The 57,671-nt window shown below is 42.5% G+C and carries 57 protein-coding genes (1 of these 57 running past the window's edge); 23 read left to right on the plus strand and 34 right to left on the minus strand.

All coding sequences use genetic code 11. From position 1 onward, the window contains the following. Nucleotides 1-222: 222 nt before the first annotated feature. Nucleotides 223-414 carry a hypothetical protein gene (locus R7M92_RS05205; RefSeq protein WP_005376351.1) on the plus strand — a complete coding sequence of 64 codons (192 nt, stop codon included), beginning with the start codon at nucleotides 223-225 and terminating at the stop codon, nucleotides 412-414. 185 nt (nucleotides 415-599) lie between these two features. On the opposite strand, the gene R7M92_RS05210 is transcribed toward R7M92_RS05205, so the two are convergent. From R7M92_RS05210 to R7M92_RS05225, 4 genes are all read right to left on the minus strand, one after another. Next, entirely contained in the window at nucleotides 600-1,157 is a 558-nt protein-coding gene (locus R7M92_RS05210; RefSeq protein WP_005376350.1) for a PhnA domain-containing protein, read from the minus strand. Between the two features lie 289 nt (nucleotides 1,158-1,446). Next, complete coding sequence (locus R7M92_RS05215) at nucleotides 1,447-1,656, minus strand: YgdI/YgdR family lipoprotein (RefSeq protein ID WP_005376349.1); 210 nt, start codon at nucleotides 1,654-1,656, stop codon at nucleotides 1,447-1,449. A 136-nt stretch (nucleotides 1,657-1,792) separates the two neighbouring features. Continuing rightward, a complete protein-coding gene (locus tag R7M92_RS05220; protein WP_318132878.1) occupies nucleotides 1,793-4,201 on the minus strand; it encodes a VolA/Pla-1 family phospholipase in 2,409 nt (802 codons plus the stop codon). Nucleotides 4,202-4,221: 20 nt separating this feature from the next. Continuing rightward, nucleotides 4,222-5,466, minus strand: a complete 1,245-nt coding sequence (locus R7M92_RS05225; protein ID WP_161442135.1) for an outer membrane protein transport protein — start codon at nucleotides 5,464-5,466, stop codon at nucleotides 4,222-4,224. A gap of 422 nt (nucleotides 5,467-5,888) precedes the next feature. Between R7M92_RS05225 and R7M92_RS05230 the strand changes: the two genes are divergently transcribed. Further along, nucleotides 5,889-6,917, plus strand: a complete 1,029-nt coding sequence (locus R7M92_RS05230; RefSeq protein ID WP_261802742.1) for a site-2 protease family protein — start codon at nucleotides 5,889-5,891, stop codon at nucleotides 6,915-6,917. A gap of 75 nt (nucleotides 6,918-6,992) precedes the next feature. On the opposite strand, the gene R7M92_RS05235 is transcribed toward R7M92_RS05230, so the two are convergent. Beyond that, on the minus strand, nucleotides 6,993-7,781 hold the full coding sequence (locus R7M92_RS05235) for a M48 family metallopeptidase (RefSeq protein WP_017634168.1): 789 nt from the start codon (nucleotides 7,779-7,781) through the stop codon (nucleotides 6,993-6,995). A gap of 201 nt (nucleotides 7,782-7,982) precedes the next feature. On the opposite strand from R7M92_RS05235, the gene R7M92_RS05240 reads away from it, so the two are divergent. The 5 genes from R7M92_RS05240 to cutA all read left to right on the plus strand — a co-directional run bounded on the left by R7M92_RS05240 (nucleotide 7,983) and on the right by cutA (nucleotide 11,028). Next, on the plus strand, nucleotides 7,983-8,417 hold the full coding sequence (locus tag R7M92_RS05240; protein ID WP_005376340.1) for a hotdog fold thioesterase: 435 nt from the start codon (nucleotides 7,983-7,985) through the stop codon (nucleotides 8,415-8,417). Between the two features lie 6 nt (nucleotides 8,418-8,423). Then, a complete protein-coding gene (locus tag R7M92_RS05245; protein ID WP_005386281.1) occupies nucleotides 8,424-8,657 on the plus strand; it encodes a DUF3389 domain-containing protein in 234 nt (77 codons plus the stop codon). 79 nt (nucleotides 8,658-8,736) lie between these two features. Continuing rightward, complete coding sequence (locus R7M92_RS05250; protein ID WP_318132879.1) at nucleotides 8,737-10,446, plus strand: SgrR family transcriptional regulator; 1,710 nt, start codon at nucleotides 8,737-8,739, stop codon at nucleotides 10,444-10,446. Beyond that, entirely contained in the window at nucleotides 10,430-10,681 is a 252-nt protein-coding gene (locus R7M92_RS05255) for a hypothetical protein (RefSeq protein ID WP_005376334.1), read from the plus strand. Before R7M92_RS05250 ends, R7M92_RS05255 begins: the two co-directional genes overlap by 17 nt. Before the next feature lie 14 nt (nucleotides 10,682-10,695). Beyond that, the gene (cutA, locus tag R7M92_RS05260) at nucleotides 10,696-11,028 is read left to right on the plus strand and encodes a divalent-cation tolerance protein CutA (RefSeq protein WP_017634166.1); all 333 of its coding nucleotides are present in this window, start codon (nucleotides 10,696-10,698) and stop codon (nucleotides 11,026-11,028) included. Here the strand turns inward: cutA and R7M92_RS05265 are convergent. Then, nucleotides 10,990-11,586 (minus strand): DUF2238 domain-containing protein, encoded by a 597-nt coding sequence (locus R7M92_RS05265; protein WP_005376330.1) that lies wholly within the window; start codon nucleotides 11,584-11,586, stop codon nucleotides 10,990-10,992. The genes cutA and R7M92_RS05265 overlap by 39 nt on opposite strands. Nucleotides 11,587-11,828: 242 nt before the next feature. Here R7M92_RS05265 and R7M92_RS05270 point away from each other — a divergent pair, with 242 nt between their 5' ends. Continuing rightward, complete coding sequence (locus R7M92_RS05270; RefSeq protein WP_318132881.1) at nucleotides 11,829-12,668, plus strand: isopenicillin N synthase family dioxygenase; 840 nt, start codon at nucleotides 11,829-11,831, stop codon at nucleotides 12,666-12,668. A gap of 128 nt (nucleotides 12,669-12,796) precedes the next feature. Then, nucleotides 12,797-13,417 carry a DNA-J related domain-containing protein gene (locus R7M92_RS05275; protein WP_005376328.1) on the plus strand — a complete coding sequence of 207 codons (621 nt, stop codon included), beginning with the start codon at nucleotides 12,797-12,799 and terminating at the stop codon, nucleotides 13,415-13,417. A gap of 79 nt (nucleotides 13,418-13,496) precedes the next feature. On the opposite strand, the gene R7M92_RS05280 is transcribed toward R7M92_RS05275, so the two are convergent. From R7M92_RS05280 to tesA, 4 genes are all read right to left on the minus strand, one after another. Beyond that, nucleotides 13,497-15,152, minus strand: coding sequence for an ABC-ATPase domain-containing protein (locus tag R7M92_RS05280; protein ID WP_318132882.1), 1,656 nt, complete (start codon nucleotides 15,150-15,152; stop codon nucleotides 13,497-13,499). A gap of 71 nt (nucleotides 15,153-15,223) precedes the next feature. Then, nucleotides 15,224-17,134 (minus strand): EAL domain-containing protein, encoded by a 1,911-nt coding sequence (locus R7M92_RS05285; RefSeq protein WP_154204361.1) that lies wholly within the window; start codon nucleotides 17,132-17,134, stop codon nucleotides 15,224-15,226. A 180-nt stretch (nucleotides 17,135-17,314) separates the two neighbouring features. After that, a complete protein-coding gene (fabV, locus tag R7M92_RS05290; protein ID WP_154204362.1) occupies nucleotides 17,315-18,514 on the minus strand; it encodes an enoyl-ACP reductase FabV in 1,200 nt (399 codons plus the stop codon). A gap of 82 nt (nucleotides 18,515-18,596) precedes the next feature. Then, nucleotides 18,597-19,199, minus strand: coding sequence for a multifunctional acyl-CoA thioesterase I/protease I/lysophospholipase L1 (gene tesA, locus R7M92_RS05295; RefSeq protein WP_005376324.1), 603 nt, complete (start codon nucleotides 19,197-19,199; stop codon nucleotides 18,597-18,599). Here tesA and R7M92_RS05300 point away from each other — a divergent pair. From R7M92_RS05300 to R7M92_RS05310, 3 genes are all read left to right on the plus strand, one after another. Further along, the gene (locus tag R7M92_RS05300) at nucleotides 19,198-19,890 is read left to right on the plus strand and encodes an ABC transporter ATP-binding protein (RefSeq protein WP_005376323.1); all 693 of its coding nucleotides are present in this window, start codon (nucleotides 19,198-19,200) and stop codon (nucleotides 19,888-19,890) included. The two genes, tesA and R7M92_RS05300, sit on opposite strands and share 2 nt — an antisense overlap. Continuing rightward, nucleotides 19,890-22,346: an ABC transporter permease gene (locus tag R7M92_RS05305; RefSeq protein WP_195723042.1), complete on the plus strand. Its 2,457-nt coding sequence runs from the start codon at nucleotides 19,890-19,892 to the stop codon at nucleotides 22,344-22,346. Before R7M92_RS05300 ends, R7M92_RS05305 begins: the two co-directional genes overlap by 1 nt. Nucleotides 22,347-22,698: 352 nt before the next feature. After that, nucleotides 22,699-24,138, plus strand: coding sequence for an FAD-dependent oxidoreductase (locus tag R7M92_RS05310; RefSeq protein WP_154204379.1), 1,440 nt, complete (start codon nucleotides 22,699-22,701; stop codon nucleotides 24,136-24,138). 28 nt (nucleotides 24,139-24,166) lie between these two features. Here the strand turns inward: R7M92_RS05310 and R7M92_RS05315 are convergent, their stop codons facing one another. The 3 genes from R7M92_RS05315 to R7M92_RS05325 are packed head-to-tail and all read right to left on the minus strand — an operon-like array spanning nucleotide 24,167 to nucleotide 26,537. Further along, a complete protein-coding gene (locus R7M92_RS05315; protein ID WP_104976091.1) occupies nucleotides 24,167-25,102 on the minus strand; it encodes a biotin-dependent carboxyltransferase family protein in 936 nt (311 codons plus the stop codon). Then, on the minus strand, nucleotides 25,099-25,782 hold the full coding sequence (locus tag R7M92_RS05320; protein ID WP_154204380.1) for a 5-oxoprolinase subunit B family protein: 684 nt from the start codon (nucleotides 25,780-25,782) through the stop codon (nucleotides 25,099-25,101). The genes R7M92_RS05315 and R7M92_RS05320 overlap by 4 nt, the downstream gene beginning before the upstream one ends. Next, nucleotides 25,782-26,537: a 5-oxoprolinase subunit PxpA gene (locus tag R7M92_RS05325; protein WP_005386314.1), complete on the minus strand. Its 756-nt coding sequence runs from the start codon at nucleotides 26,535-26,537 to the stop codon at nucleotides 25,782-25,784. The genes R7M92_RS05320 and R7M92_RS05325 overlap by 1 nt, the downstream gene beginning before the upstream one ends. Nucleotides 26,538-26,856: 319 nt before the next feature. Here R7M92_RS05325 and R7M92_RS05330 point away from each other — a divergent pair, with 319 nt between their 5' ends. Both R7M92_RS05330 and galE read left to right on the plus strand, forming a co-directional pair. Next, entirely contained in the window at nucleotides 26,857-28,815 is a 1,959-nt protein-coding gene (locus R7M92_RS05330) for a diguanylate cyclase domain-containing protein (RefSeq protein WP_154204381.1), read from the plus strand. A gap of 54 nt (nucleotides 28,816-28,869) precedes the next feature. Next, entirely contained in the window at nucleotides 28,870-29,886 is a 1,017-nt protein-coding gene (gene galE, locus R7M92_RS05335) for a UDP-glucose 4-epimerase GalE (protein WP_005386320.1), read from the plus strand. A gap of 335 nt (nucleotides 29,887-30,221) precedes the next feature. On the opposite strand, the gene R7M92_RS05340 is transcribed toward galE, so the two are convergent. Beyond that, a complete protein-coding gene (locus tag R7M92_RS05340; RefSeq protein WP_318132887.1) occupies nucleotides 30,222-32,360 on the minus strand; it encodes a TonB-dependent hemoglobin/transferrin/lactoferrin family receptor in 2,139 nt (712 codons plus the stop codon). Nucleotides 32,361-32,591: 231 nt separating this feature from the next. On the opposite strand from R7M92_RS05340, the gene R7M92_RS05345 reads away from it, so the two are divergent. Further along, nucleotides 32,592-33,479, plus strand: coding sequence for a LysR family transcriptional regulator (locus R7M92_RS05345; RefSeq protein ID WP_017634152.1), 888 nt, complete (start codon nucleotides 32,592-32,594; stop codon nucleotides 33,477-33,479). A gap of 77 nt (nucleotides 33,480-33,556) precedes the next feature. Here R7M92_RS05345 and R7M92_RS05350 read toward each other — a convergent pair whose 3' ends face one another. Then, nucleotides 33,557-36,190 (minus strand): bifunctional acetate--CoA ligase family protein/GNAT family N-acetyltransferase, encoded by a 2,634-nt coding sequence (locus tag R7M92_RS05350; RefSeq protein ID WP_318132888.1) that lies wholly within the window; start codon nucleotides 36,188-36,190, stop codon nucleotides 33,557-33,559. A gap of 236 nt (nucleotides 36,191-36,426) precedes the next feature. On the opposite strand from R7M92_RS05350, the gene R7M92_RS05355 reads away from it, so the two are divergent. From R7M92_RS05355 to yciH, 4 genes are all read left to right on the plus strand, one after another. Then, the gene (locus R7M92_RS05355) at nucleotides 36,427-36,996 is read left to right on the plus strand and encodes an SPOR domain-containing protein (protein ID WP_005390018.1); all 570 of its coding nucleotides are present in this window, start codon (nucleotides 36,427-36,429) and stop codon (nucleotides 36,994-36,996) included. Nucleotides 36,997-37,145: 149 nt separating this feature from the next. After that, the gene (locus tag R7M92_RS05360) at nucleotides 37,146-38,135 is read left to right on the plus strand and encodes a D-alanine--D-alanine ligase (RefSeq protein ID WP_213910212.1); all 990 of its coding nucleotides are present in this window, start codon (nucleotides 37,146-37,148) and stop codon (nucleotides 38,133-38,135) included. A 128-nt stretch (nucleotides 38,136-38,263) separates the two neighbouring features. Further along, entirely contained in the window at nucleotides 38,264-38,650 is a 387-nt protein-coding gene (locus tag R7M92_RS05365) for a DUF3319 domain-containing protein (RefSeq protein WP_005376294.1), read from the plus strand. A 1-nt stretch (nucleotide 38,651) separates the two neighbouring features. Then, on the plus strand, nucleotides 38,652-38,963 hold the full coding sequence (gene yciH, locus R7M92_RS05370) for a stress response translation initiation inhibitor YciH (RefSeq protein WP_005376292.1): 312 nt from the start codon (nucleotides 38,652-38,654) through the stop codon (nucleotides 38,961-38,963). A gap of 254 nt (nucleotides 38,964-39,217) precedes the next feature. Here yciH and R7M92_RS05375 read toward each other — a convergent pair whose 3' ends face one another. From R7M92_RS05375 to R7M92_RS05390, 4 genes are read right to left on the minus strand one after another with little or no spacing between them, the layout of a single operon-like run. Next, a complete protein-coding gene (locus R7M92_RS05375; RefSeq protein WP_225473050.1) occupies nucleotides 39,218-39,478 on the minus strand; it encodes a hypothetical protein in 261 nt (86 codons plus the stop codon). Further along, nucleotides 39,478-39,663, minus strand: a complete 186-nt coding sequence (locus R7M92_RS05380) for a hypothetical protein (RefSeq protein ID WP_023625060.1) — start codon at nucleotides 39,661-39,663, stop codon at nucleotides 39,478-39,480. The genes R7M92_RS05375 and R7M92_RS05380 overlap by 1 nt, the downstream gene beginning before the upstream one ends. After that, nucleotides 39,660-39,941 (minus strand): single-stranded DNA-binding protein, encoded by a 282-nt coding sequence (locus R7M92_RS05385; RefSeq protein ID WP_023625061.1) that lies wholly within the window; start codon nucleotides 39,939-39,941, stop codon nucleotides 39,660-39,662. The genes R7M92_RS05380 and R7M92_RS05385 overlap by 4 nt, the downstream gene beginning before the upstream one ends. Before the next feature lie 11 nt (nucleotides 39,942-39,952). Further along, a complete protein-coding gene (locus R7M92_RS05390) occupies nucleotides 39,953-41,086 on the minus strand; it encodes a phage/plasmid replication protein, II/X family (RefSeq protein ID WP_137282011.1) in 1,134 nt (377 codons plus the stop codon). A 131-nt stretch (nucleotides 41,087-41,217) separates the two neighbouring features. On the opposite strand from R7M92_RS05390, the gene R7M92_RS05395 reads away from it, so the two are divergent. Next, entirely contained in the window at nucleotides 41,218-41,589 is a 372-nt protein-coding gene (locus R7M92_RS05395) for a helix-turn-helix transcriptional regulator (protein ID WP_225473051.1), read from the plus strand. Nucleotides 41,590-42,498: 909 nt separating this feature from the next. Here the strand turns inward: R7M92_RS05395 and R7M92_RS05400 are convergent. Genes R7M92_RS05400 through R7M92_RS05415 form a run of 4 tightly spaced genes read right to left on the minus strand, consistent with a single transcriptional unit; the run spans nucleotide 42,499 to nucleotide 44,367 of the window. Further along, the gene (locus R7M92_RS05400) at nucleotides 42,499-42,759 is read right to left on the minus strand and encodes a hypothetical protein (RefSeq protein ID WP_225473050.1); all 261 of its coding nucleotides are present in this window, start codon (nucleotides 42,757-42,759) and stop codon (nucleotides 42,499-42,501) included. Next, a complete protein-coding gene (locus R7M92_RS05405; RefSeq protein WP_023625060.1) occupies nucleotides 42,759-42,944 on the minus strand; it encodes a hypothetical protein in 186 nt (61 codons plus the stop codon). The genes R7M92_RS05400 and R7M92_RS05405 overlap by 1 nt, the downstream gene beginning before the upstream one ends. Further along, nucleotides 42,941-43,222: a single-stranded DNA-binding protein gene (locus tag R7M92_RS05410; protein WP_023625061.1), complete on the minus strand. Its 282-nt coding sequence runs from the start codon at nucleotides 43,220-43,222 to the stop codon at nucleotides 42,941-42,943. Before R7M92_RS05410 ends, R7M92_RS05405 begins: the two co-directional genes overlap by 4 nt. Nucleotides 43,223-43,233: 11 nt before the next feature. Then, nucleotides 43,234-44,367 (minus strand): phage/plasmid replication protein, II/X family, encoded by a 1,134-nt coding sequence (locus tag R7M92_RS05415; protein WP_137282011.1) that lies wholly within the window; start codon nucleotides 44,365-44,367, stop codon nucleotides 43,234-43,236. 131 nt (nucleotides 44,368-44,498) lie between these two features. On the opposite strand from R7M92_RS05415, the gene R7M92_RS05420 reads away from it, so the two are divergent. Next, entirely contained in the window at nucleotides 44,499-44,870 is a 372-nt protein-coding gene (locus R7M92_RS05420) for a helix-turn-helix transcriptional regulator (protein WP_225473051.1), read from the plus strand. A gap of 941 nt (nucleotides 44,871-45,811) precedes the next feature. Here the strand turns inward: R7M92_RS05420 and R7M92_RS05425 are convergent. Continuing rightward, a complete protein-coding gene (locus tag R7M92_RS05425; protein ID WP_318132891.1) occupies nucleotides 45,812-45,958 on the minus strand; it encodes a hypothetical protein in 147 nt (48 codons plus the stop codon). A gap of 522 nt (nucleotides 45,959-46,480) precedes the next feature. On the opposite strand from R7M92_RS05425, the gene R7M92_RS05430 reads away from it, so the two are divergent. Together R7M92_RS05430 and R7M92_RS05435 are read left to right on the plus strand one after the other, a co-directional pair. Then, entirely contained in the window at nucleotides 46,481-47,320 is an 840-nt protein-coding gene (locus R7M92_RS05430; RefSeq protein ID WP_318132893.1) for a LysR family transcriptional regulator, read from the plus strand. A 296-nt stretch (nucleotides 47,321-47,616) separates the two neighbouring features. Further along, entirely contained in the window at nucleotides 47,617-47,829 is a 213-nt protein-coding gene (locus R7M92_RS05435; protein WP_005376260.1) for a hypothetical protein, read from the plus strand. Between the two features lie 90 nt (nucleotides 47,830-47,919). On the opposite strand, the gene R7M92_RS05440 is transcribed toward R7M92_RS05435, so the two are convergent. From R7M92_RS05440 to R7M92_RS05485, 10 genes are all read right to left on the minus strand, one after another. Continuing rightward, on the minus strand, nucleotides 47,920-48,309 hold the full coding sequence (locus R7M92_RS05440; protein WP_017634770.1) for a universal stress protein: 390 nt from the start codon (nucleotides 48,307-48,309) through the stop codon (nucleotides 47,920-47,922). A gap of 874 nt (nucleotides 48,310-49,183) precedes the next feature. Next, nucleotides 49,184-49,345 carry a YoaH family protein gene (locus R7M92_RS05445; RefSeq protein WP_005376257.1) on the minus strand — a complete coding sequence of 54 codons (162 nt, stop codon included), beginning with the start codon at nucleotides 49,343-49,345 and terminating at the stop codon, nucleotides 49,184-49,186. A gap of 41 nt (nucleotides 49,346-49,386) precedes the next feature. After that, on the minus strand, nucleotides 49,387-50,508 hold the full coding sequence (locus R7M92_RS05450; RefSeq protein ID WP_318132895.1) for a conjugal transfer protein TraF: 1,122 nt from the start codon (nucleotides 50,506-50,508) through the stop codon (nucleotides 49,387-49,389). 60 nt (nucleotides 50,509-50,568) lie between these two features. After that, nucleotides 50,569-51,450, minus strand: a complete 882-nt coding sequence (locus R7M92_RS05455; protein ID WP_017820158.1) for a DUF2861 family protein — start codon at nucleotides 51,448-51,450, stop codon at nucleotides 50,569-50,571. A 6-nt stretch (nucleotides 51,451-51,456) separates the two neighbouring features. Then, nucleotides 51,457-52,119: a response regulator transcription factor VxrB gene (gene vxrB, locus R7M92_RS05460; protein ID WP_005376251.1), complete on the minus strand. Its 663-nt coding sequence runs from the start codon at nucleotides 52,117-52,119 to the stop codon at nucleotides 51,457-51,459. Beyond that, on the minus strand, nucleotides 52,094-53,548 hold the full coding sequence (gene vxrA, locus R7M92_RS05465; protein WP_025767766.1) for a sensor histidine kinase VxrA: 1,455 nt from the start codon (nucleotides 53,546-53,548) through the stop codon (nucleotides 52,094-52,096). The genes vxrB and vxrA overlap by 26 nt, the downstream gene beginning before the upstream one ends. A 155-nt stretch (nucleotides 53,549-53,703) precedes the next feature. After that, nucleotides 53,704-55,080: a Re/Si-specific NAD(P)(+) transhydrogenase subunit beta gene (gene pntB, locus R7M92_RS05470; RefSeq protein ID WP_005376248.1), complete on the minus strand. Its 1,377-nt coding sequence runs from the start codon at nucleotides 55,078-55,080 to the stop codon at nucleotides 53,704-53,706. 8 nt (nucleotides 55,081-55,088) lie between these two features. After that, nucleotides 55,089-56,645 carry a Re/Si-specific NAD(P)(+) transhydrogenase subunit alpha gene (locus R7M92_RS05475; protein ID WP_054579595.1) on the minus strand — a complete coding sequence of 519 codons (1,557 nt, stop codon included), beginning with the start codon at nucleotides 56,643-56,645 and terminating at the stop codon, nucleotides 55,089-55,091. A 434-nt stretch (nucleotides 56,646-57,079) separates the two neighbouring features. Next, complete coding sequence (locus R7M92_RS05480; protein ID WP_005376244.1) at nucleotides 57,080-57,361, minus strand: HlyU family transcriptional regulator; 282 nt, start codon at nucleotides 57,359-57,361, stop codon at nucleotides 57,080-57,082. Between the two features lie 41 nt (nucleotides 57,362-57,402). Continuing rightward, nucleotides 57,403-57,671, minus strand: partial view of a late competence development ComFB family protein gene (locus tag R7M92_RS05485; protein ID WP_005376241.1) — the 3' portion only. 100 nt of this gene lie beyond the right edge of the window; only the last 269 of its 369 coding nucleotides appear in the window; its start codon lies beyond the right edge, outside the window; the stop codon is at nucleotides 57,403-57,405.

Below are 57,671 nucleotides of genomic sequence, written 5' to 3' on the forward strand. Positions count from 1 at the left end.
TTAAGGGGCGATTATGCAGGTAATGTTCAGTTATTCAATGTAATTACAGCAATTGTGATTATTTATGCCGTTATTATTCATTTGTATTTTTGAGTTTTGTAATGAGTTTGTTTTATTAGAAATTCTAATTTGAATGGGTAAAATTTGTCATTTCTTAAACAATAAGAAACTGACTAATATACAACCAACTAAACAGACTACTGCTTTTAAAGAGAGGCAATCATGGCACAAGCAATGCAAATGACAAATGTAGCTTTACCAACCTCTATGGATAAGAAAACCTACGCGGTTAACTTCAAAGGACTGATTGCTCACTTACTGGACATTCTATTTGTAGATAACACTGCGCCACGCAGTTACTACGCAGAAGACTTGTCAGCACATATTCAAAAAGACATCGGTATGTACCGTTAATATTGAAATAGTGTAAGAAATACCGGCCTATGAGCCGGTATTTTTTTATTTGTAAAACATGCCTACTCAACCTACGCCCTAGAAAAGAAACACTCTAGAGGAGGTAGACATGATAGTAGATTAAGTGTTGTATAGAAAAACGGGGCACCATTGGTGCCCCGTTTTGACATGACTGAAGTGCGATATTACTTCTTGCGGCAGTATTCTGCGATCACGTACATCGACTGACCACCATTTGCCTTACCCGAAACTAGCTTTGGATCATCGCCAAGGCTAATACCACGAATCACTGTACCTTGTTTGATTACTTGGTTAGTGCCTTTTACTGGTAGGTCTTTAATTACTGTTACATCGTCACCTTTCTTAAGTTCAGTGCCGTTACAGTCAACCGTTTTATCGTCAGCAGACATCCCTTTCATTGCCCAGTTCATTTGCTCTTCTTCCATGTACATCATGTCAAGAGCATCTTGAGCCCAGCTTTCTGTGTTTAGGCGAGTGAGTTGGCGCCATGCAGTCACTTGTACAGCAGGAACCTGGCTCCACATGCTTTCGTTTAGACAACGCCAGTGGTTAATGTCTTTTGGCTCATCGATCTCACCCAGACACTTATCACAAACCATGATGGCAGTATCAACCGTCACATTACCGTGAGGTGGGACAGCGTATGCAGTTAGTTGAGATTCAGAAGAACACAGTTCACATTTTGACTCGCAGCGCGCAAGCAGAGTAGCTTCAATAGACATAAGGACTCACCTTAGTAATGTTATTTTGTGGCGGTATTATCCACTTTATCCTGAGAAATAAAAGGGTGTTAGCGAATTAAAGACTAGATTTTACAATACTCCAACCTGATTAAGGTGAAGATGTAAAATATTCGCTAAATAAATAATACGGAAGTATAAAAGACACTATTAATTGTTTTGGCTTATGAATTAGTTGTGTCAATCTCTACAACGATTACAAGCCTAAAAGAGGTAAATGTAGAGAGAGGGTGGCTAGAACATAGCCCTCTAATTTACAGAGGGCCTGTCGTTAACGTTCGACAATCTGGACAATTTGCTCTTTTGAAATACTCATTTCTTTACCATCCATGTCTTCATACTCGTACATACCCGTTTCCTCGTTCAGGTCTGGTTTACCGTAAGAGGTAATAATTTTCCCTTCATTTGTCGACATCAGATATTGGCTACTTCCGCATGCAGCAAGAAGTAATACAGTGGCAATAACAGTCAATACGCGCATAGAGTTTTCCTTTTAAACAAGTGAGTTAGGCAAAGACATCGTTTTAACTATAGCAGAGGAAATATGAGTGGGTTTGAATACAATTGAAATGAAAAAGCCCAGTAGAAACTGGGCTTTGGTAGGAAGGGCGTTACGATTACTTCAAAACAGAAGTGTTAGTGACACCTGTTAGTGTTTCATCCATCAAGAAGTCAGTGTTTTCCATCTGCATCTCTACATGATGATCAATATCAGACAGAGTGCCATTTGGCGAAGCAAAAGTACTGTGCGATGCAGTAGCATTAAACTGTACAAAGCTCGCAGTTGCATTCACAGTAGTGTCCGTACTGTTCACAGTCTTCAACCCTAGCTTATTAGCGAGCGGTTCAGTACCCGCGAATGGTGCATTTGGAACGCTGTTTGGTACTGTGCTATCGCCATCCACTTCTGTCATAAAGAATGGTGTCGTTAGCGAACCAGATGCCACTAAATCTGAAGCGTTTGTGAACGGATCGACAGTGTCTAGTGTAGTCTGTGCTGCATAGATAAATTGTGAAAAACCTGCTTCTAGCGCTGCTACTTGAGCTTCCGTTGCCGCAGCCTCAAATGCTTCGTAACATGTTTTATCTTCTAGATCCGCACATGATGCATCAGCGTAACTCGCATAGTCTTTAGATGCTGCATAAGCGAGGTTATGTTTGATCTGAGGGCCGTAATTGTCTGAACCCAGTAACAAATTACCAATTTGTCCACCAGAGTTCTGTACTGATGCAGAACTAAAGGTGTACAGTGCATCCGCAGTAGGGCTGCCCAATGTATTGTTTGCTGCTGCGACGGCAGATGTAGCGACAATACCGCCAAGTGAATGACCTAGCATTTTGACTTTTGAACCCGTCATTGGGTTGAAGCCTTGCAGAGGACCTCCAGCTAAAAGACCGCCTTGAGCAGATACTACCAAGCTAGCGCGCAAACCTAACACATCCAGAACACTTTGACGTAGGTTGTCACGCGCAACGGCTAAGTTGGAAAGATTTAGATAAGCCAGTACATTCGCATTTGCGGAACGTTGTTCATCTAAGCTGCGCGTACCATGAATAGGTAAGTCAATAGCGATAACTGCCACACCAGCTTTTACCATATTGAACGCGAACGCGTACGCATTCTCTTTCGCTGAGGTGATGCCGTGTTGATAAATCACAACGTCTGTCGCGACGCCAGATTTAGGTGTGAAGACCAGTACTTCGATATCTTCGACCGATTTCACTAAGGGAACAGGCGAGTAGCGAGTAATAATACGCTCACTATCAAGCTGGGTACCATCGGTAAGAGTAAGCTTAGCTCCAACAAGTTTTAGCTGCTCTGTAGGATCTGTAGCAAGCTTTGTCACATCAACAGGATCATTTGCAAAAACGCCTGTTGATAGCTGCTGAACCATGTTTGCTTGCTCGTTCGGATCCGCGAATGCTGCGCTTAGCTTCGCTAGGCTTGGCATCGCAGATACCATTGGTTGCATGTTCCAGCTTGCGCCTTTTTCCAGGTAATGAGGCAGTCTTACCACACCTTGTGTCACGCTCACATCGGCACCTGATTGCATGTAAAGGCCTTTAATTGCCGTTTTAGCTGCGTCTAGATCGCTAATGTATTTACTAAAGTCATCGTCAGAGTCTAGCGCAGTGCTAAAGTCTTGGGTTTCACCGAGCGTTATTGTGTAGGCCGTTGATAAGTCAACTGAACCTTCGTTTGAGTCATTTTTGTAAACGGTATTTAGTGTGTTTGCGCCGGTAGAAAAACCAGTAGCGGTTACTCCTTTGACTGCCGCTAACGTATCACCTACAGACTGGGTACTGAACCATGAGGAGTAAACGATGTCGTTAGGGTCAACTTGAGCTAAACCAAAAATGCCTTCAACCGCTTGTGTCACCGCTTGAACAGAAGCAAGAGCACCAGTTTCATAAACGATTTCTTTCGATTTACCTGTCGCGTAACTGGCTGATGTACCGATTGGCTCACCATTCACGTCAGTAACATCTTGTGTAACCGCAAAAATGTACTCGCTTGACTCATCAAGTGAAGCCAAGAACTGGATGTATAGAGAGTTACCTTTTGCTTGAACTACGTAGTCTTGGTTCTGAACGAGTACCTCTTCGATTGGGTTAGATTTACCGTCCCACTCGGTTAAGCGTTGGTTAATCTTGATGACTTTAACACCAGACGGCAACATGCCCGTTGCAAAACCATCGCCGTTGAAGTTAAGAACGATTGGCATAGACGTTGACCATCCATCCATCGTATTCATCGAGGCTCTAGGGTTGGTTAAAGCATCATTGCCATCAGTTGGCAGACCAAGCGTACCATCGCTTGTGTCCATTAATAAGTAAGATGGTGCCGGTACATCTGCGTTCGCTCCTTGAAGCGTAAAACTGATGGATGTTTCGCGATCAAGCAATGCTTGCACTTCATCTTCAAATTGAACTTTGTCGGAAGTACCAGAGCTGGAAGTATCATCACCACAACCAGCAAGAAGGATTGCAGAACAAAGCATTGATAATTTAAACGTGTGTTTCATTGGTTTACTCCGTAATCCCATTATTTGAAGGTGTAGTTCATCTGTACCGCGCTGATGTAAGCAGTACCTTCTGAGTCAAACTTAATCTCTTCACCCAGAGCATTTGTCTCAGTGAAAGAGCCTGATTTACTCTTAACAAGTGCAAAGCCTGCATCGAAAGTTAAATTCTCATTCATTGCGTAAGTTAGGCCCGCGCTGTACCAAAAACGGTCACTGTCAGGGATACTCAATGTCGCTTCACCTGCTTGTTCGTCGTACGCAAAACCTGCACGGAATGTCCAATCCGCATTGAGGGTGTAAGTTGCACCAATAGAATAACGGTTGTTGTCTTCGTATTTCTCTGGTTTGTAGAAACATTGACCAGCAGTTCCATCATTACATTGAGGACTCGTCGCTTTCAGTTCTTTAAATGTGCTCCAATCGGTCTGTTGCCAGCCGTAATGTACTGCCCATTGTTCATTCAGTTGATGGAAAGCCGATAATTCGATAATTGAAGGGAGAGAGATTTTTAAACGGCCATCCACTTTTGGTGATGGAGCTCGGCCTGAGTCGTAACTACTAAACTCACCGTCGTCAAAATCTAGATCAACTTTAGAACGGTAACCAAAGCCAAAACGGTTGTTTTCATTTAGCTCGTACAAAGCGCCAATATTCCAACCCCAAGCAAAAGTTTCGCCTTCCATGCCGACAAGGTTATCGGACTTATTACCACCTAAAATACGGGCGAGTGCGCCTTTGTGGCGAGTCAGCTCTGCTTCAGCGTAAACTAGGTTGATACCACCACCGACACTGAAAGACTCGTTGATACGGTAAGCGACATTAGGGTTGATGTTTACTGAAAGTAGGGAAGTGTCACCCGCCATATCACCTGCGGAAATATCATTTGGATAGTCAGTGGCAACACCGTATGTTGTGAACATACCGATACCCCAAGCCCAGTTATCATTGATAGGGCTGATGTAATAACCTGCTGGCACGATCTGTAAAGGGGCGACATCTTTCGCGTGTTCATTGTTTACAGTGTCGTACACATCGACTTCAGGGTCGATGATAGATAACGCGCCCGAAAATTGAGCTTCTTTGAAAAGTGTCATTGCTGCAGGGTTACGGGCAAGGACGCTGGCATTATCTGCGACAGCCCCTTCACCTGAAAATGCTCGACCAAGACCAGATGCCGAATGTTCAGCTACCTGGAAGCCCGCTGAGTGGGCATTACACGCAAACAATATTGAAATTGTAAGCAGAGAGCAGTGCTTCTTGTTCATCCTTGACCCTCCTAGGGTGTCATAATGCTGGACCGAAGTCCTTGTAATTGTTGTGTGGTACTTACACCAATTGTTAATACGCGAAATACAACGGTGATGTAAATGTAATGTTAATTGTATGTTTAATAACTTGTCAAAGTTTGAGCGTATTTTGCGTTTTAAATATGATGCATAGGTCAAACGATGGCTTGTAAGGGCATGTATTATCGTTATATTTTTGAAGAGAATGGTACGACCAGAATTGTTTTGCGAGCTTTATAGTTAAATAACGATCAAATCAAGAGATAGCTCGCTTTGCTGTTTCTTCACTTCACAGGCATAATTCGCGCTCGCTATGTAGTTATTCAATAGACGCAATAGGAACCGCATTGGAATTACTGAATGTTGAATTTTTAGGTCGTTCGCTAAGGCTCGAAGGATCGATGGCTGGGTGGCAGCAGTTATATTGGGATAATACGTTGGTGTCTCAAATCGATGCCAGTGACAATACCGCAGAGACTTGTCTACACCAGTTTAAGCTCTCTGCGGGTGAGGAAATCCTGAACTGTCATTTAGAGTGTTCTTTAACATGGCAACCGTTTGAATTGAGTTACAAGGTCACAATTAACGGTGAGCTCGTCAACGAAGGTTGTCGAAATGAAAAAGACATCGAGTGCCAAGTGCCAGAAGTTACGCCACCATCCGAAAAGCGTTTAAGTGTAATAGGCCTCGTATCTCTTGGGATGAAAGCACTTAAAAGTGCGAAAGTTATTAAAGTGGCGTTAGCGTCTGCAAGTCTCGCTGCATATTCTTGGCTATTTTCCATCGAGTTCGCGCTAGCGTTGATCGCTTGTTTGGTTTTTCATGAATATGGTCACATTAGAGCGATGAAGTATTTTGGAATGAAGACCAAAGGGATCTATTTGATTCCATTCCTAGGTGGTTTGGCGCTAAGTGACGAAAAGATAAACACGCGCTGGCAGGATGTGGTTATCTCAATCATGGGACCATTTTTCGGTTTAGTACTTAGTATTGTTTTTACTTTGCTTTATTGGATGACTGGTGAGGTGATCTTCGCTGGGCTTGCTGTGTTTAACGCCTTGCTAAACCTATTTAATCTGCTGCCTATTTTACCATTAGATGGTGGCCATGTGCTCAAAAGTATTACCTTCTCAATGAATACTTGGGTCGGGTTAGCTGGCAGTATTGCGACCGCTTTATTAGGCATTTTTATCAGTTACTATTTCGGTCTGACGTTGCTAGGGTTTTTATTGTTAATGGGAATGTTGGAAGTGGTGATGGAATGGAGAGCTCGACATCAAAGCCATTTATTGCCATTAACCCGTTATGGGCAACTATTTTCACTTGCTTGGTACTTGGTCTCTGTCGGAGGTTTTGTTTCTATCATCTGGTATTTTGCCACTCTCGGAGATAGTTTGTTAAGTTTGCCGCTACAGATATTGGGCACTTGATTAGAATCATTAAAAAGCTCCCTAGGGAGCTTTTTTATTTGGCAAGCTTAAGTAGTAGACGATAGTAGCAATGAATTAGCCACATCTTGGTGCTTTCGCGTTATACGCAGGCAGCTTATTTATGGTTGCTTGTAAATCTTTAATGCGCGTACTGTGCGATGGGTGGGTTGAGAAGAATTCAGGTGGTTGAGAACCACCTGATGCAGCACTCATATTTTTCCATAAATCGACACTTTGACGTGGGTCGAAACCTGCTTTTGCCATGAATTCCAGCCCGACAATATCAGCCTCGGATTCCTGAGTACGACCGTATGGCAAGATAACACCGTATTGAACACCGACACCAAGTGCCGCCATCGTCATTTGTTGATACTGTTTGTACTCGGAAGCGCCAATGGCAACGTTTGCTAGAGACAACCCGGCATTTGCTAACTGACTTTGTGAGAGACGTTCATTACTGTGGTCAGCGAGGACGTGAGCGACTTCGTGACCAATGACTGTTGCCAACTGATCTTGGTTTTTCGCGACATCTAAAAGCCCGGTATACACGCCGATCTTCCCACCTGGTAGAGCAAACGCATTGACTTGTTCACTATCAAAAACAACGACTTCCCAGTCTTTAAATCCAGATTGAGCGGGAATGGTGTCAGTGATGTGTTTGGCAACGCATTGAACGTAGGCATTCGTTTTGCGATCTTTGCTGATTGGGATATCTTTCTTCATTTGTTCGAAAGATTTAGCGCCAAGCGATGACATTTCCTGATCTGAAAACATCAGGATCTGGTTGCGACCCGTCGGTGATGCGCTACACGCCGTTAAACCCGCGATAGTTAAAAGAGCAGAGGCTTTCATCCATACCTTCATAACAGGCTCCATTTAATTTTTTGTTTTGAAGCAATAGTATATACCCAAATAGTAACATGATGCATGGATCAAGTTATTCATCTGATTAATAAAGAAGGTGAGATGTTACGTCTTGAAGTTATGCCCAAGTAGCGTCTATGCTAGCTTCCTAGCACATCGTTACAACCTAACAAACCAGTTTGTGAAACTAAGAGTAAAACAATGAGTATATGGAAAAAGCCCGTAAGCATAGAGATTCTGAATGCCACGTCAAAAAATACCCTGATCGAGCACCTACAAATTAAATATACAGATTTCACTGACGACTCCCTTACAGCAACCATGCCCGTATGCAGCTTTACTCATCAACCTTTAGGAATGCTTCACGGTGGTGCATCAGTCGTGCTCGCAGAAACATTAGGCTCATTGGCTGCAAACTTCTCTGTCGATGAGGGCAGCTACTGCGTCGGTTTAGATATTAACGCGAACCATGTGCGAGCCATGCGAAGTGGTCATGTGATTGGTACGGCAAAACCGCTTCATCTGGGTATTTCAACGCAAGTGTGGCAAATCGATATCACTGATGAGCGAGGCCGTTTAGTGTGTACCAGTCGCTTGACCATCGCTGTGAAACAACACAAAACAAAGTCGGTATAAACTAAGATGGTGATTGAGTTTTCATTAGGAAAAATCATTGCAACCCAGCGTGAAATAGTGATTAAGCTCTCCGGCAGTGCAATGGTAACCTTGCAAGCGCAAACCGATGCAATTCAGTTGCTGGGTAGAGGAGCGAACGTTGTTTTATCTCATGGAGCAGAGTGCAAATGGTCTATCAAGCTGGACAACGAGGTACAACTGGCTGAACTTTCGCGAGAAATTGGTATCGATATTCAATAATTTATAGTGTGATGTTTGCACTTTTTGGAAAAAATGAGGAAACTTAGCTTATCGATAACAAGATAAGAATTTCCTCTTTATGAGTAGCCCTCGTTTACGTGTTCAGTTCGAAACACTGTTTGAAAAATTTTCCGGTCACGATACGGACGTTCAGCTCGAAGACATCACCGAAGCGTTGTTTTGTACACGTCGTAATGCTCGTATTGTTCTAAATAAACTTGAAGAAGAGGGCTGGATTGAGTGGCATCCGGCAGCGGGTCGAGGAAAACTTTCGAAACTCGTTTTTAAACGTAATCGAAGCGACGTCAGCGAAAACCTCGCCAGGCGTTATCTCGATGAAGGGAAAATCGGTCAGGCTCTAGATGCGCTTGATAACGATGCGACACGATTGACGCAGGTTATCCAAGGTTATTTAGGGCTTCAGCATCGACAGGGCGAGCAGGTCGTGCGTTTGCCTTATTATCGACCATTGTCGATGTTAAACCCGCAGAAACCGATGCGGCGTTCTGAACAGCACATCGCCAGACAAATTTTTAGCGGACTCACTCGCCTTGATGAAAATGAACAACTTCAACCAGATTTAGCCCACACGTGGGAAGCAATTTCTGATACACATTGGCGTTTTTATCTTCGTCGTGGAGTACGCTTTCATAATGGTGAACCGTTAACAACCAGTTGTGTTCTTGAGAGTGTGCTTGCGTTAAATGGCTTGAACTTGTTTTCTCACATAAAGCGGGTGTCTTCACCACAAGAGTGGACCGTTGATATTGAGCTCGTCCGTCCTGATCGCTACCTTCCTCTGGCTCTGAGTGAGTCGCAAGCAAAAATTTTGCTACCGAGTGCTTTGCGTTCTGAAAGCTTCGATAGACAACCGATAGGGACAGGGCCGTTCCAAGTTAAAATGAATGATGATAAGCGTCTTATTTTGACTGCTTTTGATGGCTACTTTGGTTTTCGCCCTTTACTTGACCAGGTTGAGGTGTGGGTAATCGATGAAGCCTATTCCTCAATGGTTTATCCAAGCCTGTCAAAACCGAAGATGGATAAACAAGGTTCATCCGATGAAGTCGAGCTGGACCCTGGCTGTACATTCCTATTACTAAACAAAAACACCGGGATTGCAAAAGATCCACGTTGGGCAGAGTTCCTCTCGCAAACCCTCAACAGTCACCAGATTTACGCGCATGTCCCACAAGATAAAGTGATGGAACTGGGAGTATTGCAAGCGTTTGGCCTTAAGCCCGGTTGGATTGATCTTAGGCCAGCAGAAGCGGGCAGCGTACCACAGGCTAATAAGGTAATTTCCGTAGCGTATCAGAAAAAGCATCCGATGTTTCCAGTAGTTGCCAAGGCCATCAAGACACTCTTAAAACCGCACGGTATAGAGGTTGAGTTTATTCGTTATGATTCTCAACCGCCCGCACCGGAGGAAGTGGATATCTGGGTGAAAGCTATGGGCATTGCAACGAACCGAAATGACGCGTTGGCGGGCTGGCTCCTGGATTACAGTGATATTGAGAAGTTCAGTTCAGGTTACGATTTTAGTGAATGGGCTAAACTTGTCGATCAATGGCGTGCCGGCATGCACACAGACTTTCCTGCGCGTGAGCTAGGACGACAGTTAGTAAAAAGCTGTCAGGTGATTCCTATGTTTCACTGCTGGCTAGGCGTGAATAAAGACCACAGCGGTGCGTTACAAAATGCAAAGTGTAATGCCTTAGGTTGGTTTGATTTTAATAATGTATGGGTCAAACCGGATATAGAAAGTAACCATGGCGAAACCGAATAAAAAACAACCGACGAAAACCGTCGATATCTTTTGCTCTAAATGTAAAACTCAACTATTTAAGTACCGTAAAGGCGGGAAAGGAGCACTGGTTAAATGCTTCAAAGAGCGCATTGTTGACGATTTCACACAAACCCCATGTATTTGCCCCGCTTGCGGACAAGAGTTTGCAAGAGATACCCTAGTAAGAGGAACCCCCGCTTACAAAATGATTGGCGGCAAAGTGACGATGAAATAATAAAGGGCTAGAAAATGAGTATGAAACATGACTATTGCATGGTTTTAAGTACAACCAGTAATGAAAAAAATCGAGATCAGATCATTAAAGGTTTGCTAGATGCCCAATTAGCCGCGTGTATTCAAACAATGCCTATTGAAAGCCACTACGTTTGGAAAGGGGAGGTTTGTACTGACAACGAATGGTTGCTAGTCATCAAAACTCGTCGAGAACTTTATGAATTGGTGGAAGAGAAAATAGAAAACCTGCACGAATACGAGGTCGCTCAAATCGTACAGGTTCCAATTGTTGATGGGTTTAACCCTTATTTAGAATGGTTGAGAGAATCGACGTTGAGCCGACATTAAGAATAACGACAACACTGCACCAACGGTATCGCACAACATATCTTTCTGGGCGTCCCATATGTCACCTTGCGAGCCCAGAAAGGCAATTCCCTCATCGCCACCAGCCAACTCCGCATACCACCATTCGATAATCTCATAGCCAGCAGCAAGTGACATGATAGCAAACAAAGCAAACCAGCAAGAGAACGCTTTGTTGAACCGTTTTTTGTTTATCAAGTATTCAGCGATCGGATATGCGTAAAGGCCAATTGAAAAGTGCGCAACGCGATCAAAATTATTTCGCTCTGAACCAATCATGTCGTTAAACCAGTCAAACGGCACTTCGGAGAACGTATATTTCGCACCGATAGTGTGCAAACAGAGCCAGATGAACATTAAAAAGTAAGCCGTATTACTGAACTGATAGCGAATCGAAATCGCCCAAATAGCAACAAGAATACCAATCGCCGGGATAATCTCCGCAAACCAAACTGCGCGTGAGTTAGGTTCCAACGCAGAAAATAAAAACACGATGGCATAAAAAATCGTTAATCCTAAGAGTGTCGAGGTGCTTTTCATAGAGTTACTTGATCCTTCAATTTATCTTACAGTGGGACTCCATAGATTGTGTTAATGATTGCACTTAATTGAACGCTGTGCAATTGATATTTTAATGGGTTTTTTGATCACTGAAAATGTTGATTTATTGGCAAACTGCTCAACATTAAAACGTTTGCGCGTGCAGTTTTCATTAAAGTTTGATTTACAACATGCCCATCCATAGAATCCATGATTCAGTCTAATAAAAAAGAAGTAAAGCCATGAAACTGGAAACTGTCGATTATCTTGCTGACGATGCTGCTCAACAGTTCGTTACCTCTCTACGCGAAACGGGGTTCGGTGTGTTGAAAAACCACCCGATTCCACAAGAGCTTGTAGAGTCAATTTACAAAAGCTGGCATGAGTTTTTCTGTTCAGATCAAAAGAATGATTTTCACTTTAACGTAGACACCCAAGATGGCTATTTCCCACCTTCAGTGTCTGAAGTGGCGAAAGGGCACAAAGTGAAAGACATCAAAGAGTACTTTCATGTTTACCCTTGGGGGCAGATCCCAGAGCAGCTTAAAGCTGAAATCTTAGAGTACTACGAGCGTGCCAATGCATTTGCTCAAGAGCTATTAGGTTGGGTTGAAGCGTACGCACCTAAGGACGTTCAAGAGAAGTTCTCTATCGCGTTGTCAGAAATGATCAATAACAGCGACAAAACATTACTACGCGTGCTTCACTACCCACCGATGACAGGCGAAGAAGAGCCCGGCGCTATTCGCGCTGCTGCGCATGAAGACATTAACCTGCTAACGGTTTTGCCTGCTGCCAATGAGCCTGGACTGCAAGTAAAGAGTAAAGAGGGTGATTGGATCGATGTACCATGTGACTTCGGAAACTTAATCATCAACATTGGTGATATGCTTCAAGAAGCGTCAGGTGGTTATTTCCCTTCAACGACTCACCGTGTAATCAACCCTACGGGTGGCCGTCAAGAAAAGTCACGTATCTCATTACCGTTGTTCCTGCATCCAAAGCCGGAAGTGGTGTTATCTGAGCGCTACACTGCACATAGCTACCTTATGGAACGTTTACGTGAGCTAGGGGTTATTTAACCTTTACGTGATCTCCTTACAAAGGCTGATGGTGAATGACTATCGGCCTTTTTGCATTTATGCTACAAAGTGGAAACTATGTTTTTTGTGCCGTGAATGGGGCCCTAAACTCGTGTCAGAGAGGATGAATGGAAGGACAACGTACTGTCAATAGTATTGAGCCTCATGCAATAGAAAATCCGCTGCTTTGGCCAATGCTAGAAATTCTGAGAAAACAGCCCTCTAATTGGAAAGTGCACACCTTGGCAAGCTCGTTGGGTGAACAAGGTTATATTTCAAAGCTGGACGACTCTCCCGATAAGGATTTATTCAAAAGAAATTTCCTGATCATGAATGCATTATATCAACTGCAAGACACTCTGTATCCGGATAGCTGGCTTCAAGTCGAAGCCATGGATATTCAGCTCATGTCTTCGATGGAAGCTTTGAGGCATAAGATCGATATTCATGATCCTTTGCGTGAGTATTACTTAGATTGGCGCAATTACGAAGCGGACGAAGATGAAGTGCGTCGACTGTTGAATGAATTTTGGACAACTTATCAAAAATTCATCGGTGGTTCGTCAGTAGCCAGCGTAGATAAGACAAAGGCACTGTCACTCTTTGAACTTAACACTGACGCTACGCCTGCGGAAATTAGAAAACAATGGCGAAAACTCGCGCTTCGTTGGCATCCTGATCGAGAAAATGGCGATGCAGAAAGATTTAGAGTTCTTTGTGAAGCGTGGAATGTACTGAGAAACGAATGATTCGCTAAGAATAAAGATAAAGGAAGGCAGCTAACTATAGCTGCCTTTTGATTGAACTGTCTCTGTCAGCGTATCAAAACTAGCATGATGACTTAAACTGAGATTTTCGCATGCGGTTGAGGGCAGCCATAACGTCTAGTGTGCGTGGTTTGGCTAAGTCGCCTTGCTCAGGAAGAGCGGCATGCCACTCACCAGACAGCATTTCTTCAATCTCCTTCGCCGGATGATTACACCAACCTGGAAGTTGAGCAATTTGGAACCATAACCAGCCAATTGTGTTGACTTCATCGGCTGACTCTATCTGTTCCAAAGCGCTAAGATCAGTAAACTCTTTACCAAATCGAAGTGACTCTTTGCCTTTCGCATTCACACGGAACTTGCCGTCAGTCAGAATATTCATCAACGCAACGCGGTTCAGTGCTCGAGGTGGGAAGGTCTGTAAACGTTCTTCTGACTCGTTATGGCGTTGAGTAGGGTGCTGAGCGATAACTTCTTTCGCTTTTTCAGTCACATCAACGGCTTGGTAGTCGTGCATTTGAATGACGGTATCGGCAACGTCTAAGTAGTCGCCCGACCCACCCATAACGATAATGGTAGAGATATCAAGATCATCTCGTAATTGACCAATGCGGTCGACGAGAGGAGTAATTGGCTCATCACCTTTTGCCACCAATGCCTGCATACGCTCATCTCTAATCATGAAGTTGGTAGCAGAAGTATCTTCATCAATCAATAATGTGCTTGAACCCGCTTCAATAGACTCTTGAAGCCAAGCGGCTTGCGACGTTGAGCCTGATGCGTCTTGAGTAGAAAAGTCCGCCGTATCTTTACCCATTGGTAAATGGTTGATGTAGTTCGACAGGTTCAAGTGGTGTACGCATCGGCCATCTTCGGCACGAATCTTCATAGCCTTGTTATCGGCAACAATGTATTCGCGACCATCTCCTGGAATATGATCGTAAATTGAACGCTCTATTGCATTTAATAAGGTAGATTTACCGTGGAAGCCACCACCCACAATCAGTGTGATACCTTTTGGAATTCCTAATCCTGTGACATGGCCCTTGTTTGGCGCATGTAAAGTGACTTGTAGAGATTCAGGGGCTTTAAACTCAACGGCTTCTTTCATTGGAAGGTCGCAATTACCTGCAATTCGAGGAAGAATACTGCCGTTTGCGACAAACGCGACTAAGTTATTGGCCTCTAACTGTTCTCGTAGGGCATCTTGGTCTTCAACAACTTGGCAGTGCTTAATTAAAGCGGCTTTGTCGAGTTCACGCTCTAAAGTTGCTCGACGGATAAACTTAGGCAGGTGGAAAGTCAGTATGTTGTTGGCTTTTTTCCCCAATACTGAACGACCTTCAGCTGGTAAGTTAACTCGAAAACGCAGTTCAATACCTTCTTCAGTAAACAACACCGCGGTGCTATCCAGTACAGTTTGGCCTGTCAGTGAAATTGATACTGAGTTTTCTTGTTTAGCAAACTGTTCAAAACTACGCGCAATAAAATCACGTGCAGCTCTTTGAAATGCAGGAGACTCGTCTCTTAGCCACTCAAGACCAGTCAAAGACCATGCGCGAGTCGCACGAAAACGTGACGCCGATGCATAAGGGTCACCCTGTACATGATCGATAAACAAAGTGAAATCAGTGAAGTCGTATTGACCTTTGATTTGCTGATAAGCTCGGTAGTTCTGCTTTTCAATTTTCTTAAGCGTGGCAGTCAACTGATCCATGAAGATATTGGCCTTTTAATAGAAGCGGGCGGCGATTATAGAAACCACCGCCCTCATAGTAAAGAGAATGCTTAGGAAGAGTAGGCGTATTGCCCGCCAGAAAGGCGCTGATTAAACAAACTTTGCTCAAATTCATTACAAGGCATAGGTTTACCATAAAGAAAACCTTGTCCGATATCACAACCCTCACCAATAAGAAACTGCTCTTGTTGGTGGGATTCAATGCCCTCGATCACTACTTGGAGTTCCAGTTTTTTTGCAATGTGTATGATTGAACAAATGATCTCGCGATCATCATCTGACTTTTCCATTTGCTGGACGAAGCTTTTATCAATTTTGATGGCATCAAACGGATATTTCTTTAAATAGCTGAATGAGGCATATCCTGTACCAAAATCATCAAGTGACAATGTCACACCTAGTTTGTGCAACTTATTTAACGTTGTGCGTGCTACTATTTCATCAGCAATTAGAGCGCTCTCGGTTACTTCGAGTTCGAGAAAGTGTGCTGGCAAATGGAAAGTGTCGAGTAGGTGTTGCACTTGTTCTGCAAAATTTACGTTTTGTAATTGAATGGGAGAAACGTTGACGGCCATTTTGAAGTTATCGATTAACTCAGACCATTGTTTTGCTTTGTCTATCGCGGTTCGAAGAACAAAAGAGCCAACTTCAAAGATAAGCCCGTTTTGTTCAGCCATATGTATTAATGCTTCGTTGGATACGTCGCCAAGTATTGGATGCCTCCAGCGTAGTAACGCTTCTGCGCCAATCCACTTGTGGGTTTGAGGGTGCACTTTGGGCTGAAAGTAGAGCATTAGGTCGTCGTTTCTTACCGCTTGCAATAAGTAGCTTTCCAGTTGATTGTGGTTGTTGAGTTCATTTGAATGGCTTTCACAAAAATAACTATACGCTTCGCCAGATTCTTTACACAAAAGCATGGCATAACATGCGTTCTGGAGTAGTTGTTTAGCATTGCTGGTTCGGTGAGCTTGTACAACACCAATGTAAGAGTTTAGGTGAACCTCTGTGTCTTTTACATAAAAACTTCCCATACCAATATCGGTAATATCATTCAGTAGCTGATGCAATTTTATATCGATGTCTGTGCCCCAAACGAGCAATACGAGATCATTGGAGCTAGGCCTCCCCGTAACAAAATGTCTAGACTCCCGCTTACCAAGACGATACCGAAACTCTTTCAATATTTCGTCGAAAGCTTCAAAGCCATAACGGGTTTGGATACTGCGTGCATTGCTAAAACCAATGTTTATTACGATTAATGATTGCTGACTGTGATCTAACGTTCTGAGTGTGTCACTGACTATATTTTCGAGTGCTGCTCGGTTTAGGAATCCAGTTCCCTGATCGTGTGTTTTTTGGTAGCTCACCTGCTTTTCAGCGGCTCTGCGACGATCAATCTCTTGCGTTAGGGAATAACTTAACTGCGCCAAATCTGTAGTGCGATTCTCAACTCTATTTTTGAGTTCGTTGTTAAGACGCTGAAGTTTGTGTTGCTGATGCACGATGGAAAGCTGCGCTTCGATTGAATCTTTAAAAGTCCCAAGCAATTGCCGGTAAGTGTCGCAGTATTCATTCTCCTTAGAATCAAGCATGCAAATAGTTCCAAACGTCTCTCCATTTGGCCAGAATAGCGGTAAGCCGCAATAAGAGATCATACCTAGTTTGATATCAGGATTATTTTGCCACTCTTCATCTTCAAGAGCGTTTGGGACAATAAGTTCACTTTTGTGTTTTATGACATGCTCACAATACAAACCGTTGCCAAGCAACTCAGTATCGCCAGTACGATAAGGATTACCTATAGTTTCGCTGGATGTATTTACTTCTATGCGATCTGGATGGATACGCATAATTAATGTGGTGGGTACGTGCGTTATTTGAGCCAGTAAGTTGACGATTTCCTGCCAACTTCTTCGCATAGACTCAGGGATTTCGTAGTCTAATGTTTGCAATCTCCCCATATAGGTCATCCTTTACGTGGTTTCACTTCCTGTGAATTAAAAATGCAGACTGCTCTATTTTGTTCTCGCTTTTTAATTAAGTATAGGGTGGCTAGGGCTCGAAACAAAAAAAAGTCCTGAAAAGTGTTCAGGACTAGGAATAGTTGTCACATATCTCATCCTTGAAACAGATAACAAGCATCAAGGCTTAAGCGACATTAACGATTCAATAGAAATGTCTTGCGAATAGTCGACATATTCAAAGTTAAAGCCATTGAGCTTCATAAACTCATCTTTAAAACCTTGGTAATCACCAATCTCTTTAAAGTTATCAGCATTCATCTGTTCTAAAAGAGCGTGGACTTCTTGTTGAACTTGCGGTTCAAGTTCCAAGTCATCTATTCGAATCAAGCGTTCACCGTCAACTGGCACTTTCTCTTGATCGTATAACTTCGTAGTAAACAGTCGCTGCATTTGTTCAATACAGCGTTCGTGAGTACCTTTTTCCTTCATCACTCGATAAAGCGCTAACAGGTAAGGGCTTAGAGCAGGGATGAACACACTGGCTTTCGTCACCAACGCCTTACACACGGTTGCGTAAGCACCGCCGTCAAAGTTGGCGAGTTTGAGGTTTAATGAATGACTGGTTTGGTGTAAATCGATTTTCGCTCGACCTAACGTACCATCGAGATAAATTGGGTGCGTAATGTCAGGGCCCATGTAAGAAAAGGCGATGGTTTTGCAGCCGTTTGCGATAGAGTCGTTATTGATGAGTGTGTCAATCCAGCTTTCCCAGTCTTCGCCGCCCATTACTTTTATGGTGGCATTGGCTTCCTCTTCTGTTGCAGGCGTTAAGGTGGTTTCTATCCACTTATCGTTCTCCAGCATGATAGAAGCGCCAGTGACAGGCTCACCAATCGGTTTAATGACACTGCGCCAAAACTCATCAGATTCAGGTTTAGGTCGAACACCGGTTGCCAAGCTATAGATGACTAAGTCAACTTCACCCTCAAAGTACGTTTCAATGGCTTCAATCACTTGATTGCGCACCGAACCAGAGAATGCATCGCCAACAATATTTATTGCGGTACGCCCGGCTTGATTTGCCTCTTGCTTAAAAAAGACGTTGTTATACCAACCCGCACTCCCAACCCCTTTCTCTGAAGGTCCACGCTCAAATGAGACGCCAATGGTATCGGCGTTAGCGCCACCGAACGTTAGGGCGATTCGTGCCGCTAGGCCGAAACCAGAGGAGGCACCAATAATCAAAACCCGTTTTGGGCCTTTTTTGATCTGTGGGGCGCGTTTTACGTATTCAATTTGCTCTTTAATAGATGCATGACACCCTTTGGGGTGCGCAGAGCGAGCAACAACACCTTGAATTAACGGTTCTATTCGCATGTTGTTATCTATCCTCGATGAGTGGAATTGAAAATAGATTAACGTAAAGTTACGTAAAACTTATTGAGCTAGACCATTAAAATTAGAGATGTTTAATTAATTCTTGAGCAACGAAATCAGCGATCCAAGGTTGTGCATCTGGTTTTGGGTGAAGGCCATCATCCATCATCCATTCTGGTTTGGTGACAACATGCTCTAAGAAGAATGGCATCAAGGCAACTTGTTGATGCTGTGCAAGCTTAGGGTAGATATCGTAAAACATATCGCTATAGCGCTTACCATAATTAGGCGGAACCCGAATTTGCATCATGACAACGTCCGCACCAGAATCTTTTATCATGGTAATCATTTTTGAAAGATTCGACGTAATAAGTTTAGGAGGGAAACCTCTCAGGCCATCGTTGGCACCTAACTCAATAAGTACCATGTCAGGGCTATGCTGAGTTAGCAACTGAGGTAACCGTGCTAAGCCATTGCCGGTTGTATCGCCAGAAATGCTGGCATTAATAACTGTTACATCTTGACCATGTTCTGACAACGCATCAGGGAGTAAGCTAGGCCAACTCTCTTCGATCGGCATCTGATAGCCTGCACTCAAGCTATCACCCAAGACAAGTAGCTTTTCGCTCGCATGTGCAGTAGCGGAAAAACAAAAAAATAGAACCAAGGAAAGTATACGAATCATGCAAACACCTGTACTTAATGCACCTATTGTTCAAGCCAATTTGGTTTCTAAACAAGTCTCTACTAATCAAGAACAATTAACAATCCTCAAAGACGTAAATGTTGACATCCGAAAAGGAGAAAAAATCGCCATCGTCGGAACTTCCGGTGCAGGTAAGTCAACATTGATGACGTTGCTAGCTGGTCTTGATACGCCGACATCAGGCGAAATTACTTTATTAGGTCATGAATTATCAAAACTGGACGATGAAGCTCGTGCGAAAATCCGGGCTGACTCTTTAGGTTTCGTTTTCCAAAGTTTCCTGTTAATCCCGAGTTTGAGTGCATTACGTAATGTCACGCTTCCTTGTCTTTTACGTGGTGAAGCCGAAGATGAAGCAAGAGCAGCGGAATTATTAGCTGCTGTTGGATTGGAAAAACGTGTCGACCATTTACCAAGCCAGTTATCTGGTGGTGAACAACAGCGAGTTGCGCTAGCGCGTGCATTTATGACACAGCCTGAGCTGTTGTTCGCAGACGAGCCTACCGGCAATCTTGACCATCAAACCGCAGACAAAGTGATTGAGCTGCTATTCGATCTTAATGAACAGCACGGGACAACTCTGATTTTAGTAACACACGATGGTCATCTAGCAAGCCGATGTGACCGTATCTATCGTATGGAGGCGGGTGAGCTTAAGGAGGAGATATAATGTCTGCAGTATCATCAAGTGAAGCAACATCCACAGAGCAAAACAGTACAACACAGCACTCGTCGAATAAAAGTTTGATACGCTGGAGTTTCGGCGAAATAAGGCAGGGGAATCTTTGGCCTATTAGCGTTGCTCTTATTCTCGTGATTGCGAGTATCTTTGCGCTTTCTGCATTAGCAGAACGAATGGAGCAGGTGATCGTCAAGCAGGGGAAGGACGCATTAACGGCAGATGCGGTGTTTGTGTCTGCTAATCCCATTCCGGACACGTTGTTAACCTCGACTGAAAGCCTTGAACGTTCGATGATGACGCGATTTGCCACTATGGCATTTAGCGATGATGGTATGCAGCTTATTTCTGTAAGGGCAGTGGATGATAATTACCCTTTAATGGGAGAGCTCGTTCTTGAAAATAATCCGGCCGGTCGCGTTAAAGAGAACCAACTTTGGCTTGATGAGCGGATTATGACTCAACTAAGCGTAAAGCTAGGTGACAGTGTCACGATAGGCGATGCCGAGTTTACTGTATCAGGCGCAGTATTGATGGAACCTGGCTTGAGCTTTAATCCATTTCAGCAAATGCCTTCTGCATACATTCATCAAAGTGACGTAGATAAAACAGGAGCAATTCAAGTTGGGAGCCGAGTTCAATACCGTCTGTTTTTACAAGCCGATGATAAAACACTAAAGAGCTTACAAGATGATACGCAGCTTTCTCCGAGCGATCGCTGGCGCACGCAAGATACTGCGAGTCGTAGTAATGAGGTTTTTGAACGTACGACGCAGTATCTGTCTTTGACCGTAGCGATTGTCATCATTATGGCGGCGACAACATTGGTTCTTACTTGTCAAAATTACGTGAACAGCCGGACACAAACTATTGCGATGTTGAAAAGTCTTGGTGCGAGCCGCCGATGGATTGAAAAGTGGTTATTTATTCAAGTCACAATCCTTCTCATTAGTGCCAGTGTCGTCGGTCTATTGTTAGGGAGCGGGCTGGAATATTTATTACGTATTCCACTCAAAGACTTATTACCCGATCCACTCCCTGGTTACGGTGTCACACCATTTTTGGTGGCATTTATCTCAGCAGTCTTGATTACGGTGCCTGCTCTCGGTATACCATTGTTAGGCTTGATTAAAACTCCCGCGCTAGAAGTGCTACAGCAGGGTAAAGCGCAACGTTCTTGGAAGCGAATGTTACTTGTTCTAGTTCCCGTTGTTCCACTGCTTTTACTGTATGCAGATAACACCTTAGTTTGGATCGTACTCACTGGTATAGCGGTACTGTTTGTGGTACTCGCAGCAGTTAGCGTCACACTCACAAAGCTGTTTGCACGTGTGTCAACCCATCCTGCAATGAAGCTTGCGTTGAGTCGTATCAACCGGACGCCAGTAACCAGCGGTCTGCAGTTTGGTGCTTTGGCATTATCTTTGATGTTGCTGTCTATCATTTGGCTTGTGCGCAGCGATATTCTCGCTGATTGGGAGAGAACCTTACCTGCAGACGCGCCAAATGTGTTCGCTTTAAACATTGGTGATTATGAGCTCGATAACTACCTAGAAACCCTAGATAAAAATGGAGTTACGCGGTCACAAGCTTATCCAATAATTCGTGGACGACTAACAGAGATCAACGGTCAAAACGTCAAAGAGGTTGGGTACGAAGGAGAAGGTTCTGACGCGATACGTCGAGAGCTAAACCTGACATGGGGAGACAGCCTACCAGAATATAATGATGTGCTTTCGGGTGAATGGACAAACAAAGGGAGTGTATCTGTAGAAGCGGATGTAGCAAATGACTTAGGCATCAAACTCGGTGATACGCTGCGCTTTGTAATAAACAGTGAGAATTACGATGCAGTAGTGGATACCATCCGTTATGTCGAATGGCGTGACATGAAGCCTAACTTTTATTTTATTTTCTCATCTGACGTGATGGCTAATTTACCTGGTTCTTACCTCATCAGTTATAGGATTGAAGAAGGAAATGAAGCGTTGTTGACGTCAATGTCACGTGCTCACCCAACGGTCTCTGTTTTAGATATCCGAACTATGGGCGAGAAAATTCAGGCTTTGATTCAGCAAATCGTATCAGCAATCACCATCCTTGCTCTTTTAGGCGTTGTTGCTGGTCTGCTGCTCATCTTTACTCTACTGAGGTTAAGCTTGTCCCAACGTCAACAAGAGATTCGTTTGTATCGCACATTAGGTTCAAGTAAGAAACGGATCAACACAACCCTGTGGGCCGAGTACGGAATTATGGCGTTGATTGCTAGTGGTGTTGCGGTATTCGCTGCGGAAGTTTGTGTGGCCGCAGTCATGACATATGGATTCGATCTCAATGCACAAATTCACCCCGAATTGTGGATAGCTTTACCGCTTGCAACATTTGTTACGTTAGCACTTGTAGTGATGAGTTTGTTGAAAAGATTGTTAACGCCAGTAAACACTTAATCGCAGCGAGTGTTATCAAATTTGGAACACTCCATGACACTTTTATTTTAGTTATCCACAAAAACAGTGGATAACTTTTGGGATAACTAAATGGTGTAAAAAGTGGGGTGTTTCTGCAGGCTTTGCGCCATGGGTCTTACAGTGAAATTCTTATTCACATAGACACAAAAAAGTGTCTTCTTAACCATGTCGTCAAGTACTTTTTCGCAAATTTTTTCTACTTTAATGCACTTTACAGGCGATGTTGGATATTTCGCAAACCCATGAACTTTTTGTGATTTTAATCAAGTCCAAACACGAGTAGAATCCACCGTTAGTAAAGAATTTTCCTTATAAAATTTTTAGTGAAGCAATGAAGTCTGAGTTTCCAAGTTATAAAGATAAGCATATCGCTGTTGTTGGTGGCGGTGTAGCAGGTGCAACAGCAGCAATTCATTTTGCGGAGCTGGGTTTTAAAGTTTCCGTAATAGAGAAGGGCGTATCACTAGTAAATGGTCCACCCATTTGTCATTTGCATGCTGGTGGTAATTTATATCGAGAGATTTCCGAGCAACAATGCTTAGACTTGTTAGCACAATCTATTGATACTGTTCGCCTGTATCCGCTTTCACTGAATATTCGTCCGACAATCATCGCGGTTCCTCATTCCGATGGTGGAGACCCATCCACACTAATTCCGCGATTAGAGGTTGTGAAAAGTGCTTATCAGACGCTCGTTGATAAAGATGAGAGTAATAAAGTGCTCGGCGAACCAAGCGAATACTACAAACTGTATTCAAAAGCGGAGCTAGAAGCTCTCGCGCAACGTACTCAACCAAGTCATCCTACAAACTTCGATGAGTGGTGCATTCCTTTTGCTCAACATGCTGATCTTGAAGCGCTAAAGTATCCTGTTGTCGCAGTTCAAGAATATGGTTGGAGTGTTTTTCGCCTCGCCGCAATTGCCAACTTAACACTAGATACGCTTCCTAATGCTTCGGTCTTCACACAAGCAACGTTTAAGCAAGCCGATTGGATGGGGGAACACTGGCAACTTGGCTATGAACGTGAAGGTATCGATTACCTGATGACATGCGACTACTTGGTTAACGCGTGTGGCTTTGAAACAGGCTCAATTGACAACACAGTTGGTGCCAAGCGAGACAGGTTGGTGGAGTTTAAAGCCGCTTACGTTACGAGGTGGGCAGACTGTCAACAACAATGGCCAGAAGTTATTTTTCATGGCCCGCGTGGAACCGATAAAGGAATGGCTCAATTGACGCCTTATGGCGATGGTTACTTTCAACTTCATGGTATGACAAAAGGAATCACGCTGTTTGAAGATGGTTTAGTGGAGAGCACGAACTCATCTGCTCAACCTGAACTGCCTATGCCTTTACTCTCGAAGATCCGTAACGGCTGGAGAGAAGAAGTGTTAGAAGAGCGAACGAACAACGCCATCAAACACATGGCACAGTTCATTCCCGACTATCACTCTGCTGTAAAAGGAGGAAAAGCATTATTTGGCGCTCAGCAAATTCCCGGAACAGATCCAGTACTCAGAGCGGCAGATGTGACTTTTGAAGATAATCACTACGCGAGAATAGAGGTGGTAAAAGCGTCATCGACACTACTCGCAGCGCAAAAAATGCTTCAATTCTGGTTTGACATCGATCCTAACCAAAATGTGGAAACACAGCATCCGGTCGCTGTAAAGTGGTCTGAAAAAGAGGTCGAGCAGTACGCGATTAAACTCACTCAAGAGCGAGGCTATCCTCAAGCTTTAGCAGTGCGTTATGGTATGCCTGCATAATCGGCTGTGTTTGGGCTCAGTGGTTGTATTAATACCCAAAAAACTGAGCCCATTGGCACCATACTTCTTGCAAGCCTAGTCTGTCTCCTTTCACAAAATTGACTTTTTGTCCGGGTTTCGCCTGTGCCAGTCTAGGTAAATCAATACGAGCTACGCAGCCAAATTTAGGATACCCGCCAATAGTCTGGTGATCGTTGAGCAGCACAATAGGGTTACCATCGCTAGGTATTTGAATTGAACCTAACGCAATTCCCTCTGATAGTACGCCTTCGTAAGGTGGACGAATGTTATTGCCCTCAAGACGGTAGCCCATGCGATTCGAATTGGGGGAGATGATGAATGCTTTGTTGTAAAATGCTTGGCGAGCGTCTTCATCAAAGTCCTCGTTCTGATAGCCTTCAATCACTCTCAACTTAATGGGTAAGTTGTAATCTGGCTTAAAGCGAAACGTCATTTGCCTTGGTTTACGTTTCGGTAAGTTATGAGGGACAAAGGGAAGAATATCGCCAGCTTTCAAAGCGCCACCATTTGAATCATAACCACCTAGAGATTCTCTCGAGACGGTCGATGCGCTTCCTAAGTGCTGAGCAACATTGAATCCACCTTTAACCGCTAGGTAGGAGCGAAGTCCATTTCTTGCGACTCCGAACTGAAGCTTCTGTCCTTTTTTCAACGTAAAGTCAGACCAATTTGAAATAGGTTCACCATCTATTTTTGCATTTAAATCACCGCCACATATAGCAAGGTGGCAGTTATGCAATGCAATAAAACAAGCGTTACCCAGAGTAATTTCAATCGCAACGCAATTGACTACGTTACCAAGCAAATGGTTGGCCCAACTGTAAGCATAGTCGTCGACCGGGCCACCTTGAGTCACACCGACATGCGCTAAGCCAAAACGACCAAAGTCTTGAACTAAAGAGAGCGGTCCTGGCTTTTCCACCAGTAGTCCACCGTAACTCATAGTACGCCTCCTAAATCGATAAACTCTTGTTTTGAAATAGCATTAAAGGTGACCTTGTCACCCACTTCAAACGGTATAAAAGGAGGAGAGTCGGAGAAGAGCGCAAGCGGGCTTTTACCAATAATGTTCCATCCGCCAGGACTATCTGATGGATAGACGGCCGTTTTAGAGTCTGCGATTCCGACACTTCCGGCCGGCACGTGAGTTCTTGGTGTGGCAAGCCTTGCCATGTGCAATTGAGTATCAACGTCCGAGAGAAATGCAAAGCCTGGAGCAAAGCCAATTGCAGAAACCGCGTACTCGGTTTTCGTATGCAGGGTAATAAGATCGTCTAATGACAGACCTCGCTTTTTAAAACGAGATAGATCTAACGCGGTTTCTTCAGTGTAATATACAGGGATAGTAATGTGATTCGGCTGGGAAAGCTTAAGTGATTGAGTATCAAACTGGCTCACGATTTGTTGCAGCTCATTGGCTAAGTTCTTTTCGTTGATTCGAAAAGGTAAGTAATCAATGAGAATAGTTTGATAGGAGGGGACAACGTTCATAACAATTGAAGCGAAAGTTTCTCTTATGCTGCGAGCAAGCTCTCCGACTGCATTTTCAGAAATACTCTCATCAAACTTAATGAAAATACTGCACTCGGAGATCAAAGAGATATTAAATTTCTCTTTATGCATTAATTTCCTCCAGCGTATAGGCTTTGGCGGATCTTTTGGATCAGCGCGATCGACTCTTCATTGTCACCATGAACACAAATTGTGTCGGCTTCCAATAATATGTAACCGCCTGAAGCGGTTTTGACACGCCCAGAGTCAGCTAAGGTCCGGACTTGCTCAAGTATCGCGTGCTCGCTTTTTAACACGGCATTGGGCTGTGTTCTAGGAGTCAGTAAGCCGTCATCTTGGTACAAACGATCTGCAAATGCTTCAAATAGCAAGGGAACATCATAATCGTCTGCGATTTCTAAGTATTTTTCGTTTTCCTGTGAAGCTAGGATCATTAACGGTACTTTGAACAGTGCTGCCGCCTTTACTACCGCTCTAAATATCGCATCACTTTTCATCATGTCGTTGTATAGAGCGCCATGAGGCTTTATGTAACTGATGTCTGTGTATTGCGCCCGGCATAATGCTTGTAAAGCACCAACCTGATATATAACCATGTTCGTAATTTCATCACCCGTCATGCTTATGCTTCGTCTGCCAAAGCCTTGTAGGTCGGCGTAACCTGGGTGTGCGCCAATATCAACATCGTTGTCATTCGCTAGGGTGATGGTGTCGTGCATGACATTAGGGTCGGAGGCATGAAAACCACACGCGATGTTCGCCATATCAACATGGGGCATCACGTCTTCATCTGCGCCCATACTCCAAGAGCCAAAGCTCTCGCCCATATCACAGTTCAATGTAAGTTGCTGTTTATTCAATGTCATACGTTTTATTTCTACACAAGCAATGGGTTTACGATGCAGGAAAATGCATCTAGGTTCAGTGACTCACTTCATTCTTCTATCATGAAAACGAAGCTTTTTGAGCAGATAGCTGACGAAAAAGATCACGTTAGTCCATAAAGATGTTGCCGTTATTTGAGTTGATCCGAATTTTAAGGTATTTCGTTTCTTTTCCATCCAATTTTTGAGAATTTAAGGTTATTTTGCATTAGCATCGTGTTAATCTTGTCGCCCTTCATGGGTGATAGATTGCATAATGGTTCTTCTGTCATTTTTGTGGTTGTCTGCGACAGGAATATATATGTCATTACGAGCGAAGCTTATTTGGCCTCTTCTGGTCTTTTTAACGGCTATCTTTGTTATCTCAAAAGGTTACACCTCGTATACTGTATACCAATCGTCTAAGCATGAACTGGTCGAGCAGACAAGAAAGTTGATTAACAACGTTTCTTTCTCAATTAAAGATGCGCTGACGACAAAGGACAAGCAAAAAGCTCAAACTATTCTCGCCAACTTTTTAAACCAGCCAAATGTAACGCGGGTCAAACTTTATGACCAAGATGACCAACCATTCGCTGTTATGGAGATAAGTGGGGCACTAGCACCCGTTCCCAGTCAAACCGAAAGAAGTAGGTTGCACGCTCTAGGCTATGCCTTATCAACCAAATTTCTTTATGTTCTAGAGCCGATTATCCATGATGGCTATGTCATTGGTAGCATTAGAGTCACGCTTTCTCATCGTCCAATCGTAGAAGCCATGCAATCTTTACTTCAAGATGGCGCTTTACTTCTTCTGTTTCTGATCGCTGGTGGCACTGTTTTTTACATAAGTATCGAGAGGCTTGTTCTCAAGCCCGTGATGGAACTCAACCGCGTAATAGAGAATGTGACACACGGACGAAACACGGAACATCAAGCTCGCTATTACGCCAAGGATGAAATTGGAGACCTCGCGAGCTCTTTCAATCAAATGATGAATAGGTTAACAGTACGTGAGAAGCAGCGGCAACATTCGCTAGACACACTAGAACAAAAGCGCGCATTTTCAGAAGAGGTTATCGAATCTGTTCAGCATGCATTAGTTATTACAGACAATTCCGGACGTGTTATTCATTGTAATACGGCGACCCAGCAAATATTTCAAAAAAAATTAGATGAACTTAAATATGCCAATATTCGTGATCTAATTAAAACCAAAACACCGAATGAGCTGAGTCAGATCCTGAGTCGAGGCCTAGAGTGCGATGATATTCACCTCAAAAATGCAGATAACGAACAGCAGTTGAGCCTAACCAGTCGTCGCCTCTCGACACATGAATACTTACTGTTTTCGATTCAAGATATCACCGAAATTGAAGAAGCCATAAACCGGCAACGTGTTGCGGGACGCGTTTTTGAAAGCAGCCAAGATGGTCTCATTGTTCTTAATCATCGCGGTGTCATTACGATGGCAAACCCTGCCGTCACTAAGTTAGTCGGCTTAGAGGTGGATCAGCTTATTGGGAAGTCATTCATCCAAACGCTAAAGTGGCGCAAGTTACAGGAAATGATGCCTAGTATCATCGAGTCGATAGAAAATTATGGCGTTTGGCAAGGTGAAGTTATCGAGAAGAACCATATTGGTCAGTTTGTACCGATGTTTGCTCGAGTCAATCGTATCGTTAAGTGTGAAGACTATGGTTTCTATGATCTGGTTATTGTTCTTACCGACCTTTCCGGCGCAAAAGAGATGGAACGATTGGAGCATTTAGCTCATCACGATGCTTTAACGGGGTTAGCCAATCGATCTAAGTTCCATTTAGAGTTGGAACAACTAGTACAACGCTCTGGATACTTGCGTGACGAATTTGCAGTTTTGTACCTCGATCTGGATGGATTTAAAGAAGTTAACGATACCTACGGTCATGATGCAGGTGATGAAGTTTTGAAAAAAGTTTCCGAGCGTCTAACATCTGCGACGAGACATAGTGATTTAATCGCAAGACTTTCTGGTGATGAATTTGTCATGTTGGTAAATCCCGCCAATCAAAAAGTGGTCACCCGAATAGCAGAACAGTTGCTCGAGAGCATATGTGCTCCAATTGAGTACAAAGGTCACTTACTCAAAGTTGGCGTTAGTATCGGCGTAAAATTAGTCGGCGTAAATGAGCGCGATGCTACTCGAGTTTTAAAAAGTGCGGATACGGCAATGTATCAAGCAAAGAAAGCCGGAAAAGGCCAAGCAATATTAATGGGATGCGAATTACAAGAGACAGTTTAAATCGTAACGTCAAAGCTTTAAACTAACTCAATTCGCGTCAGAAGGAATAATAAAATGAAAGTACTCGTTACGGGTGGTATGGGCTATATCGGTAGTCATACGTGTATTCAAATGATCGAAGCTGGCATGACGCCAGTGATTCTAGACAACCTGTACAACAGTAAATCTACGGTATTAGATAGAATTGAAAAGGTATGTGGTGTAAAGCCAACCTTCATTCAAGCCGATATCAGAGATAAATTGGCGATGGTAGAAGCACTAAAGTCGCACAATATTGAAGCTGTTATCCATTTTGCAGGTTTAAAGGCCGTCGGTGAGTCTGTAGCAAAACCTCTAGAGTATTACGACAACAACGTTAATGGCACTTTAGTATTGGTTGATGCAATGCGCGAAGCCGGAGTTAAATCGTTGGTATTTAGTTCATCGGCGACTGTATACGGTGATCCTGCATCTGTACCCATCACTGAGGACTTTCCAACTAGCGCAACTAACCCATATGGTCGCAGCAAGTTAATGGTGGAAGAGTGTTTAACCGACTTCCAAAATGCGAACCCTGACTGGAGCATTACACTTCTTCGTTACTTTAACCCGGTAGGTTCACATCCAACAGGCGAGCTAGGTGAAGATCCTCAAGGTATTCCAAACAACTTAATGCCGTTTGTTTCTCAAGTTGCGGTAGGGCGAAGAGAGTTCCTTTCTGTGTTTGGTAGTGATTATCCGACCAAAGATGGCACAGGCGTACGTGATTATATTCATGTAATGGACTTATCCGATGGTCACGTTGCTGCATTAGAAAAAGTAGGTAGCAAAGCTGGCCTTCATATCTATAACCTCGGTACTGGTAACGGCTACAGTGTACTGGACATGGTGAAAGCATTTGAAGCCGCAAGTGGTAAAGATGTCCCATACCAACTTGTTGAGCGTCGTCCAGGTGATATTGCAGAGTGTTGGGCGGATCCATCAAAAGCGATGAATGAGTTAGGTTGGAAAGCAACTCGCACTCTAGAAGAAATGACTGGCGATACATGGCGCTGGCAGTCTACTAACCCTCAAGGTTATCCAGATGCCTAATCTTTAATTTACATAATAGTAACAAAAAGGCGCGTGATTGCGTCTTTTTTGATCCAAATCGGAAAAAATCGTAAATTACTGGTTAAAAGGTAGCAAGTATATATAGAGCTGTTAAACTATGCCCGACTCTTAATTTGGGTTATAAATTTTCTCATAGCTATTGGGGTAGTTCATGGAACTCGGTCTGATCATCACTTTCATCATTGCAGCAGCAGTAATGGTGAAAAAAGAGATGGCAAAACAGTAAACTTTCATTTTTCATACTTTTCTTTACATTTTTGAAATGAAAGCCATAAAAAAAGCCAGCATTACGCTGGCTTTTGTGTTTTTAAGGTTTAGAACTCATATTTAACACTAATGTTATAATTACGCTCAGCTTGCGTTTTGTCTCGACTTAACTCAGTCTTACCGCGAATATCGTTCCAAAGATGGTATTCTTCATTCGTTAGATTCATAACACCAGCACGAATGGTTATATCTTTCATTGGTTTGTAGTACGCCGTTAAGTCAACGACTGTCGCAGACGGCAAAGCAACTTGGTCTTTGATTCCGCCTTTATCACCATCAGAGTTGATATCACTGTTCGATTTCTTAGCCGTGTAGTTTACTTTTAGGCTTGTCCCCCAAAGTGCATTTGGTGAATCGTAATTTACAGCAGCTACGGTATTCCATGGGTTTACACTGTTCAAAGGATTACCATCACCATCTTCACCTTCTGTGTATGCTGCAACAAAGCGAGTTGTCACGCCTGATGGAAGACCAGCAATGGCATGCCAATCAAGACGGTTAGAGAGCTCAACCCCTTTAATGTTTGCTTCACTAATATTGATATTTGTGAATTCAGTTAAACCACCATTGTTTGATGACGTTTGCTCAATAAAGTCACTGTAATCACTGTAGTAGAACGCTACTTCAGTTGCAGACGCTGCAGTGTTATGACGGTAACCAAGCTCATAAGACAAACTCTTTTCAGATCCCAAATTTGGGTTAGGGCGGTTGGTATAGCCATGAGCCGGATTATCGTAGGTGTAGTAAAGCTCGTCGAACGATGGCGCTCGGAACCCTTGGCTCACTTGCGCGAAGATCGTGCCAGGTTGCGATACAGAGTAAGTTGCTCCTAAACGACCAGTTAATGCAGAGTCGCTAAACTTCTCGAATGACTCTTCAGAAGTATTTGAAGGATTAGTCGAGAAGTAATCGTAACGCACACCTGGAGTCAGAATTAGCTTGTCATTAAGAAGCGAAATTTCATCTTGCAAGAATAAACCAAAGCTTTCTTCTTTTGCATCCGGTGTGTAAACGTAAACAGTATCTGGCGTGCCAGGATCGGAATTAAACTCGCGATTGGTATTACTGATGTCACTATGTTTGTACGATATTCCGTAAACAATATAGTGATTTTGAATCTCTTTATCTAACTGAGTTTCGAATTCAAATTTGTCTTCAGTATATTCGTAATCTTTTTTCTGTTGGTTGTCACCACTAGGCGGTACGTAAGGTGGGTAACCTGGGCTGGCTTCGATAAAGCGATTAGACACGCCGTTTTCTTCTTTACCAATCCATGTAAGCTTGGACGTGATCGTATCCGAGATAGCTGCATCTGCAAACCAAATGTGCTTGAGCCCAATGCGATTTTGCTTGGTTGTGTCTTCAGCGTTGAAGTTTTTGTAACTTTTATGTGCGATCTCTGAGTCAGTCTCGTTGTAAATAACTTCTCCCAAGAACTCCAAGCGATGAGCGTCATCCAATTGAGATTGAAGTTTTACCAATAGATCGTTTTTGTAATAATCTTGGTTGTCCACAGAATAGTTATCGTAAGGCGCCTTAGAGAAATTTTGTAGCTCTGCACCATCACGGCGTGTAAAGGCTATAAGTGCTTCTGTATTACCGAAACGCTTTGCTAAAGCTACATGCTCACTAAAAGAGTTATCTTCCGATGAATAAGAGAGTTTAGCTTGACCGCCAAAGTCTTTACCATCTTTGAGGAAATCCTTCGGATCTTTTGTTTCGAATGCGACAACACCGCCAATTGCATCACTACCATGTAGGCTAGAAGCTGCACCTTTAACAATTTCGACACTCTTTAGCATATCGGGGTCGACAGTAACGGCACTAGAATTGATAAACGAATATGGTCCACCGCTGAATACACCTGGTTGAGATGCACCGTCTACTAAGATTTTAACTCGTTTACCTTCCATCCCGCGAATGTTAATACTTTGGACGCCTTGGCGTTGAGTGCCATTAACAGTAACACCTGGCGTATACTCGAATAGATCATTCAAGTCCTTTACCATGTTTTCTTCGATGTCTTTCTCTGATACAACAGCAACAGAAGCAGCAACAGTGTTTATGGTTTGGTTGGTACGGGTGGCCGACACAACGACTTCTTCAAACTTAGAAGCTTCTTCCGCATAAGCAGTATGGGAAAGGGCAACTAAAATGGAGGCTGACAAAATTGATTTTTTATACATTGGCTTCAATACCTTAGATCCATAATAGGTAACAACACGCGGATATTAATGGATCTAAATGGTAATTACTATCATTACCATTGTCATTTATTGATTTGTATTGAATCTTCTTCTTAGGCTATTAGCATTCCTAGTCTTTAGTTATCAATATGTTATATAATTTGTCGTTAGTTCTTGATAAGTTCATCCAAATACAACGAATGTGATGAATATCACATTAAGAGAGGCCATGTGCAGAGTCCAATTACGTTAGAAGCACTCCATATTCTAGATGCTATTGATCGAAGAGGGAGTTTTGCTGCTGCTGCGAATGAGTTAGATAGAGCCCCGTCATCGCTGAGCTATCAAATCCAGAAACTCGAGCAAGACTTAGACATTATTATCTTCGATCGCTCTGGTCACAAAGCCCATTTTACTGAAGCAGGTAAGCTTATTCTTGAAAGAGGAAGAGCCATTTTACAAGCCAGTGAAAAGTTAGTGAACGATGCAACGTTATTGGCGAATGGCTGGGAACTGGATATTACCATTGCCTTCGATGGCATTATTCCTATATCCAACTTTTTCCCGATGGTTGATGCGCTGGCCGAGGTCAGCTCAACTCGAGTCAGGCTGCAAGAGGAGATTCTGGCTGGTAGCTGGGAGTCGTTGAATACGGGGAGAGCTGATTTACTGATTTGCCCATCACTGGATACGCTTCCTCAAGAAGTTAAGTCAGAAAAAATTGGTAAAATGAGTATGTATTGGGTAGCTTCCGCTGATCACTATGTTCACAAGCGTAGTGGTAAGTTCGATGAAGCAGCGCGAGAAAAGTATCGGATTATTGCTATTGCAGATACCGCACGTGAGCAACCAGCGCTCTCAATTAATATCATTCAAAAACAGCCTCGCTTGACCGTCACCAACTTTACGGCAAAAGTAGAAGCGCTCACTGCAGGTTTAGGTATTGGTACATTACCAAGCCAAATTGCACAACCTCTTATTGATAGTGGTGTATTGAAACGAATCGAAGGCACTGAAGAACAGCCGATGGATATTATTTTGGCATGGCGCCGGAACACTATGGGTGAGGCAAAATCCTGGTGTATTCAGTACTTAAAAAAGAATTGGAAACTAAAGTAACAACGTAACTTTTACTTCTTAGATTCCCATTGATTATCGAATGTAAGAAGTAAAAGTCATCGCTAATGCTGCGCTTTTCAATTTAAAGGGAGCACCATATCTGCCGTACCGTCTGCAAACTGGACATCGATCTCAAACCCCAAGTTCTGAGCCAACATCAACATTCCTCTGTTTGTTGGCATGGTCATTCCAGACATTTGCTTTGTGCCTTTAACTTTGCAATAGCTGATTATTTTCTGCATCAGCACTTTGCCTAAACCTTTTCCTTTCAAATCTGAACGAACCAAAATAGCAAACTCAGCGTCACTATTGTCTGGTGTAATCAATGCGCGGGCTACCCCTATGATAGACGGTCCGTCAGTATTAAACGCTACCGCAACAAACGCCATTTCGCGGTCGTAGTCGATTTGAGTAAAGTTTGCCAAAGCCTCATGGTTGAACTCTCCAACTTCAGAAAAGAAACGTTTATAGAGATCTTCTTTCGATACGCTATTAATGAATTGAGCATGTAGCGGCTCATCCTCAGGCAAGATAGGACGAAGCAGGATAGGTTGGCCATCTCGAAGCGTTACAGTTTCGACAAACTCTGCCGGGAAAGGGCGAATCGCTAGCCGTTTTTGGGCGTCTCCTTCGTATTTACACAGTGTGACATCTGCATCAAGGATAGTTAAATCGCTTCCGGACACTAGCACTGGATGGATATCCAGTTTTTGTATTTCTGGTAACTCAACTGCCATTTGGGAGATACGAACCAAGAACTTCGACAACTCAGTAATATCGAGCGCATCTTTGTGTTTCTGCAGGCGAATCTTTCCAGACTTTAGGGCAACAACGACAAGGTAGCGCGCAAGCGTCATGTTCAAAGGAGGAAGTGCAGCGACGGCATCTTGGGCGATATTCCACTCAGAGCCGCCTTGACCAAGCAAGATCACTGGTCCAAAGACTTTATCTACTGCAATACTAATCCGTAGCTCTTCAGCGCTGCCGAGCTTTGCCATCCCTTGTACTAACAGCCCATGTACATTGGCGGAAGGGTAACTGAGCTTTACGGTATCTAAAATGGATAGCGCTGCGTTGGAAACTTCTCGACTGTTTCTTAAATTTAGAGCAACACCGTGAACATCCGATTTATGAGGAATGTCTGGAGAACGCAATTTTACCGCAACAGGATATCCAATATTTTCTGCCATATGAACAGCTTCAATGTCGTCAGATGCAATCCACGTAGGCAAAACGTTAAACCCGAACAGCTTAAATAATGGGCTGGTTTGATGCGTATCTAAGGTGACTGTATTTTTATCCAGTAGTCGTTCATTTGCCCACTCTTTTGCTGAACTCACACTTCCAGAATGTAATGGCTCTGCCGTCGTTGGCGTTTCCATTAGTTGTTTCTGGTTTCGTCTGTATTCGACCAAGTGCATGTATGCTACAACCGCACTTTCAGGTGTTCTATAGGTTGGAATACCTGCTTGAGTAAATGCCAGTCGCGCTTCTCTCGACGTTTGTTCTCCTGACCAGTTGGTCAAGATATTAAAATGCTTATGCCGAGGGTGAGATTTGATTGCATTAATAACGGCTTGAGCAGTTTCAAGAGGATCAGAAACAGCAGAAGGACTATGCATAATCAATATCGCATCTGCACAGTCGTTATTCATCAGTGCGTTAATGGTATCAATATAGCGTTTTTGGGTTGCGTCACCAGACAGATCAATTGGATTTCGAGCACGCCAGTTGGATGGAAGTACTGCTTGTAATTGCTCAATGGAAGCGTCATCAAGCGTTGCGAGTTGGCCACCACGTTCAATCAAAGTATCAACGGACATAACAGCAGGGCCGCCGCCATTGGTGATGATCGCTAAACGCTCTCCACGAAGTGGCACAGAATGCGTGAGTGTTTCAACCGCGGCAAAAAGCTCATGCGTATTGCTGACTCGTAACATACCAGTTCTGCGAATAGCAGAATCGTAAATTACGTCAAGTGTATCTCCGTCTTGCTGCTCAAAAGTATTCATCTCTTTAGAGCGGCCCGCTTTTAGCACCAATATACGTCGGTTACGTGAAGCGGCTCGCGCAGCAGACATAAATCGGCGAGCGTCTTGGATATTATCAACATAAAGCAGAATAGCTTCTGTGTTTCCATCCATACTCAAATAGTCGAGCAAATCTGCAAAATCGATATCCTGTCCACGCCCAATTGAAATGAACGAAGAAAAACCAATGTTCTTATCATTTGCCCAGTCTAAAACCGTGGTACAAACCGCCGCGGATTGTGAGATGAAAGCAATTTTTCCGGGTTTAGCTGCGACAGGGGAAAACGTGCAGTTAAAATTGTGCCAAGGAAGAATGATACCTAAGCTGTTTGGGCCTAAAACTCGAATGTTCAATGATGAGATATCTAAAGGCTTAGGGTCATCAGAGATAACAATCGCAAACGGTGTGCCTCTCTCATCTAGCTCTTTAAGCAATTGCTCGTTACGTGAAACGTTCGTACACAAAATTGCAATATCTGGCGTATAGGGCAGGGAAGCTACATCAGTGTAAGCGATCACGCCAGATACGGCTTTATATCGCGGCGTTACTGGCATAATCGCGCCACCAAATCCACTTTGTAGAAGGTTGCGCATCACAACATGTCCTGCTCGCAATGCTTTTTGAGATGCCCCAATAACGGCCACAGAGTTGGGTTTAAAGAGTTTATGTAGTTTATTCATGCTGACTCCTAGCCGTTTGTAAGTCACGTTGGCTTCTCGGTTTCATATCAATCATAAACGAATAATTTACTGATAAAACATCTTCAGACCAGACATTGCAGAAAATGTGTACGATGCTTATGGAGTTTGTGTTATTCATCACATCAAAATCACAGATTATTGTATTTGATGCTTGATAAACGGCCCTGCTATCGGCATGATTTATCGTAATATTTATCCAGAGCATTTGTTACTTCATGAAAAAAATCGCAATCATCGGCTTGTCAGTTCTGCTTTCTGCTTGTGCATCTGAAACTTACATCACGGATGTGACCTCAGAAAGTTACCGAGAGGACTACAAATCAGATCGTATCTCTAAACCAATTATGGCGTCTGAAAACGCTGTAGTAGAAAAAGACGTACAACCAACTGTTGTGAAAATGACGGCAAAGCCTGAAGAAAAGAAAGTAGTCAAGCTAACGCCAAAAGAGCAGGCGAAGCCAGTTAAGATCGTACCACCAAGTAAAAAGCAAGCTGGCATTCAACGATTCGGCTATACCATTCAAGTCGCAGCTGTGGGTAGCCAAGCTAAAGTCGATCAGTTTGCAAATAAGCTGCCACAGAACGGTCAGCCAATTTGGGAAAACTACAAAGTTGTAAACGGTACTAAGTGGTTCTCAGTTTTATACGGAGACTACGCAACAAGCGCAGAAGCCAAGCAAGCGATTTCGACTTTGCCAGCTCAATTTCAGCAGTTAAGACCATTTGTTAAAAGCATTGATGCAATCAAAAACTCAGCTTACCCAACGCTTAACAAATTAAATTAACACATCAAATAAGGGAGCGAATAGCTCCCTTATTTATTTGCTCAAATCCTATTCGAACAACATTCCTCACATTAAAATTACTGTACGTCACACTTCAAAGGTTTATCATAATAAATAGTATCTTTTGTAGGTCACGGAAAGATGGATTCATGATTAAAAATATTCTTTTATTATGCGGCGGTGGCTCTTCTGAGCACGAGATTTCATTATTGTCTGCAAACTTTGTCGAACAACAACTAAATCTTATTGAAGACATTCACGTTACACGCGTAGAAATAAAAAACGAAGGTTGGATGACCAACCAAGGTGAGTTGGTTTACTTGGATCTCAATACCAAGCAGTTGTGCTCAAGTGAATCTAATCAAACCATTGATTTCATCGTGCCTTGTATACATGGTTTTCCTGGCGAAACAGGCGACATTCAATCTCTGTTTGAAATCGCAGGTATTCCTTATCTTGGCTGCGGGCCAGAAGCGAGTAGCAATAGTTTCAATAAAATCACATCTAAGCTTTGGTACGACGCTATCGGCATACCCAATACGCCATACTTATTCTTAACGCGAAACGATGAAGAAGCTCACGTTCAAGCTCATAAAGCCTTTGAAAAGTGGGGAAAAGTTTTTGTTAAAGCCGCTCGCCAAGGCTCTTCCGTTGGCTGTTACAGTGTCACAGAAAAAGACAAGCTTTCTAATGCAGTAAATGATGCTTTTGGGTTTTCTGACCAAGTGTTGGTTGAGAAAGCAGTAAAACCTCGAGAACTTGAAGTTGCTGCATATGAGATGAATGGCCAACTACATATCACTAAGCCAGGCGAGGTCATCGCGCCTGATGGTGCTTTTTACTCGTACGATGAAAAGTACAGCAGTTCAAGTCACTCGCTCACAGAAGTTGAGGCGAAGAATCTAACTCAAATACAATTAGATTCCATCCAACACGCGTCAGAGACGGTATTTAAACAAATGAATCTTCGTCATTTATCTCGTATCGACTTTTTCCTAACGGAAGATGATGAGATTTACTTAAACGAAGTAAACACATTTCCAGGAATGACTCCGATCTCAATGTTCCCTAAAATGCTTCAAAACAACGGGCACAAATTTCATGAGTTCTTGGAAGATTGTATAAACAGTGCAAAGTGATTAACGTTATCGAGACGCGTTTTATGATACAAGTTGTTTTCTAGAGCAAGGTTTATTCAAGCCGTATTTGAATATTGCTCAGTAGCAATTATGATTATATCAACGCATTAAACAGATGACTCAGTGGTATGGCGATTTCAAATTATAGAGGTTTTAACCTGCAGTCAGTCGGATCAGATGGCAGTGTTTGGAAGGTTAAAATCAAGAACCACGTCTTACAGGGAAGTTTGACGGCGGTAAAGAAAAGCATTGATTGGTGGTGTGACACCGCATCGATTATTGATCCCAAAGAGTTTGCTTCACTCGGACAGAGAGTGCAGCAAACAGGTGTTGCAAAATCAGAGGTCTTTAACGGCTATACTATTCAAAATGATACAGGCCAACCTAACTCTTGGTACTGTATGTTTAATGGTAAACTGATTAAGGGCAGTAAAGCCGCTATTCAACGCCATATCGAAGCTTATTTGGTTGCAAAGCAAAAAGCGATGCAAGCTCAACAACAAAAGAAACAATAGAATGACTCTGGTATATTCAACAGAAACCGGTCGAATTAAACCGGAAGAAGAAAAAGTATCTCGCCCTAAAGGCGATGGTGTTGTTCGGATTCAGCGCCAAACGAAAGGCCGTAAAGGTAAAGGCGTATGCATTGTTACAGGTTTAGACTTGGATGATGCACCTTTAAAGTTATTAGCGGCAGAACTCAAAAAAGTCTGTGGCTGTGGTGGCTCTGTAAAAGATGGCAATATCGAGATTCAAGGTGATGCTAGAGACAAGATCAAGGCACATCTTGAAAAGAAAGGCATGACAGTCAAATTAGCCGGTGGCTAATTTAATATTTCCAGTAAACAAAAATGGCGTCTAAAGAAATAGACGCCATTTTTTATAAGTTGCTAATTGAAGAGCAAGCAATCGTAGATTGATAGATCGATATTAGCTATTTTATGGTAAATAACCATTATGTTTAATGCTCACCGTAAGGCCCTTAAATTTAAAATCTGCAGGGGAACAGGAGCATACTCAGACAACATTTAGCGTACGGCTATATGTGATTTAACATAATATACATAATACGCACTTTAGAGTTAGAAGATTAGCATTGGCGATGATAGCTTAGTTACACCGTATTTGGCTATTGCGGCCTTGCAAGCTTCATCAGCTGTCTTGTATGGGCCGTGAACTTCGATTTCACCACAGCGGCCACTTGATAAGAACCAGTCATCAACTTTAAAACCGTGTAGCTGATTAAGTTCCTGCACTGTATCTTGGGTTACGTTCGACACCATACACGTTGGTTCTGCATCTTGCTCATTCAAGTAACCGAACAACTGGATTGGATATTCCATTATTTCTCTCCAACTTTCTGAGCTAACAAGATCTTTGAACCGCAACTGACTTTATTTATCAGTTCAAGCTGGCGTTCTTGAAGCTCTGATACTAACTCTGCTGGACATGAGCCAGTGTTTAAGAACACGGTTATATCAGATAAGCAACCTAACGATTCCTTCAAGTCTTGGTCTGTAAAGTTCATAGCTCAACCTCCATTTGAGTCAGCTTCATGCCGTACTTTTTAAGTTCCAACTTGCCATAGTTGTTCACAATGAAGCTTGAACTATCAACTGTATAGATACCTACTTTGTATGGACTTTCATCTTTTTCAAGTGACAACTTCATTTCCACTGGGAACTTACCACCTAGATATGCATAAGCGATTTGTTCGTAAATAGTTCTTGATGGTTTGTCTTCTTTGCCTGGTATTGTGCGTGTTTCTATTTGCTCGTGTTCTGGGAAGATTTCTACTTTTAACATGCGTTGTTTCCTTAAGCTGCGTATGTTTTGAACGGTAATATGTTTGATTGTGCTGGTTTTGGTAGTTGATACCATGACGGTGCTGTTAGTGATTGAACATCTATTACTTTTGAACGTCTCAGTGTCGGGCACATACGTGTTACATCGAACTGTTGCCCCACATCGATGCCGATTTTTTTCAAGCGAGCCTTGTGTTCGTAGAACTGAGAACGATTTAAAGTACTGCGTAAGTCGACGCCGTTTTGCCAGAGAGTAAAGTAATTCATTGTAGTATTAGCTTTTCTGACTGTATCGACTGCTCCTGATTGGAGAAGCTGTTGAGCAACACTTAGATGCTCATCATGTGAGATTGTGATCGTATCCATAGCTTCCTCGAAGTGCTTAATGTGCGTGAAGAAGTCTTGTTCCTCAGTCAGCCCATAAAACTGTAAGTTATGTCTTTTCAATAACTTCTGCCTTAAGCTGTACTCTAAGCGAACAACTCCATTGTTCTCGCAATAAGTGATTAGTTTGTCTATGTAACGTTGCGTGTCTTCATCTACGTTGTGAGCTTTCTTTCTATGGCGCTGTAGCTCAACAGCTTTTGTATAGAGTTTGATAAGTAACCATTCAGAACCTTCTCCCCAGTAGCAGCTGTAACCATCGGGATAAAGTTTCGGTTGTAGTGCTCGACCAAGGTTCATCGAAGACATGCCCCTGATAAATGACTGTTCACTGCCCTTGCCTACTGCCAGATTTTGAGTCCAGTCGATGCTTGTGATTTCAGCACCATTACCAACGAGAGATGATCCTTTTCCATCAGGAGTTTGACGGTGTTTCAGACGGGTGTTTTTAGTGAACGGAGGTAAGTCATATTTGGCTAGAACATGGTTGTATATCTCTACACATTCATCGATCGTTTCTAGTCCAAAGAGGTTATCTTGTCTTTGCCAGCGAGACGGATTTCCTTCAACTCTTACCCGATAGCCATCGCAGCGGATGGTTAACTTAGTACTATGTGACCCCTCTAAGATCTTCTGATTCACAGATGGTGGTAATGACTCTCCTGTTTCTAAATCTACTCGCTCGATAACATGACGCCCCACGAGAGGTAAACCTCCTTCGTGGTAGTCTTGTTGTATGAATAAGCGGTCGATGAAGAACAAGCCAAAACCCTGTCAATAGCCTTAATGGTACATATTTACTTACCATACAGGTAATTTATCGTTACCTCAAGGTTATGGTATAAAAAACTAGGTGTATAGTTAAAGGTATACGTACCTTTTGGAGATTATTGATGATTGGTTCTGTACTAAAAGAAGCTAGAGCACTAAAGAACTTATCCCAGCCAGAGGTCGCGAACTTGGTCGGAGTGACCAAGCAGACTTACCTAAAATGGGAAAATAATGCGACCGAGCCTAAGGCATCTCAGATAAGTAAACTAGCAAAGGTTCTAGACATTACTGCCGATGAGATTTGTAACGGTGAGTTAAAAGAGAAGATGAGTTTGGACAGCTTTATTCTTAACATCGCTAAGATCAGGCCTAACACTGAGTTGATTGCGCTCAGAGCTTGGGAACAGATTTCGGATCATAAGGCCTTCATTCATAGCCTGAGAATGGGAGAGATCGAAGGTTATGAAGATCATGAGGTATTTAATGTTCTGTGATAATCCGGTATTCCGGACTTAGTTCGGGTGTAACAGAACCCGAACCTTTCAACGGCGCACTTTGTGGTGCGCCTGCTCAGGCTTCGCATGTCTCACCCCACAGTTGCGCCTGCCAAAAATGCGAAATCCGCACAAGAGTACCCTATTAAATGTTGTCTTACAGTGTGAGACAAGGAATTAAAATACCCTATAGATAACAGCAAACTGCCGCGCGAACTTACTCGTACGATAACTTAAAAGTGGTGGGCGCTTGGCTACTCATTTCCACTCTACAAGCAAGCTTATAGCAGTGAAAATCGAGCTTTGGTCTTAGACCAATAGATCACCGAGTCGTCAAATTTGCAAAGATTTTAAAAGCGTGTAATTATCGGTGCAGTTCTTATGAAACAAGAACGAAAAAAGCCGCACTAAAGCGGCGTTCTTTCAATCTGATGTAGAGTGACGTGAATTAGGCCTCTCATTACTCGACATCATACAAAAAGTATTCAAGGGGGTACTGATGGTTTTACTCATCATCCTTGAGCTCATAAAGCTACTTCGCGTAGTTCTTGAGCTTGTCATCCAACTATCATAATCAGTTGGTAACTACAGTTTGATGTGGAAGTTGCAGCTTTCACATCAAACAACATTAGGACTAAACGTCCTGTCGTTAACAATACTATATTCAGAAAAAATTTGTAAAGTTATTTTGAAAATTCTCTTTGCAATTTTCATAGAAACCGCAAACCATATTTTGCACATTATGCGTATTATGCAAATTATATTACGGGCTATCCCTTCAAAGCGATTCTCTCTCCTAGCCATCACGGCAAGCCGGATTTGGTCAAGTCGCACCGCCCACCCTTTGTTCACTCTAGGCTTTCAGCAAACCGCTCAACATAATTCAAACCCATAATACGCACTTTAGAGTTAGAAGATTAGCATTGGCGATGATAGCTTAGTTACACCGTATTTGGCTATTGCGGCCTTGCAAGCTTCATCAGCTGTCTTGTATGGGCCGTGAACTTCGATTTCACCACAGCGGCCACTTGATAAGAACCAGTCATCAACTTTAAAACCGTGTAGCTGATTAAGTTCCTGCACTGTATCTTGGGTTACGTTCGACACCATACACGTTGGTTCTGCATCTTGCTCATTCAAGTAACCGAACAACTGGATTGGATATTCCATTATTTCTCTCCAACTTTCTGAGCTAACAAGATCTTTGAACCGCAACTGACTTTATTTATCAGTTCAAGCTGGCGTTCTTGAAGCTCTGATACTAACTCTGCTGGACATGAGCCAGTGTTTAAGAACACGGTTATATCAGATAAGCAACCTAACGATTCCTTCAAGTCTTGGTCTGTAAAGTTCATAGCTCAACCTCCATTTGAGTCAGCTTCATGCCGTACTTTTTAAGTTCCAACTTGCCATAGTTGTTCACAATGAAGCTTGAACTATCAACTGTATAGATACCTACTTTGTATGGACTTTCATCTTTTTCAAGTGACAACTTCATTTCCACTGGGAACTTACCACCTAGATATGCATAAGCGATTTGTTCGTAAATAGTTCTTGATGGTTTGTCTTCTTTGCCTGGTATTGTGCGTGTTTCTATTTGCTCGTGTTCTGGGAAGATTTCTACTTTTAACATGCGTTGTTTCCTTAAGCTGCGTATGTTTTGAACGGTAATATGTTTGATTGTGCTGGTTTTGGTAGTTGATACCATGACGGTGCTGTTAGTGATTGAACATCTATTACTTTTGAACGTCTCAGTGTCGGGCACATACGTGTTACATCGAACTGTTGCCCCACATCGATGCCGATTTTTTTCAAGCGAGCCTTGTGTTCGTAGAACTGAGAACGATTTAAAGTACTGCGTAAGTCGACGCCGTTTTGCCAGAGAGTAAAGTAATTCATTGTAGTATTAGCTTTTCTGACTGTATCGACTGCTCCTGATTGGAGAAGCTGTTGAGCAACACTTAGATGCTCATCATGTGAGATTGTGATCGTATCCATAGCTTCCTCGAAGTGCTTAATGTGCGTGAAGAAGTCTTGTTCCTCAGTCAGCCCATAAAACTGTAAGTTATGTCTTTTCAATAACTTCTGCCTTAAGCTGTACTCTAAGCGAACAACTCCATTGTTCTCGCAATAAGTGATTAGTTTGTCTATGTAACGTTGCGTGTCTTCATCTACGTTGTGAGCTTTCTTTCTATGGCGCTGTAGCTCAACAGCTTTTGTATAGAGTTTGATAAGTAACCATTCAGAACCTTCTCCCCAGTAGCAGCTGTAACCATCGGGATAAAGTTTCGGTTGTAGTGCTCGACCAAGGTTCATCGAAGACATGCCCCTGATAAATGACTGTTCACTGCCCTTGCCTACTGCCAGATTTTGAGTCCAGTCGATGCTTGTGATTTCAGCACCATTACCAACGAGAGATGATCCTTTTCCATCAGGAGTTTGACGGTGTTTCAGACGGGTGTTTTTAGTGAACGGAGGTAAGTCATATTTGGCTAGAACATGGTTGTATATCTCTACACATTCATCGATCGTTTCTAGTCCAAAGAGGTTATCTTGTCTTTGCCAGCGAGACGGATTTCCTTCAACTCTTACCCGATAGCCATCGCAGCGGATGGTTAACTTAGTACTATGTGACCCCTCTAAGATCTTCTGATTCACAGATGGTGGTAATGACTCTCCTGTTTCTAAATCTACTCGCTCGATAACATGACGCCCCACGAGAGGTAAACCTCCTTCGTGGTAGTCTTGTTGTATGAATAAGCGGTCGATGAAGAACAAGCCAAAACCCTGTCAATAGCCTTAATGGTACATATTTACTTACCATACAGGTAATTTATCGTTACCTCAAGGTTATGGTATAAAAAACTAGGTGTATAGTTAAAGGTATACGTACCTTTTGGAGATTATTGATGATTGGTTCTGTACTAAAAGAAGCTAGAGCACTAAAGAACTTATCCCAGCCAGAGGTCGCGAACTTGGTCGGAGTGACCAAGCAGACTTACCTAAAATGGGAAAATAATGCGACCGAGCCTAAGGCATCTCAGATAAGTAAACTAGCAAAGGTTCTAGACATTACTGCCGATGAGATTTGTAACGGTGAGTTAAAAGAGAAGATGAGTTTGGACAGCTTTATTCTTAACATCGCTAAGATCAGGCCTAACACTGAGTTGATTGCGCTCAGAGCTTGGGAACAGATTTCGGATCATAAGGCCTTCATTCATAGCCTGAGAATGGGAGAGATCGAAGGTTATGAAGATCATGAGGTATTTAATGTTCTGTGATAATCCGGTATTCCGGACTTAGTTCGGGTGTAACAGAACCCGAACCTTTCAACGGCGCACTTTGTGGTGCGCCTGCTCAGGCTTCGCATGTCTCACCCCACAGTTGCGCCTGCCAAAAATGCGAAATCCGCACAAGAGTACCCTATTAAATGTTGTCTTACAGTGTGAGACAAGGAATTAAAATACCCTATAGATAACAGCAAACTGCCGCGCGAACTTACTCGTACGATAACTTAAAAGTGGTGGGCGCTTGGCTACTCATTTCCACTCTACAAGCAAGCTTATAGCAGTGAAAATCGAGCTTTGGTCTTAGACCAATAGATCACCGAGTCGTCAAATTTGCAAAGATTTTAAAAGCGTGTAATTATCGGTGCAGTTCTTATGAAACAAGAACGAAAAAAGCCGCACTAAAGCGGCGTTCTTTCAATCTGATGTAGAGTGACGTGAATTAGGCCTCTCATTACTCGACATCATACAAAAAGTATTCAAGGGGGTACTGATGGTTTTACTCATCATCCTTGAGCTCATAAAGCTACTTCGCGTAGTTCTTGAGCTTGTCATCCAACTATCATAATCAGTTGGTAACTACAGTTTGATGTGGAAGTTGCAGCTTTCACATCAAACAACATTAGGACTAAACGTCCTGTCGTTAACAATACTATATTCAGAAAAAATTTGTAAAGTTATTTTGAAAATTCTCTTTGCAATTTTCATAGAAACCGCAAACCATATTTTGCACATTATGCGTATTATGCAAATTATATTACGGGCTATCCCTTCAAAGCGATTCTCTCTCCTAGCCATCACGGCAAGCCGGATTTGGTCAAGTCGCACCGCCCACCCTTTGTTCACTCTAGGCTTTCAGCAAACCGCTCAACATAATTCAAACCCATAATGCGCACTTAAGGGTTAGAAGATTAGCATTGGTGAAGTCAGTTTAGTTACACCGTATTTGGCTGTTGCTGCTTTGCAAGCTTCATCAGCTGTCTTGTATGGGCCATGAACTTCGATTCCACCACAGCGACCACTTCTGTATCTTTGGTTACGTCCGACACCATGCACGTTGGTTTTGCATCTTGCTCATTCAATATGAGACAACATGGACACGCATTTGCTTAACCCAAACGTGTAAGTACTAGATTATCTTTATAGGAACAAGGAATCTATTAGATGTAAACTCTCTACTTTTCAATCTATACCTAGATCTTTCTTCATATGTTCACTCAACTCGTTAGTGGTTCTTACATTAATCTTATGTTTGCAATGATGGATTCTCAACTCTTCACCAAATAATTTTACTAGTGATTTGGTATACAAAGTACTAATATTATTTATTATTCTATACAATGTATCTTTCTGATAAACAGATCTTTTCGAATTTTGTATTGCAGTCTTCATATTTAAATATCCTCTTCTATATTTAATCCGATTGAGTTAAACCCTTCAGGATATCGGTTTAACTTAATATCCAATATGGTTTTATTAAGATAGTAGTCTGCCATTATTTCATGGCGGCTTTTAAATATCATTGTCCCCCTCCGATGATGCAAGTTATACTTTCCCACCAGTTAAAAGACAACGTGACTCAGAGTTGCAAAAAGGTAACAATCATGGAATTGATGAACAATGAGCTGATCTGCTTTGCAGCCATTTGTAAACACCTCTCTCTTACAGAGGCATCAAAAGAACTTGGAAAGTCTAAAGCTCAAGTCAGCAGGCAGCTAGCAGCATTAGAAAAACAACTTGGTGTAACACTCGTCCACAGGACAACAAGGAAACTCGTTTTAACTGATCATGGCGAAAGCATTAGAGAGCTTGCTATCAAGACGTTAGAGAGTTTGCACGAGTTAAATTACAGGGCTAGCTCGTTGAGTGAATGCATTGATGGAAAGTTTAAAATCACAATGCCCAACTCTATAGCCTCTTCTATTTTTGGTTCTGTTCTTAAAGACTTACAAGAACGATATCCAAAAGTTGATTTTGAAATATCGTCAAGTAACAATGTAGAAAATTTATTAGAAAGCAATGTAGATTTAGCGATTAGGCTTAATAATGTTATTGATGACACTCTTATTGCACATAAAATTGGTGATTATAGTGATGTTTTGATATCTAGGGTAAGTAATGCTAACAACAAAACACTATTAATCTACAAACATCATTCGAATAAGGAATCAATTAAAAATCAATATACTGATGTTATCGAAGTTGATAACACCTCTATTTTAATAAACTTTGTTTCTGAGGGAGTTGGGGTTGGTGTCATTCCAAACTATCTTGTTAAAAGTAACTATATAGACAAAAACATCCGAATATCGCAAACTTTTGATATAGAACGTTCCATGTATATTGCCTACCCTTATCAAAACCCTTTGCCAAGAAAGCTAGCTGAGATATCTACTTTTATTAGGTCTGAGTTATCACAAGTATTGAAGAGTGAGTCATTTTAGGGCGGTTGTTCAGATTTAGAATTTTGCGTTGTCTACTCAACTAGGCCTAACGCTAATCTTTGTAACATATTGTTTCAGAGGTATTTATTAACACCCCCATCTTTATGCTTGCTATCACAATGTGAGATGCTCTGCCGTCTTGTTATCAAGGTTTTGCGTGGAATAAATCACGTGGGGTAAACGATAGATTGACTTACATTAAAATTTTCATCAAAGGCAACTTTATATTAAATTGATTTCATACCAATCTATGTGTATCTTCTACCCATATCCCCACAATAACCAAGGAGAATGCCATGGATAAGCTACTCGCGTCTGCATTAGAAATTAAGCAGCGAACTATGGTGACTGGCTTTTTTGCTAGAAATGGATTCAAAATCGCTATGACCGATTTTGATGATGTCACTTTTGAGCGAGAAGGCGTGCAAGTTAACGTACATTTTGATCTGCAGTCAAACGCGGAGTCTGCATCTGTTTTATCTCATGAGGCATCAATCATTCCTGGCTAAAAACTTTTATTATCACCGATACAACAAGCCGAACATAAAAGTTCGGCTTTTTAGTGACAAAAAATGATGAGTGCGAACAAGAGTTGTCGATCACTCGTCTAAATAGACGATTAATAAATCAGCTTCAACTTCGTTCACAACCTTTGGTATCGATGAAAAAAAGCGACTCAATAAGTTGTGATGATGACCACAGACAACTAAATCTATCCCCTCTTTTTTGACGATTCCCGATAGTTTTATATGAAGATCGCCTATTACTACCATGGTCTCGTTTACTGGGTATAAGCATTTATCAGCGAGCTCTTGCAGCCTTCTTTCCAATTCTTGCTCTTCCTTCGCTTCCATGACTATGCGATCAACATCTACGTAAACAAATGAGAGTTTGCTGCTTGAGTTATCTGCTTGCATTATTGCTTTTTCGATAACGGCTTGGCTAGATTGAGATAAGTCGACAGCAACCAAAACGTGCTTATAACCCATCATTCCTCCCTAGGTTAGTTTTTGTTCTCATATTAAGTCTAGTCCACATAGAGCGAACACAACATCAAAACTACTGCTACATGATAGTTAAAGGAGTTTAGTGTAAAACAGGCAAATAGTTTTCATTGCAACCTTGTTGCTTCCTCTCATCCAAAGATCAACGATGTTTTTCCAATTTCTTCTCTAATTATCGGACTATTTAACAGGAAGGATGCCAGAAAACATTACGTTGTAACACGCGTTACTACTCTTGATTTCTACTACTCTTGAGGTTTCATATTACCCACTTCTACGTCGCCTAGTTTAGTAAAACTACTTTAGATTAAGCATGCTCAATATGTAACGCTCCGCTCAAATCCAGGAGACGTATTTCGGCTAAAAAAAGCAGCTCAATAAGATGAACTTCGATTCATCTATCACATATGTCTGCGAGTGCTTACTGTTCTTATATCGCTTATTTAATAACTCTAGTTTAATTACCGCTATAAGTTACGGTGTATCTTTTTTATTTTTTCAGCACAATCCTCTGCCTGAGAACGAAGTCCTTTTGCGCTTTGTAATTAAATTACAAGATCAATCAAGACCAATATGGTTGGCAGATTAAAAGTCCGAGGTAAATAATTGATAATATGGAGTTTAATTTATGAGTTCATTAAGAAATGCCTAATTGCCTGTGCTACGCAAACTAAGGTTAACACGATCGGGTAAAATTTTACTAACTCGCTATTTAGTCTTAAAGGCAATTGAACAAGATTAAAATCATATAGGTATAGTAAATTTGAGTTACAGCGTAACCAGGGTGGTGTTTGGGAATGTAAAGGAATAGAAAATAGAAAGGCAAAAAAACAGGGCGTATGCCCTGTCCATGAATTGATTAGTTTTGTTGCTGTTGTTTTTCTGCGTACTCAGATCGAATCCGTTCGGCAACAATTTTGATAGCTTCTGCAGTACTTGTGCCCTTCGCCATCAATTCTTGAATTCTCTCTACAGCTTGTTGTTGCTCTTGGTGAGATAGAGGGGGTAAATCGTCAAACATAAAAAGCTCCTCATTTTGAGGAGCTGACTATAACGATTCAATTAATAGGTAGCAAGGAAATTAATGGATGCCCCCATAGCGTTCTCGTTTGTGTACTGAGCTGCGATATCCAATTCGAACAACTTAAGTGGAGACAACCCGATACCAGCAGTAATGGTTCCTTCGTCATTACTTCGAGCTAAGTTCTTCATATACCCTGCTCGTAATGCCATTTGACGCAAAATATCAAATTCAATACCAGCTCGAATCATTTGCGTATTATCATCAAAGGATGAAAAACGTTTTTCTTCGTTGAGATCGTAGTCAACACTCATCGTAAAGTAATCGGCAACAATCCCAGCCCCAACAGTGTATACAGGACGCATGCTATATTCGTATGATTTTATCGTATCGCTGCCATACTGGAATGATTTTGTTTTAACGTCTCTTCCGATCAAATTTTTCGCTGAAATACCGAGACGATATGGGCCAAAGAACCAAAGTGCGCCTGCGTCTAAGTTAAACATCGTTTCCGCGGTCTCATTTTCACGTAAGTCTTTAGTATCAAAATTCTGAAAACTCGTGGCGTATGAGTATGTGTATATACGCTGAAGTTTAGGAGTAACACCAAAAGAAAGGTGTTGGTTCATGAAATTAGTGTATTTAGCAAGTGAAATGCCAGCTTCAGCCACGCCAATAGAAACACCTTGTACATAGCTATCATCTAATGGATTAGTACCTAAGGTATCAACATTTGGTTGTACGAATGATTCAGTGTATAGCTTACCGTATGCAGTTGCAGATAAGAATTTGTTGGGAATACCAATGGCAACGACACCACCAAGATCAAAGTCTGTCTTTTTCCCATCGATAGCATCCATCGATTTTTTGATTTCATCGACGTCTGTCAATTTGCTGATGCGTTCGATCTCATCAACTAGATCATATTGATCATCGTAGCTGCCACCAAAACTTGGCACGATCATGCCTGCATCGTCATTTCGGCGATAAATCGCAGTAAGAGCGGGGTTGAAAAAAGGCGCAGTTAGATAAGTTGCTGATACGGTACCAACGCCACCCATTGCATCACTACGAGCCTCTATCGCATAAGTAGCAGCAGAGGCAGCATTAGCGAAAAGAATAGTAGCAACAGAAGTGGCAAGAATTTTATATTTGTTTTTCATACTACACTTGTGATTTTAGTTCGTCCTGAACCTTTATCGGCACAAGTAGTATTTCTTTAACTATTCTTCCTGGGAAAGATCATAGGTTCGGCTAATAGTTTGAGCCTGCTCAACAATTATATCGCCCTGCCAACGGCGACTATTGATACTTACCGCCAATACGTATCTATCGTTTGGGACACCCGCTAGCTCCAATGAATTTGGATAGTTAGACTCGTAAGTCTTTTTCCACATTTGCTCGTACTGGCCATCAATGTAGTCATACAAACCGACTTCAAGTTGCGGTAATGGACAATGGGGATTACGAAGTGCGCTCTTTTCTACTTTCCAATTCTCTTTAGATGTCCAACGAACATATTGAGAAGAGTTTGAATCTCCAAGTATTACCCAAGTTCGATACTCTTGTTTATCAGTAGAAACAACGGTTAAGTGATATAAACCAGCTTCAAGTTTACCTGTTAAGTTATAGCGTTTCGAGTAGCTACGCTCGTTGGCAAGTTCTGTCCCGCTCGGCTGTTGTTCATAGCTGAATGAACTGTCCGCGGATATAGAATCATCCACCCATCGATTAAATGAAATATTTTCGATGTCAGTTGTAGCTCTTAGCTTGATTACCAATCTAAATGTATCTCGCCCAGGGCTTTGAATAGTCTGACGAATAACGTTCACACCACTTATCCAATCAGGCAGCGTTACACCAGTGAGAGCCTTGCCACAGTTTTTAGATAGTGACTGACCAAGAAGATCATTAAGGTGAGGAGTCAAATCTTTACTTGGTTCCGTTTGCCAGAGTTCAACAAGAGAGTTGAACATACCCGCAAGATCATCTTCAAGTAAGTGTTGATGTGCCTGTGTTAAAGGCGTGTTAGTTTGAAACCAGTCCATTGCATGGACTGGTTTCACTAACGCTAATGAGAGAACTACAGGGAGTAGTATTTTCATTACGACTTATGCTTTCATCTTGTAGCCAACACCACGAAGTGTTTCAATTTCCAGTCCTGGCAGTTTTTGACGAAGCTGTAGTACATGTGTATCAACCGTACGTGTTGTCGGGAAGTGATTGTAACCCCAAACGTGGTCAAGTAGCTCATCACGAGTAAACACGCGACCTAAGTTTGACGCCAAAAATAGCAGCAAATCAAACTCTGTTCGAGTAAGCGTAATTAGCTCGTCTTTATAAGTCACTTCACGAGTCGAGCGGTCAATCTCTAAGTCTTTTGTAATCACTTTATCAGCGTTGCTTTGTTCTGCTGAATCCGGTGCTCGTAGCTGTGCACGGATTCTCGCAAAAAGCTCCGCTTCAGCAAAAGGCTTTGTTAAGTAGTCGTTCGCGCCGGAATCAAGGCCTGCAACTTTATCTTTTACGGTAACAAGTGCCGTTAACAAGATAACTGGTACGTCTTTAATCTGTTTCCATTCTGGGAGACATTGTACAGAGTCACCATCTGGGAGTTGGCGATCGAGAATTACCAAGTCAGCTTTTTTCCATTGTGGCTCTACGTCTGCAATACGCTCCACATGTAAACACTCATATCCTGCTTGTTCCAGGCTTACTAACAGGCCGTCAGCCAAGTTTTTATCGTCCTCAACGAGAAGCAGTGTCTGTTTCACAAGGTATCTCCAATATAAAAGTTGTAGGTGGTCCCATTAAGGACATTTTTCCGCCCATGCGGCCTACCATAGATTCAACGATTGTTAATCCAAGTCCTAACCCGCTCTTACTTACGAACGGTTTCTTCAAATTTGCCCAATCTTTAGCCGTTAGGCCTCCTGCATCTCGGACTTGGAATACTATTTTTTCTTCACTAGTTGAGACATCCAATTCAACCGGTGCGACACCGTACTTAAGCGCATTACGAAGCAAGTTATCGATACAAGTTCCTAACCAGTACACATTAACTTTAGCAGCCACATCTTCATTGATGTTAAAAAGCACGGCACTATCAAATTCTTCTTCGATCTTAAATTCTAACCAATCTGCAACGGATGGTACCCAGTCTGTTGCAAGCATTTGGTTATCAGATTGCAAATAATCTTTACTCGCTTCTGCCAATTGACGCAGGCGGCGCGTATCTTCACACAATCTGCGGAATTCGTCATACACACTTTCAGGCAAATGCTCGAACTCTCGACGAAAGCCCTCAACCGTTAGTGACAGAGATGCAATCGGTGTTCTGAGCTCATGCGTTAAAATTTGCAACACGAGCATTCTACTACGTAGTTCTTCTCGCTTGCTATTCCAACGGTACACCGCCCAACCAATCACCAAAAGAATATTGGCGATTACCAGTATGATCATACTGATCCGCAAAACTTGCGAGTGATCTTCTACATCCCAACAAATATTACCTCGTTTAACAAAGCAACTTTTGCTTTGAGACGCTAGAGCGTATGACAGACCCGCATTCGCTACGTTCTCTTGCCAGATATCTTTCTCGAAAACAAAGTAACGGTCACCACGTCTTAACCAAAGTTCGTTACCTTCAATAAACATGCTCGCGCCTGCAATCAAAGCATTAATGGCGTCGTCATCCATGTTTTTCAAGCTTTCTAGCAACTCATCCCCTTCCTCGTTATCACGCTCTTTTATATGCATGTACTGAGATAGTTTGGGTTTGAGTTCTGGATACTTATCCACATAACGTGCCGCATACGTCCCACCACCAGGGTGAATGAGACCACTACGCGAGAACCAACGAGGTGTCAGCTGCGTCCCTTTACAAATCGCCCTTGTAAATACTAAAGGCTCAGTAATTAAAGGACTTAATGGTAATTTGCCACGACAAGTATTCGCCAAGCTGTAAAGCTGTTGGATATCTTTTAACGGATAGTCAGACGTTTGCGGCAGAAGCGAATCTGGCGCAAGTAACTTGGTAGGATAATTTGATTGCAGAATACGAATATCGTACGACTTAAGAGCTACTTCATAGTTAAATAGCTCTGTAAACGTATCTATTCTTTCTGGTAGTGAATCGGAAAATGCAGGTGCCGAAAAAAGCGGCAATACAGTTGCAAAACCGAGCAAAAACTTTTTAATCAAACTGTTACCGTCACTTGTTACATTAGCCAAAACTATACATCAATCTACAAGCAATTGACATCTGCTAACAGAAGGATTTGCATTACTATAACATTGAAACGGAACAAAAAAGGGCCAGCGATTGCTGACCCTGTATAGTTTTAAATCAAGAATGGTTAAAGTGCTTTAAAAATAGACTCAACACTTTCTTTCGCATCACCAAATAGCATTGATGTATTTTCTTTGAAGAACAGTGGGTTCTGTACTCCTGCGTAACCAGTATTCATTGAGCGCTTGAATACCACTACGTTTTTCGCGTTCCATACCTCCAATACGGGCATACCAGCGATTGGGCTGTTCGGATCTTCCAGTGCGGCTGGGTTGACCGTATCGTTAGCACCGATAACCAATACGGTATCGGTTTCTGCAAAGTCATCATTGATTTCATCCATTTCAAGAACGATATCATACGGTACTTTTGCTTCAGCGAGTAACACATTCATATGCCCCGGTAGACGACCCGCTACTGGGTGAATCCCAAAGCGAACTTCAATACCTTGTGAACGAAGTACATCAGTAATTTCATGAACAGGGTATTGTGCCTGAGCTACTGCCATGCCATATCCTGGAGTGATGATTACTGATTTTGAGTTCTTCAACATCTCTGCAACTTCTTCAGCCGTTGTTTCACGATATTCGCCCTGCTCTTCGTCACCTGAAATCACTATCTCTTGACCAAAACCACCGGCAATAACACTGATAAACGAACGGTTCATTGCTTTACACATGATGTAAGAAAGAATCGCACCTGATGAACCTACCAAAGCACCTGTTACAATCAATAGATCATTTGCTAGCATGAAACCTGCTGCCGCTGCTGCCCAACCTGAGTATGAGTTCAACATAGAGACAACAACTGGCATATCTGCACCACCGATTGAAGCGACTAAATGGTAGCCGAATGCGAACGCGATCAAAGTCATCACAATAAGAGCGAACATGCTGCCATCTGCTTTTACGAAGTAGATCATAAGAAGCGTAGAAATAACAACCGCTGCGAGGTTCATTTTGTGCTTATGAGGCAGATTAAGTGGCGACGAAGAAATCACACCACGCAGCTTACCAAATGCGACAATTGAACCGGTGAAAGTTACGGCACCGATGAACACACCCAAGAATACTTCTACAAGGTGGATAACATGCTCAGCATGTGTTGCTGCTTCTGGCGCATCTAGGTAGCTGTTGTAGCCAACTAAAACCGCAGCTAAACCTACAAAACTGTGTAGAATCGCAACCAGTTCTGGCATCTCGGTCATTTCTACTTTCTTCGCATAGAAAATACCGATCGCACCACCTATCGCCATCGCGATAATGATCCAACCAAAACCTTGCGCATCTGGGCTAAAGATCGTCGCTATTAGCGCGATCGTCATACCAGCGATACCGTAGTAGTTACCATTACGAGCAGACTCTTGCTTTGAAAGCCCCGCCAAACTCATGATGAAAAATAATGCAGCAACAATGTAAGCTGCTTGTACTAATCCTGCAGACATTGTGACTCCTATTTATCTTTGCGGAACATTTCAAGCATACGCTTGGTGACGGTGAAACCACCGAAGATATTGATACTCGCGATCAATACGGCAATAAAAGATAGGAATGAAACGACGCCATTACCTTGTCCAATTTGCAGTAATGCACCAACGACAATAATGCCAGAGATAGCATTCGTTACTGACATTAGTGGAGTATGAAGTGCATGGGTAACATTCCATACTACGTAGTATCCGACAACACACGCTAGAACAAATACAGTAAAGTGAGAAAGAAACGCTGCCGGAGCAACCGATGCTACCCATGCAAAGGCTCCAACAGCCGCTGCCACACCAATAATTTTCTTCGTTGGAGACGTAGGTTCTTCTACTTTAGGCTCTGGCTTTACAGGCTGTTCTTGTTTCACTTGCGGCTGAGCTGAAACCTGAATTGGTGGCGCTGGCCAAGTAACTTCACCTGCTTTCACCACGGTAACGCCACGGATAACAACATCTTCAAAATCAATATTGATGTTGCCATCTTTCTCTTTACAAAGCAGTTTTAGAAGGTTGACAAGGTTTGTCGCGTAAAGCTGAGAAGATTGTGTTGGCAAACGACCAACCATGTCAGTGTAACCAACAATTTTTACGCCGTTATCCGTCATGATAACTTGGTCTTTCACTGTATATTCACAGTTACCGCCATTAGCAGCTGCCAAGTCGACAATTACACTGCCCGCTTTCATGCTGTCGACCATTTCTTTGGTGATCAACTTCGGCGCAGGTTTACCAGGGATGAGCGCGGTCGTAATAATGATGTCAACATCTTTAGCTTGCTCTGCGTATAACTCTGCCGCTTTTTTGTTGAAGTCATCAGACATTTCTTTTGCGTAGCCATCCCCAGAGCCTGACTCTTCTTGAAAGTCAACGGTCAGGAACTCAGCGCCCATCGATTCAACTTGCTCTTTTACTTCTGGGCGGACGTCAAACGCACGGACAATGGCACCTAAGCTACCTGCAGCACCGATAGCCGCCAAGCCAGCGACGCCAGCACCCGCAACCAATACTTTCGCTGGAGGTACTTTACCGGCAGCCGTAATTTGACCTGTAAAGAAACGACCAAACTCATGAGCTGCCTCAACCACTGCACGATAACCAGCGATATTAGCCATCGAAGATAGCGCGTCTAAGGCTTGTGCACGTGAGATACGAGGAACGGAATCCATGGCAAGAACGTTAATGTTCTTACTTGAAAGTTGTTCCATCAACTCAGCATTTTGAGCCGGCCAAATAAAGCTAACCAGTGTTGCTCCATCTTGCAGTAACGCAATTTCGTCAATGCCTTGCTCATCATCCACAATGGGCGCATTAACTTTTAAAATAAGGCCAGATGCCCAAACTTCTTCACTAGAAACGATTTTCGCACCAGCTGCTTCATAAGCGGCATCATCGAAACTCGCTAGCACCCCCGCTTGGGATTCAATCGCGACATCGAATCCCAATTTTATTAACTGCTCAACCGACTTCGGCGATGCAGCCACTCGCGATTCACCCGCGAGTATCTCTTTAGGTACACCGATTTGCAAAACGCATACTCCTTGTATACATATCAATAAATTAGTCCCAAAACAGAGCGTCGCTCTACTCTAATTCTTTTTTATTTCTATCTGTTTACCACGCAAGACAATTGCAAACGAAAGATGATGTTTGGGGACACCCATTTGCACAATAACACCTTGACTAACAGCCCTGTTATTATTCTGTTTGTATCGAACGCGTCTCATTACTTCAAGTGTTTTGTAATTTAAATACTAAATTTCATTACATATAACGCTAAGTAATGAATGATTGTCGCTCTGTGCACGAAAAATAACAACGCAACACCGTACTAGACTGAGGTCTAACCAGGTAACGATTAAATACCGACTTAACAGAGATTTAAGCGTTAAAAAGAAAGAGCCACTAGCATATACACTAATGGCTCTTTTTAAGATGACTGGAATCAAATTGCAGTAAATTGCTAGTCGAAGATTTTATCGCCCATTTGATCAATAAACATTTGAGATTTCTTCAACATAAGGTCATTGGCATCTTGCTCTGAGCCAAGCAAATCGGAGCGAATAAACCGATGTGTTTTCACTTCATCATTGTCATGCTTTTCTATTCGACCAGCGATGCGATATTGTCCGCCCTCTGAAAGGCTCTCTGGGTAAATAAGGAAACCTTTATACTCAACTGGTTCGATATTTTTGGCTTCAACCGTTTTCTCACTGCCACCAAACAAACGCGAAAAAAATCCCACGATTCCTCCTTGGGTCAGCTCACTAGTCAACTGAGCGACTCTTACTTAATATTAACGTTAAGGATCGGTTTTTCATACCAATCCAACTCTTTGTCATCATCATAACTAGTATGGGAAAAAATTACAGGCACATCATACTCTCGGTTCTTACGCCTGTCTTCTTTCACCATTTCTGCGGCGTTTTTCACCGCTATATCCGCGCTTTGCTTAAACTGGCTTAATTTTTGTTCAGGAAGTGAAGACAAAAAATCAATATCATGACGGATATAGACAGGCTTGAGCTGGATAAGCGCAAGGCAAGCAATATCGG

This window comes from Vibrio sp. Vb2880 (genome assembly GCF_033337975.1).
Classification (GTDB): domain Bacteria; phylum Pseudomonadota; class Gammaproteobacteria; order Enterobacterales; family Vibrionaceae; genus Vibrio; species Vibrio alginolyticus.

Coding starts and splice junctions, on each gene's coding strand:
- R7M92_RS05330 (WP_154204381.1), top strand. CDS start 26,857: ATGTCATTACGAGCGAAGCTTATTTGGCCTCTTCTGGTCTTTTTAACG.
- R7M92_RS05245 (WP_005386281.1), top strand. CDS start 8,424: ATGGTGATTGAGTTTTCATTAGGAAAAATCATTGCAACCCAGCGTGAA.
- tesA (WP_005376324.1), bottom strand. CDS start 19,199: ATGATTCGTATACTTTCCTTGGTTCTATTTTTTTGTTTTTCCGCTACT.
- R7M92_RS05215 (WP_005376349.1), bottom strand. CDS start 1,656: ATGCGCGTATTGACTGTTATTGCCACTGTATTACTTCTTGCTGCATGC.
- R7M92_RS05445 (WP_005376257.1), bottom strand. CDS start 49,345: ATGTTTGACGATTTACCCCCTCTATCTCACCAAGAGCAACAACAAGCT.
- R7M92_RS05365 (WP_005376294.1), top strand. CDS start 38,264: ATGGCGATTTCAAATTATAGAGGTTTTAACCTGCAGTCAGTCGGATCA.
- R7M92_RS05235 (WP_017634168.1), bottom strand. CDS start 7,781: ATGAAGGTATGGATGAAAGCCTCTGCTCTTTTAACTATCGCGGGTTTA.
- cutA (WP_017634166.1), top strand. CDS start 10,696: ATGAGTATGAAACATGACTATTGCATGGTTTTAAGTACAACCAGTAAT.
- pntB (WP_005376248.1), bottom strand. CDS start 55,080: ATGTCTGCAGGATTAGTACAAGCAGCTTACATTGTTGCTGCATTATTT.
- R7M92_RS05410 (WP_023625061.1), bottom strand. CDS start 43,222: ATGTTAAAAGTAGAAATCTTCCCAGAACACGAGCAAATAGAAACACGC.
- R7M92_RS05310 (WP_154204379.1), top strand. CDS start 22,699: ATGAAGTCTGAGTTTCCAAGTTATAAAGATAAGCATATCGCTGTTGTT.
- R7M92_RS05270 (WP_318132881.1), top strand. CDS start 11,829: ATGAAACTGGAAACTGTCGATTATCTTGCTGACGATGCTGCTCAACAG.
- R7M92_RS05355 (WP_005390018.1), top strand. CDS start 36,427: ATGAAAAAAATCGCAATCATCGGCTTGTCAGTTCTGCTTTCTGCTTGT.
- R7M92_RS05220 (WP_318132878.1), bottom strand. CDS start 4,201: ATGAAACACACGTTTAAATTATCAATGCTTTGTTCTGCAATCCTTCTT.
- R7M92_RS05230 (WP_261802742.1), top strand. CDS start 5,889: ATGGCTGGGTGGCAGCAGTTATATTGGGATAATACGTTGGTGTCTCAA.
- R7M92_RS05405 (WP_023625060.1), bottom strand. CDS start 42,944: ATGAACTTTACAGACCAAGACTTGAAGGAATCGTTAGGTTGCTTATCT.
- R7M92_RS05265 (WP_005376330.1), bottom strand. CDS start 11,586: ATGAAAAGCACCTCGACACTCTTAGGATTAACGATTTTTTATGCCATC.
- R7M92_RS05440 (WP_017634770.1), bottom strand. CDS start 48,309: ATGGGTTATAAGCACGTTTTGGTTGCTGTCGACTTATCTCAATCTAGC.
- R7M92_RS05300 (WP_005376323.1), top strand. CDS start 19,198: ATGCAAACACCTGTACTTAATGCACCTATTGTTCAAGCCAATTTGGTT.
- R7M92_RS05420 (WP_225473051.1), top strand. CDS start 44,499: ATGATTGGTTCTGTACTAAAAGAAGCTAGAGCACTAAAGAACTTATCC.
- R7M92_RS05285 (WP_154204361.1), bottom strand. CDS start 17,134: ATGGGGAGATTGCAAACATTAGACTACGAAATCCCTGAGTCTATGCGA.
- R7M92_RS05395 (WP_225473051.1), top strand. CDS start 41,218: ATGATTGGTTCTGTACTAAAAGAAGCTAGAGCACTAAAGAACTTATCC.
- R7M92_RS05455 (WP_017820158.1), bottom strand. CDS start 51,450: ATGAAAATACTACTCCCTGTAGTTCTCTCATTAGCGTTAGTGAAACCA.
- R7M92_RS05385 (WP_023625061.1), bottom strand. CDS start 39,941: ATGTTAAAAGTAGAAATCTTCCCAGAACACGAGCAAATAGAAACACGC.
- R7M92_RS05320 (WP_154204380.1), bottom strand. CDS start 25,782: ATGCATAAAGAGAAATTTAATATCTCTTTGATCTCCGAGTGCAGTATT.
- R7M92_RS05275 (WP_005376328.1), top strand. CDS start 12,797: ATGGAAGGACAACGTACTGTCAATAGTATTGAGCCTCATGCAATAGAA.
- R7M92_RS05380 (WP_023625060.1), bottom strand. CDS start 39,663: ATGAACTTTACAGACCAAGACTTGAAGGAATCGTTAGGTTGCTTATCT.
- R7M92_RS05325 (WP_005386314.1), bottom strand. CDS start 26,537: ATGACATTGAATAAACAGCAACTTACATTGAACTGTGATATGGGCGAG.
- R7M92_RS05375 (WP_225473050.1), bottom strand. CDS start 39,478: ATGGAATATCCAATCCAGTTGTTCGGTTACTTGAATGAGCAAGATGCA.
- R7M92_RS05305 (WP_195723042.1), top strand. CDS start 19,890: ATGTCTGCAGTATCATCAAGTGAAGCAACATCCACAGAGCAAAACAGT.
- R7M92_RS05240 (WP_005376340.1), top strand. CDS start 7,983: ATGAGTATATGGAAAAAGCCCGTAAGCATAGAGATTCTGAATGCCACG.
- R7M92_RS05450 (WP_318132895.1), bottom strand. CDS start 50,508: ATGAAAAACAAATATAAAATTCTTGCCACTTCTGTTGCTACTATTCTT.
- R7M92_RS05210 (WP_005376350.1), bottom strand. CDS start 1,157: ATGTCTATTGAAGCTACTCTGCTTGCGCGCTGCGAGTCAAAATGTGAA.
- R7M92_RS05205 (WP_005376351.1), top strand. CDS start 223: ATGGCACAAGCAATGCAAATGACAAATGTAGCTTTACCAACCTCTATG.
- R7M92_RS05250 (WP_318132879.1), top strand. CDS start 8,737: ATGAGTAGCCCTCGTTTACGTGTTCAGTTCGAAACACTGTTTGAAAAA.
- fabV (WP_154204362.1), bottom strand. CDS start 18,514: ATGCGAATAGAACCGTTAATTCAAGGTGTTGTTGCTCGCTCTGCGCAC.
- yciH (WP_005376292.1), top strand. CDS start 38,652: ATGACTCTGGTATATTCAACAGAAACCGGTCGAATTAAACCGGAAGAA.
- R7M92_RS05280 (WP_318132882.1), bottom strand. CDS start 15,152: ATGGATCAGTTGACTGCCACGCTTAAGAAAATTGAAAAGCAGAACTAC.
- R7M92_RS05255 (WP_005376334.1), top strand. CDS start 10,430: ATGGCGAAACCGAATAAAAAACAACCGACGAAAACCGTCGATATCTTT.
- R7M92_RS05350 (WP_318132888.1), bottom strand. CDS start 36,190: ATGAATAAACTACATAAACTCTTTAAACCCAACTCTGTGGCCGTTATT.
- R7M92_RS05315 (WP_104976091.1), bottom strand. CDS start 25,102: ATGAGTTACGGTGGACTACTGGTGGAAAAGCCAGGACCGCTCTCTTTA.
- R7M92_RS05340 (WP_318132887.1), bottom strand. CDS start 32,360: ATGTATAAAAAATCAATTTTGTCAGCCTCCATTTTAGTTGCCCTTTCC.
- R7M92_RS05430 (WP_318132893.1), top strand. CDS start 46,481: ATGGAATTGATGAACAATGAGCTGATCTGCTTTGCAGCCATTTGTAAA.
- R7M92_RS05360 (WP_213910212.1), top strand. CDS start 37,146: ATGATTAAAAATATTCTTTTATTATGCGGCGGTGGCTCTTCTGAGCAC.
- R7M92_RS05400 (WP_225473050.1), bottom strand. CDS start 42,759: ATGGAATATCCAATCCAGTTGTTCGGTTACTTGAATGAGCAAGATGCA.
- R7M92_RS05225 (WP_161442135.1), bottom strand. CDS start 5,466: ATGAACAAGAAGCACTGCTCTCTGCTTACAATTTCAATATTGTTTGCG.
- R7M92_RS05435 (WP_005376260.1), top strand. CDS start 47,617: ATGGATAAGCTACTCGCGTCTGCATTAGAAATTAAGCAGCGAACTATG.
- galE (WP_005386320.1), top strand. CDS start 28,870: ATGAAAGTACTCGTTACGGGTGGTATGGGCTATATCGGTAGTCATACG.